Origin of the sequence: Nocardia sp. NPDC050408 (assembly GCF_044458905.1) — a bacterium.
Lineage (GTDB): Bacteria > Actinomycetota > Actinomycetes > Mycobacteriales > Mycobacteriaceae > Nocardia.
Map to the genome: position 1 here is coordinate 738,605 of NZ_JBITIL010000002.1, position 44,198 is coordinate 782,802.

Consider the following 44,198-nt stretch of genomic DNA (forward strand, 5'->3'; position numbering starts at 1 on the left):
ACAGGGGCATCCCACACGCCGCCCGACAGCACCGCCCGGTCACCGGGCAGCCGAGTCAAGGTCGAGCCGCTGCGTCCCGCACTTTCGAAGATGCCCACCGATGGTCCTATCCGCGGGCCCCGCCTCGATCCGACCGCCACGAAGGCCGCAGCCAGCACCGCCCACCGGGCCCACAACACCGCCAGCTCCGGTAGCTCGCCAGCCACGGCCACCGCCCCAACACCGGCACGCCGGTCCGCCCGCATCCCCTGCACGGCAGCCTGGGGCGGCCTCGACTGGCGTTCACCGCGCCCGATGTAAGCCGCCAACCACACCGGCAACCGACCGCGCGGATAGCGTTCCAGGTCAGCCAGATAGGCATCCGGAGTAAACAACTGCTCGCCGGGGAATGGCTCCTGCGCACCTTGATCCGCGACGACATCGACACCGTCCGCGTCGATGCGCACCAGCAACCGCCACCACGGCCCACCTTCCGAACCCGCAGACAGCCGCCGATGCCGACGCACCGTGTCCCACACCGCATCCGAAACCTGGTACCGAATCGACCGGCTGCCATCGTCGACCCTCAACAGCGCCGATTCGGCGACCACGGTCATCGCGAACCATGCCGTCAACTGTTGCCACCCGGGCGGGGCGAGCCCGCGCAGCCCCTCCGCGATCCGATCAGCCAACACCGCGAGATCCTCACCTCCGGAACTGGTCACCGCACCCTCCGATATGCTCGCAACCACGGGTTCTGCTCGCCCGGCACTCCGCTTCGTGGGCGAGGTCAGCGTTCAACTGCGCCATCTCCTCGGCGAGCTGATGCAGCTCCGGTGTCAACCTGCGCAACTCATCGGGATCGACCCACAATGGTGGACCCACCTGATCTCCCTTCGGAACCTCTGCCCGCGCGTGGCGCCAGTCATGTCAACATGCGTGACGACGAGGCACCAATTATCTTCACATCAGTTGATAATCGTGATTGCAACATGCCCGGCGTTGTCTGTCAACGGTCGTCAAGCGATAATGGCTCGTAACCATTTCAGTTGACGGGAAGGCGATCGGTGGACGAAACAGCCTCAACGTTGGCGTCGAGATTGAGCCATCTGTTCGACGTCGTGCGCAGGCCCGACGGTCGCGAGTTCAGCAACGAGGAGGTCGCCACCGCGATCGCGCGCCACCAGGGGGTGAAGTTGTCGGGCTCGTATGTCTGGTACCTGCGTACCGGTCAGCGAGACAATCCGACCTTTCGGCACTTGAGCGCGCTGGCTCGATTCTTCGGTGTTCCCCCTGCGTACTTCTTCGACGACGAGACCAGTCGCGAAGTCGACGCCGAACTGGGTCTGCTGACTGCCATGCGCGACGCAGGTGTGCGTGATGTGGCGCTGCGGGCAGCGGGCCTTTCTGCCGAAAGTCTGGCAGCGGTCACCGACGTGATCAACCGTTTTCGCCGATTGGAGCGACTGCCCGCAGGCTCACCCGGCGACCAATAACACGCGAAGAACTCCGACCTAGCCAGGGTGTCAGACCACAATCGGGTTGTCGGGAGCCGCGTTGCTGACGGGTTCGACGGTAGTGAAAACCGGAGTCGTGCGCGAGGCCGCCAAGTATGGGGTGCCCTCGGTATATCCAGTGCCACTGGCACCGCCGAGCATGCGCACTGCGAGTCGATAATGAGTAGTGCGCCAGCGGAGCAGAGCGGCCGAGAAGCTTGCCATTACCTCTGCCAGCCGCTCCAGTTCGGATCCGGCGATGTCGCCCGAGCGGCTCGCACCGGTGTAGGCATCGTCGAGCGTGCATTCCTGACCGGCGAGGACCCGGCCGCGCACCTCAGGCACCGAGTGGTACGCGGGTGAGTCGACACGCTCGGCGTCCGGGCGCCGACACAGCGACTCGACGAGCTTGTAGCTTCGCGACTGGATCGCGCTGGCGCCCTCGGTAAACTGACGAAACGTCCTGAAGGACTCGACCTGCATCGTGGCAAGCATCGAGAACAGCGGTGCCGCCTCGCGCAATGCAGTCGTCGAGTTGCTGATGAAGTAGACCGCTCGGCTCACTTCGCCGGCCGTCAGTGCCGCCACGGCACCGCGCAGATGCATGGCCAGCAGGGTGAAGGTTGTTTCGAAGGTCTGCAGCACCCGAATAAACAGGTACTCGTCGTGCATGGTGTAGACGGGAAGGATGCTCAGCTCCACCACACGCCGCTCCGCGAAGGACATATCGGCGTGCACGAGTGCGCTGACTTGCTGCGCCCGGTCGACTGCCCCGCCATCGGTCAATCCGCGGTCCAGTGCCAATCGCGCCAACGCTGGCTGGATCGCACGCAATCCATGCCGAATCCGCTTGTCGACCATATCGCGTGGCGGACGCATTGTCGGCAGCACCGTGGTCCGCCCCTGCATCGCGGCTAGTTCGAAGGCTAGAACATCCGCGAGAAGTTGCACTGTGCGCCGATCACACCGAGACTGCGCGAAAAGCGCCAGCTCTATCGGGTCATCGATGACGGGCAGCTCGAGCAGCCGCAGGGCCAGGTAAGTCGGATAATCATATCGGTTATCCAGTTTATCCAGCGCACTGTCCAGAAATGCGGATAGGACTCGCACCGGTGGCCAAGGACCACCGAGCCGCGGCAGTATCGCGCGGGCCCGGTCGAGCAGTTCCAACGTATCGGTGGGCACGAAGTGCTTGCCCACACTGTGATACCGGCGAAGGACTGCATCGTAGGGAAATTGTTCGGCGGCCGGCGCACGTAGCCACGACATGAGTTCAGCGGTGGACATCAGAGCCTTTCTATCGATGCAAATATTCAGACGTACGTCGGATGTCGCGCAGCGCTGCGCATAGGGCGATGATGTCCTCGACATTGCTGTAGTAATGAAAAGAAACCCTTACCACGTCGTGACGTGGGCTGACCGCGATGTCATATCCGGCCAGTTGGCGACCGAGTTCGGCGGGGTCGGCGTCGATAATTCCGATATGCGCGCCACGGTGCTCGAGCGGGACGGGGCGTACATGCTCACCTTGTGCACTCAATTGCGCGCGAGCCAGTTCGCCCAGGTGTCGCACGTGATCGCGAACAATTGCGAGATCCAGCTCACCGATAAGTTGCAGTCCTGCCACGGCCGCATAGCATGCAGGCACGGCCGGTGTACCGGTTTCGAATCGAGTCGCCGATGCCGGGTAATCCAATTGCACGGGGTTGAAAGCATGCGGGTCGACTCGCCCGAACCAGCCTGTCAAAGTCGGCATGTGGTCGCCATATTCGGGCGCACGGGCGTAGAGGAAAGCGAGGCCGGGCAAGCCGAGTAAATACTTCGACGTACCCGCAACGAGGAAATCGCAGCCGAGGCTTCCGACGTCCACGGGATCCACACCAACCGCCTGATAGGCATCAACGAAGACTTCGGCACCGGCCGCATGCGCGGCGTGGACGACTTCGACGACCGGCAGCCGGATCGCGTGCTGATAACTGATCAAAGGCACCGAAACCAAGCGGGTTGTTCGGTCGATGAGTGCTGTGAAGCTATCTTCGGTATGACCGGCGTCGACAACCTCGGCGCCGCGCTGCCTCTGGGCCCGCCAGACATGGGCAATAGACGGAAATTCGACTGTTGTGGTGACGATACGAGGGCGAGTTCGCCAGCTCCGCGTAGCGGCGACTTGGAAGGCGCCGATCGATGCGTTGGGCACTACCGCCACTTGGTCGACCCGCGCGCCGATCAGTGCCGCAAACCGATTTCGCGCCACACTGATCTGGTTCTCGAATGCCTCCCAAGCTGCGCCGCCACGAGTCATCTCCGCCAGCATCCGAGCCACGGCGCGGTCGAGTTCCACGGAACGAGCCCCAAGGCTGCACGTAGCCAGATGTACTGCGCGTTGCAACATCGGAAAGTGAGATCGGAATGTCTCGGGAGACATCGGCCGACTACTCATCTCCGACTTTCCGGGTAGGTTCGGCATTCGGCTGCACCATCGGCCCGGTCTCGGTAAGGAGACTTCTGATTTCCCACAGTTCGGGAAAGAACCTGTGCGAGATCAGTTTGGTCAGCATTGCGACCGGCGTGCCCTGTGTGCCGGTGGCTTGATGTCCGATCAACCGTGCGGTGATCTTGAAGTGGCGGACCCGCCACAAAGATACCCGCTCGTCCCATTCAATCAGCGCCTCGGCCAGGCGGTGTATCTCGGAATGCTGTTCGTTCCGATACACTTCGGCAAGGTCGATGCGCCGATTCTGCACGAACGTGGTGAAAGATTTCCCGATAGTCCGACTATCCCGCCGCACCGAAATCCAGCCCGGCGAATCCGATCCCGAACCGTGGCCGAGAATGGTACGGATAATTTGGAAGTCCCACGGGGACAGATGGCGCATCATCTCCAACTGGTCGGTGATAAGCCCCATTGCCAGCGATGCTCGGGTCAACAAAGAGATTGCGCTGTTCAGATCGGCATTATCGATATCCTCGGCCGCCTTGCATAACTCGGCACAGGCCAGCTTGAGCCACAACTCGGTCGACTGATGGACGATTTGGAAGAGTAACTCGTCACGGTGCACGCTCTCGTCGGGGCGGCGCTGCAAATCCAGCAGTCGATCGGTACGCATGTAACGGGCATAGTCATTATCGCCCTCGCCACTCAATATCTGCTGGGAGTAATCCTTCATCGCAACACCTCGATGCGAAACACTGTCTCGATGCGTCGCCGACAAGGCTGATTTCCATCTGTTATTTTCCAGCCGATCGAGCCTAGCTTGTTGTCACCGGAAATCTGGGTAGCCATATCGACCCATAACGGTTGACCCACATGATCTCCTTCGGAACTCCCGTCCGCGCGTGATGCCAACCGCACGTACGTCGACCGTCACCGGCGATATCGCACTGCAGTCGGTCCCCACCGGCCGCGGTGCCGGGACTGTGTTGTATTCGGTGGACGGCCAGGGTCGTGGCCTCCTCGCGAGGACCCGCCGACGATCGGCCTCCGGTGTGGCTCCTGCCCACTGCCGGTCTTCTCGCCACGACATAACGGGTCAGCCAGCATGTCAACATGTGTGACTATTGGACCTAAATTTGCTTCATACCAGTTGATGAGGCTGATTATTGCCACGGCTGGCACGTCCTGTCAACGGTCGTCAAGGAATAATGGATTGCAACCATTCCAGTTGACGGAAGGCGATCGGTGGACGAGGCAGCCTCAACGTTGGCGTCGAGATCGACCCATCTGTTCGACGTCGTGCGCAGGCCCGACGGTCGCGAGTTCAGCAACGAGGAGATCGCCACCGCAATCGCGCGCCACCACGGAGTGACGCTGTCGGGCTCGTATGTCTGGTACTTCGACGTGATCAACTGTTTCGAGCGCTGGGAGCGACTGCCCGGCGGTCCGTCCGGCGCCCGGTAGACGTGGAGACTGCCATGTGGACTACAGATTTGCGCAAGCGCTGCGAACGGCGCATCGATGTACTCGGGCTACCGGTTCGTTTCGGTATCGACGAGGTGCGCGAGGGTCTGGCGAGACATGTGAGCAGACGGATCGAACTGATCCCGATGGCCTTGCCACCCGCAAGTCCACTCGGATTGCTGATCACCGACGAGCACGGGCATTCGGTCATCTACGAGGAGTCCGCCAGTCCGATTCACCGCCAGCAGATCATCTTCCACGAATTCGCGCATCTGCTCTTCGGTCACCGGGGTCGGCCGATCGGCGATGATCGACGGCACTGCACGTTCGTGCACGTCGCCCATGAGATCCAAGGACAGGTGCTCGCCAGGTCCTGCGGATCGACCGAGCAGGAGACCGAGGCCGAGATGACGGCCACGCTGCTGCTGCGGCGCGCGCACCGGTCGAGCCAACCGGTCACCGTCGCTGCCGATCCGGCGATCGCCGACATAGTCCGCCGCTTGGATAATTCACTGTGACCCCCGACCCGATTCTCCTGATCTTGCTCACGGCGTTCGCTTGCGGCGCGGTGCTGGCCATCAAGGCTCGCGACATCATGCGGGACTCGGACAACGGGATGCACCGTGCGAGTGCGCTTTTCGTGGGCGCGATCCTGGCAACCATGATGCTCTGGCTCGAATCCGATGCCATCGACCAGCACACCCATATCCAGACACTGGGCATCCTGCTCAGTGACGTCGCGGCTATGCTCGCGGTGTGCGCGAGCCAGATATGGTTCGTATACCTCACGACCCCGATCGAGATCGCGCGCCGCAGGTCACCGCTGTGCTACGCGGGATTCGCTATTGTCGTCGTCGCGATCGTCGCACTGTTCGCCGCGTTCCCGCCGTCGTCCGCGAACGATGCCCAGTATCGGTATCTGTTCATCTGCTACGTCGGTGTCAGCGCCGTCGCGGCGGTAGCGTTCGGGTTCCGCTACGCCGCGCTCACCGCGAAGCCGTGGCTACGGATCGGATTCCGGGTCATCGCATTGGGCGGCATCGCCGTGATCGCGCGCCTGGTCTTCCTCCAATATGTGCTCGTCGCCGCCGATCTCGGCCACCCACCCCGGCCTGTGTACGCCACCGTGGACGGGCTACTCACCGTGACCGGCCTACTCACCGTGATCACCGGTTTGGCACTGCCCTCGGGAGGTGAGTTTCTGGAGGCGCTGCTGCACGCTTACCGATGTCACCGAGCTGAACGACAACTCGGTGCGCTGAGCCGGCACCTGACATCGGCCACCGGCACGGCGAGCGCTGTGCCCCTGCCCGCCGGTCGCGAATGGAATCCTATGCGGGACGCCGAATTTCGGCTCTGTCGTCGGGTCATCGACATTCGGGACGCGCAACTGGCGTTGCGCGGGTATGCCGATCCACGGGCGCGACAACTCGCCGCCGAGCGGTCCGACGCGCTCGGCTTGCCGGACTATGAGCGTGGCCCGATGATCGAGGCGGCCGTCATCGCCGCCGCGATCCAGGCGAAGCGGGCAGGCATACCGCCTCGGCACAACACGACGATGACCCTGTCCGCTGAACATGGTGGCGCTGACACACTGCTCGACGAAGCCAGATGGCTCGGACGTGTCAGCCGCGCCCTGCGATCTTCCGAGATCGTACGTCACAACGCTGAGGTCTAACTGCCACGACAGCGACCGCGACCAATCCACCATCGCGTCGAATCATATTGAAGCACTTCTTGATTCGGCCACATCCACGACACAGAACGCACCGCTGGCGGAGCCGGTCGAGACGTTGTTACCGGCCTGTCCGAATCTGCGGATAGGGCGGCAGCCCAACGCCTGGCTGCCGGCTTCGATAGCCCAAGCATCGTCGACGTCGATACCGGGCCGAACGCTCGCCGATCGCGCGGATTCGGGTTGAGCAGCTCGTTAGCGGGTGTCGCGTTGACGGGATTCGCGGCGGCGGCGCGGTTGTCGGTCACGACTTTTCGTCTCCGTGATCGTTCCCGCCAGGGGCGGGCGGGAAGACCGGCAGGTCATCCGGGATGCACTGGCCGAGGTTTGGTCGCAATCGTTGGTGGCCGCCAGCGGGTGATCAGCAGCTTCGTGCCCAGTTTGCCGGCCAGGATAGCCAGTCGGTTCGGCACCAGGACTGCTGTAGCGTCCCTGGTGACGTCCACGAACCTGGACGTGGGTTCGGTAACCAGGGTCGCGCGCCCCGACAGCCAGCTGATGAGGCCGACCCGGCGCCGCCGGGCCTTGGAATAGGCGGCTAGATCAGGTGCATAGGCTGCGAGGGTTACGGCGTCCTCGATCGTCATCCCGGCACCTTGCCCGAGCGTGGGATGCATCCCGTGCGCGGCGTCGCCGATGAGCGCCACCCGACCACGTGCCAGCGACTTGGGGACGCGGATATCGAGTAGCTCGTTCTCGAGAACCCGCCGCGGGTCCGCTGCCGCCACCATGGCCGGCACGGGTTCGGGCCAGTCCTTGAAATGGTCGAGACCCTCGACATCGGAGTGAGTGCCCGCGAAGGCGTAGATCCGGTTGCCCGTCATCGGCAGGATGCCGAACTCGGCCCGATACCCCAACACCAGGCCCACCCACTCCGGCGGCGGAGCGTCGACGATCCATCGCCAGCCGGTGATCCCCGTGTGCCGGACCGCGTCCGCCTCCGGCCAGACTTGGCGGCGGGTGAGACTGTGGATGCCGTCCGCCGCGACCACGAGATCGAATTGGGTAGTGCCTTCGGCGGTTTCGATGTCTCCGGACGCGTCGACGCGGACAACCCTGGAACCGGGACGCAGGCACTCCGACGGGAGCGCGTCGACCAGGACAGCGATGAGATCGGCGCGATGGACCACCACGAGATCGTCGCCGCCGATTACGTCATTCACCCGGCCGAGCACCAGTTCGCGCCCACGCCGGCTACGGAGCCCGCCGATGTGGTCCGCCATGGCCTCAGCTCGGATGGGTTCGCCCACCCCGATCAGATCGAGGGCGGCCAGCACGTTCGAGGTCAGCATGACCCCGGCGTCGACCTCGGTGAACTCGGCGGCTCGCTCGTAGACCGTCACCTCCCAGCCAGCCGCTCGCAACGCGATCGCCGCGGTGAGCCCGCCGATTCCGCCGCCGACTATCCCTGCGCGCCTGATACTTTCGGCCAACTACCCCCCTACGACGATGGCATGACCGTGGATGCCAGCACCCACCATATCGACGCTAGTGCCTCATCAAGCAAACTTCGTAGATAATCCGGGTGCCGGATCTTTGAGTTGACGGCGAAGTCGCGGACGGATGAGGAGTGGGAGCTGCGCGACGATTTCACCTCGACCGCAGTCGAGCTGGCCGACGCACTGCGCAGCCCGGACGAATACGACATCACGACCCCGCATCAACCAGCCGATAGCACATCCCGCAGCGGAACACTTCGACTCCGGGCCACCTGAGGGGCCAGACCGACCCCTGACCACCCACCGTAGGAGACAAGTTCCGTCCCGTGGTGGAGACGCGGCAGGGCCCTCGCGATCACTGCGGTAACGGCAGCGCTTGTCGGCGGGGCCGGCGAAGGCGGCGCCGAACTCATCGACTGGTTGTTCAGCTGAACAGCAACGTGCCCGGCGGAGGTAGTACAGGGCTATGCCTTCGGCGCGGATTGCATAGCGCCGCACCACCGCTGGTGCAGCTGCACATGGAAGAGGCCGCCGTCAGGTAGCGGTCCTAGGTTTGTGGGCTATGACGACCGACTCCCCAGACAAGGCGGAGAACCCGGCCCACGTGGAGCTCGAGACGTCAGTGGATGACCTCGGATCGCGACAAGGTGCGAGCAATCCACCGCACGCCCGGCGTCGAATCACTCGACGGTTACGCAAACCGCTTTTCTGTCGGGTGCTCATGAGCCCCGATCACACTGGAGCCCGATCGACGAGCAAGAAGTCCCGGGCCTGATTCGTCTCGCGGCGTCCCCGGACACAGGAGGCAGGACTTGGACGAGACGCTGAACACGGTGACCGATCCCCTGGTCGCCGTGAGTATGCGGCAGTTGGTCAGCGAGATCCTGTTGCGCTACGGGTCGATCGACGCGTTCTGCGCACGGCTGCACCGGCTGCTCGACGAACCCACCGTCCAGATCCCCGCCGTGACCGGCTCCCCCAGCACGCACCCGCAGGGCCGCCACCGGCTGCGGGAAAGGTGAGCCCGTGGAATACCCAGCGGCGTAAGCGATTTCACCGGATACAAAGCGATACCGTTCGCCCATCTCGGGGTCGCCGTATCGGCCGAATTTCGGGCGGATATGGCGTGGTGGGCTGGTAGAGAGCGCGGTTTTCGCCTGGTCGCCCAGTACCTGGGCTGGCGACAAGCCGGTCAGCTGTAATTCAAGGAGCTCGACGAGTTGCCGATGTCCGTCTCGCGTGACCTGCTGCGCGTCAGTCCGGCAGCCAGTGCAGCTCGTGTGCCAGGGTTTTGGCGACGGCACGGATGCGGCGGTGTAGTGGTGACTGCACGCGCGGGAGGACCAGGTGGATCGTCAAGGTGGGTGCGCCCCGCAGCGGTCGCCACGTGAGACCGGCCGGTGATGTCGTGACCGCGGCTTCACCGGCCGGGGCGAGGGTGAGCCCGTCGTGTAGGTCGCGCTGAGACATGTCGAAAGAGACTGCGGGCGTGTGGAATCGGGGGTTCGGCCGGGCGTCGCGGAACAGTGCGGACAGCTGATCGTGGATCACGGGGTTGGCCGCACGGTCGGGGAGTCGCAGCGGATACGTGGCCGCGTCGGCGATCTCGATCTCCGGGTGTTCGGCCAGCGGATGATGCTCTGCCAATTGGACCCCGACGCGCGCGCGCCGCAGCAGGAACCGGCGCACGCCACGCCCCGGCTGTTCACCGCGGGTGATCCCCGCATCGATGCGGCCGTCGGCGACCGCGGGGGAGATCTCCGGTGTCGCCATCGGGACCGCGCCGACCTCGAGTCCCGGGCTGCTGCGAATGAGCCTGTCCACCAGGGCCGGTGCCGTCTCGGCCCCCGCGCTGAGGCTGTATCCGATGCGCAGCGTGCCCAGTTCACCGGCCCCCGCGCTCCGGGCGGTGTCCCATGCCCGGTCCAGCGCCGCCAACGCGGGCGGCGCGGACTCCGCCAAAGCCGCACCGGCCGTGGTCAATACGACGCTACGCGTGTTGCGAACCAGCAGGGCCGTACCGAGTTCCGCCTCCAATCGGCGCATCCGGGCGCTGAGTGCGGGCTGTGCGATACCGATCCGTGTGGCCGCGCGGGTGAAGTTCAACTCCTGCGCCAGCACCAGGAAGTACCGCAGGCTCACCGTATCCGGCGCCACGTGCCCTCCCTGTCGATTGATAACGATCCGTTCTGAGTCTATCGCGGACCGGTCTTTCCCTCGACCGCACATCAAGTCCTAACCTGCGCATATGACGATTCAACTGACCGCAGTACCCGTCGCCGGGATCGATCGATCCGAGTGTCAGTTCGAAGTCGGACGTGTCCGGCCGAACACAGGAGGTTTCCATGGCTAAGGGCTACTGGGTCAGTGTCTACCCCGCCATTTCCGACCCTGAGAGGCTGACTGCCTACGACAAGCTGGCCGGTCCGGCTGTCCAGGCTGGGGGCGGGCGCGTCCTGTCCCTCCTCCCGTCCCGTGGCGGTCGAGTCGTCGCCCACGAGGCCGGAATCACGCAACGCGTCGTTCTGATCGAGTTCGACAGCTTTGAACAGGCCGTCGCGGCATACGAGAGCGAGGCATACCAGAAGGCGCTGGTGGCCCTCCCCGACGGCGTCGAGCGCGACTTCCGCATCATCGAAGGCATCGACTGACCGGCGGGCCCAGCCATCGCTGAGCATCCGTCACCTGATACGCACACGGGGCTCAACGACGACTCACGCTGAATTCGCCCGCAGCTACGGACATCCGTCGACCGTGGTATATCCGATGCTGGCGCTGTGCACCGTCGTCGGGCTGTCGGTGGAAGACCTCCGCCGACATCTACGCCGACCCACACACCGCCGCGCGGGAAATGCTCGTACCGATCGAACAACCCGGCAGCGACACCCCGGTTACCGTCGCCGGTCAGCCCATCAAACTGACCCGCACACCCAGCCGGGTCTACGGGCGCGGCCCACTGCTCGGTGAGCACGATGTCGACGGCATCATCGCCGAGTGGAACCTCGCTTGACGCCATCCGCAAACCTCCTGTCCGACACAAGGATATCCACTGGGCGAGGCGATCTCGGCGCACAACCAACGGAGCAGACCGATGCCCGAGGGCCACGTGACTGGAGGCCGGAAAGTCATGACCCCGGACCATCAGATCGGCCTGTTCGCCAGTGGCACAATTGAAGTGCTCGACCCTCTCGTAAGGTTTCGATCCGCCGGTGTGCTGATAGGGCGAGCAGACACTGGCAAACCTCTGGAATTCAAGCACAAACATCGCCCACGGCCGCCATGTCAACGACCAGCTCCACCGACGCGAACCCGACACCCAGGAACTCCAACTCCAAGTGCGACCGTCACCGCCGCGCGGATAGATGGCCGTTGGATCGATCGCCGCCAACCCGACGGCCGATCGATGGCGAGAACGCACGACCGGCGATCGGTGGGTGGGCCACCGATCGCCTGTCGTAGGTATGGATTTGTCATCGCGACAGCGAGTTGCGCAGATCGGTGATGGTGGCGCGGCGCGCGTAGGCGATCCAGGCGAAGATCGCGGCGAGCACCAGTGGGAAGATCCCCATCAAGGGCTTGTCGGCGATGAAAGCCTGCGTCCCGGCGGCGAGCACGGTGAGGACCGACAGACCCGCGGCAGCCAGGGCACTGAGCCGTGGCACCATCAGGCCGATACCGCCGGCGACCTCCGCAACTCCGATGAAGATGAGCAGCCCGAGGGGGATGGTCAGATTCTCGGGGGCGTTGTCGGTCAGGGCGTTCGGCATAACGAGCTTCGGCCCGCCGGAGGCGATGATGAAGAACAGGCCGAGCAGGATCTGCAGGGTCCACAGGACGCGGTTGCCGATCTTGCCGGGACGGTCGGTGACGTCGCTGGAGAAGTCGGCGGAGGGGTTGGCGGTGGTCATTTCTGGTCCTTCTGGTCGGTCGCGCCGGGTTGGTAGCGCGTTCAACAGATAGGACGGAGCACCGTCCGAGGACTCATCACTGTCCGCGAAGATTTACCACACCGAGGGCACCGGCACCGAAGCCTGGATGACACCAGCATCGCCCGCAACGATCGACTCATGAGCGATTGACCGGCCCGGGTACCGGCATCGCGACGCTCAGACCGGCGATATGTCCACGACGCCCGCCGTTTTCCAGTTGCCCATGGCGCTGGCTGCCCGCCGCCACATCGCGATGCGATTGGGCCTGCCCGCCCACATACTCGGCGTGACAGGCCTAGACGATGCCGAATACCGGGCGATGCTCCAATTCGGCGACAGCACTGTGCGACTCGCTGAAATTGCTCGCAAATCCGGGCACGCCGTCGAAGCCGTTGACGAGCTGTGGCGCATCCTGCGTCGGGTCGCGGGCACCGAACGACCGGTGCATGTCGGTTCATCGACGATGACGGAAACGAAGTCGACGAAAGCTCCATGGCACTGATTCCGACGGCCGCCTCCCCCGGCCGGAAGTAGCGCAGCTTTCAGATCAGACGCGACCCTCCAGGCTCCATGACCGGACGCGAACGAACGAGGCAGGCCCTGCGGCCCGCTCCGTGCAATTCGGAGCAGGCGGCCTTCGCCGGCGGCCGCCGCGCCTGACGGATGGTCTGGTTGGTGATCCGCGCATAGTGGGCGGTCATCCGGGACGACTCGTGATCAGGGAGAACGCGTACGACTTCCTGCGGGACGTCACGGTTGATCAGTCGGCAGGCAAAGGTGTGCCGGGTCCTCATCGAGGATCCCAAGAGAGCAGTTCGACAGCTTATCGACCTGGTTTTCGCAGGTCGATCTGTGTGTTTAACGCATGTGTCCCTCTCCGGGCACAGACACTACGTCATGTCACCCGTTCAACCTGCGGTTATGCAGGAAGGGTGGCTGGCGGCGTCGAGCCGATCGGCGCAGAACCGCAGGTGGGAGCCCTGGGGGTTCAATTCGGGTTCAGCTGAGAAAATCCTGAGTAAACCGGCACGTCGCCCGGTGAATCACGGGCCGTCATATCACGGAATTCTTTCCAGCTCTGCGGATATCGGTCGAGGCCTTCACTCGATCTGAGATACGGCCCCGCTCGCCACGCCGATCAGCGGGACCTTCTGCGGAACGTTCGCCCGTTCGCCTCCTCGGTCGAGACCGCCCGGTCGACGCTCACACGCCGATCGCATGACAGCGCGGGATCAACGGAACTCAGAGTCGTCGTCCCCAAAGGATCCACCTGACTTCATGCCGACGCTGCTCACGCCCTACTGCGCCTCCCCCAAAATGCCGCGGAGGGACCTCGGTTCGGCCAGTTCAACTTATGGCTGGCCGAACCACCCGATCCGTCACCGACCTGTGAACAGCTCGGCGGCCGTCGGCGGGTCCGCTCCGCGGCGGCCGCAGGTCAGCGCTGCGACCATCGTGGCCTCGTCGAGAATGGCGGTGAGGACGTGCTTCGGGATGGCACGCAAGGCTTCTCGGTACGCGGCACCGAGCAGATGGTGATCGCGCAGACCGGCGAGAATGCCTGCCGTGAACGCGTCTCCGGCGCCGACCGTGTCGATCACCTCGACGGGGCGGCCGGGGCGATGGATGGGAGTGGCGTCTGCGGCAGTGGCGGCAAGTGCGCCGTCGGGGCCCAGTGTCACGATCACGAGAGCAGGGCCGCGGGCGGACCAGTCGGCGACCACCTCCTCGGGGTTGCGGCCCGGGTACAGCCAGGACAGATCCTCGGCGCTAGCCTTCACGATGTCGGCACGGGCGATCATGGCGTGTACTCGGTCCAGGGTGTTGTCGCGAATCATCAACTGCGGGCGGAAATTCGGGTCGTAGCTGATGGTGGCGGTAGACCGGGCACGGTCCACCAGGCGGGTCAAGGCATCGGCGCCAGGGGGCACGGTCAGCGCCAGTGAGCCGGTGTGCAAGGCCAGCACGCTGCCGTCGAGCGCGGTGGACAGTTCGGAGTCGGTCCACTGCCAGTCGGCCGTGCCGTTGACGCGAAAGTCATAGTGCGGCATGCCATCCGGGTCGACATCGACGATCGCCAGTGAGGTCGGCTCGGTGGCGTCCACGACATGATCGAGGGCGACGGCGTTGTCCCGCAGGTGGTTTCGGATGCGATGGCCCAGCGGGTCGCCGCCCAAGCGGGCCAGCATCCGCACCGGCACGCCCAGCCGGGCCAAGCCGACGGCCACGTTCGCGGGGCTGCCGCCGGGCACCGCCTGGAAGCGATCGGGGGCGCCGGCTAGCACCAGGTCCACCAGCGCCTCCCCCGCGACCGCGATCAGGCCGCGATCGGCCACGGCCTCAGTGGTGGACACGGTTGTTGTCGACCTCCGCACCGGCCATCGCGCCGGTCATGATCGCCACCGCATCGGACATGGAGAATTCGTGCGGGCGGATCACCGCGACTCGGCGGCCGAGCCGCTGGATGTGCACCCGGTCGGCGATCTCGAAGACGTTCGGCATGTTGTGGCTGATCACAATGACGGCCAAGCCGCGGTCGCGGACCTCGCGGATCAGATCCAGCACCATACCGGTCTCCTTGACACCCAGCGCTGCCGTTGGCTCGTCCATGATCACCACGTGCCGCGCGAAGGCCGCGCCGCGCGCGACCGCGACACCCTGGCGCTGGCCGCCGGACAGTGTCTCCACCGCTTGCTTCATAGATCGGATCCCGATCTTCAGATTCGACATGTGCTGCTGCGATTCTCGCACCATGCGATCCTTGTCGATCATCCGGAACACCGAGCCGAGGATGCCGCGGCGCCGCAGTTCCCGGCCCAGGAACAGGTTGTCGGCGATATCGAGGGCTGGTGCCACCGCCAGCTCCTGATAGACGGTCTCGATACCGGCCCGGCGGGCGTCGGTCGGGCGCCGGAAGCGCACCCGTTTGCCGTCGAGCAGGATCTCGCCCTCATCCGGGATCAGCGCCCCGGACAGCGCCTTGATCAGCGAGGATTTCCCGGCACCGTTGTCGCCGATGACCGCGAGGATCTCGTTCGGCAGCAGGTCGAAATCCGCGCCGTCGAGCGCAGTGACCTGACCGTAGCGTTTCACCAGGCCCTTTGCCTGCAGCACCGGCTGTACCGCGGCCTGAGCTCCGTCGCCTGCGGTGGTGGCGTCGCTTGCGGTGGCTGTCTCGCTCATTTCTGCCTCCTGCGGTTGAGCTGGTCCACGGCCACCGCAGCAATCACCAGGATGCCGGTGATCAGCGTCTGGTAGATCGACGGCACCCCCGTCAGTTGCAGGCCGTTACGGATGATGCCGACGATGAGCGCGCCCAGTAGCGTGCCGATCACGCTGCCACGTCCGCCGAACAGGCTGGTGCCGCCGAGTACCACGGCGGTAATCGAGTCCAGATTGTCGGTCTGGCCGGCATTCGGGTCACCGACGCCGGTGCGGGCCACCAGCAGCAGCGCCGCCAAGCCGTAGATCAGGCCCGCGACCGTGTAGACGGCGAGAAGCACACGGCGAGTGTCGATGCCGCTGAGCCGCGCCGCCTCCGGGTTATTGCCTACGGCGTAGACGTGCCGCCCTGCCGCTGTCAGCCGCAGCCCGTACCAGGTGATCGCGAACAACACCAGCATCGCCACCGACCCGTAGGTGATGTCGGTCTCGCCCAGCGGAAATGTCTTGTCGAAGAACGTGAGTGCGCCCGGCAGACCCGAAATCGTCTGTTCCTGCGAGTAGATGTGGGTGAGCGCGAACGCGATGCCATACGTGCCGAGAGTGACGATGAACGGTGGCAACTTGATCAGGCTCACCAGCGTGCCGTTGAGCAACCCGAACGCGGCCGTCAGCGCCAGCCCGAGCAGAATCGCCAGTGGCACAGGCAAACCCGTGTCGACGGCCAGCTTGGCGATCGCGATGTTGCCCAGCGCCATCACCGCACCGTTGGACAGATCGATACCGGCGGTGAGGATGATCAGCGTCTGGCCGATCGCCAGCGTGCCGACCACCATCACCTGCTGCACGATCAGCGAAAAGTTGTCACCGGCCAGGAATCGGTCGGACTGGGCGGTGAAGTAGACCACCGCGATCAGGATCGCGATCACCGGTCCGACGTTCGGCACCGACAGAATCCGGTTCAGCGCTGTGTGTTTCGGCTCCGGCGGTGCGGGAGACGTTGTAGTTGCGGTCATGCGAATCCTCGCTCGTCGACGAAATCAGGTGGACCGGGCCGAGCGCACACCGGGACAACGAGGGCCGTCACCGTCCCGGCATACGGCGCAGCGTCCTTCGCCGTCCCGGCGTGCTTTCCGGCTGGGGACGGGCGTTCTCAGCCCCAGCAGTTGTCCAGGCCGTACTGCACGTCCTTGGAGTCGACGCCGGCCTGCGGCTTGGCGGTGATCAGTGTGACGCCGGTGTCGGTGTAGCCGCTGGTCTTGTTGCCGTTCCTGGCGTAATCGACGATCGCCTGCACGCCCGCACTGGCCATCTTCAGCGGGTACTGCTGCGAGGTCGCCGCGATCTTGCCGTCGCGGACCGCCTGCACGCCGGTGCACCCACCGTCAACGGAGACGATCATCGCCTGGTTCTCCTTGCCGGCGGTCTTCAGCGCGGTGTAGACACCCAGCGCGGACGGCTCGTTGATGGTGTAGACCAGGTTGATGTCCGGATCCTTCTGCAGGCAGGTTTCCATCGCCGTCTGCGACTTCGCTTGGTCGCCCTGAGCGGGCTGCGCACAGACCACGTTCGGGGCGGTGACGTACTGCGTCATGTCCTGAGTGGCCTGCGCGGCGCCGTAACCGGACAGGAATCCGTTGTGCCGCAATACGCCGACGGTCACGCCGGGGTTGAGGTCGATCATCGCGATCTTCACCGGCTTGTCACCCTGGACGGCCTTGGCATAGGTGCCGATCAATTGGCCTGCAGTGAAATTATTGGTGGCGAACAGCGCGTCGACCGCACTCTGGGGATCGGTCGGGGTGTCCAGGGCAATCACTTCGACGCCCTTGGCACGGGCCTTCTCGACTGCGGGGACGATCGCCTTCGTATCGCTGGCAGTGAGCAGGATGCCCTTGGCTCCCGCATTGACCATGTTCTCGATCGCCGTCACCTGGCTGGCGTTGTCACCGTCGAACTTGCCTGCGGCGGTGAGCAATTTGACGCCAGCGGCATCGGCCTGCTTCTGGGCACCCTCCTTCATCTTCACGAAGAAGGGGTTGGTGTCGGTCTTGGTGATGAGCCCGACGACGACCTGCCCGTTGTTGCTGTTGCTCGCCCCCTTGCCACAGGCGGCGACGGAGAAGGCCAGAGAGGTGACCGCGAAACAGACGGCGGCGATGCGGACGACACGAGAGGACATCGGTGTACTCCTGCAGGTACTACTTAGACAACGTTGTCAGAGACCATATAGCGTGATCTACGCCACGTCTAGACGTTTCTTCTAGCATATTTGACGGTTCTCGGACCGAACACGAGCGAACGGAGAGGGTTGCCATGTCAGCGTTGTCAGAATCCCAGGCGCCACGCCGGGGCGCCACCATGCGCGATGTGGCGGCGCTGGCGAGGGTGAGTATCAAAACGGTGTCGCGCGTGGTCCGCGGCGAAGGCGGCGTATCGCCGGAACTGGCCGCGCGGGTCACCGATGCGGCAACCATGCTCGACTATCGGCACAACCTGGCGGCCAGCACGTTGCGCGGGCACGGCCAGAAGACCGCCGCGATCGGTCTGGTACTGATGGATGTCGCGAACCCGTACGCCTCGGCGCTGCACCGGGCGGTCGAGGATTTCGCGCACAGCCGGGGCACCCTCGTCTTCGCGGTGAGCAGCGACGAGAACCCGGCCCGCCAGCGCGAGGTGCTGGACGCCCTGCTGTCCAGACGAGTGGATGGGCTGATCGTAATGCCGGTGGGCACCGATCACGGCTCTCTGCTGCACGAGCAGCGTCGCGGTACCCCGGTCGTATTCGTGGACCGCATGCCGGCCACCACCGAAATCGACAGCGTCACAGTCGACAATCGCACCGGCTCCCGCCTTGCCGTCGAACACCTGGCCGCCGCAGGCCACCGCCGTATCGCCTATCTCGGTGACCTGCATACGATCTGGACCGCTGCGGAACGTTACGCCGGCTACATCGAGGGCCTCGCCCACACCGGCATCCCCCTCGATCCGGACCTGATCTGCGCCGACCTGCACTCCGCGGCGGCCGCCGAGGCCGCCGCTGGGGCGCTGCTCGACCGCCCGGACCGCCCCACCGCCCTGTTCGGCGCCCAGAATCTGGTGACCGTTGGTGTGCTGCAAGCGATCCGGAAGCGTGGCTTGCAAAACCGGATTGCTGTTGTCGGTTTCGACGATCTGCCGCTGGCCGAACTGCTGCAGCCAGCGCTCACCGCCATCACCCAGGATCCGGCGACGATCGGCCGCGTCGCCGCCGAAATCCTTTTCGCCCGCCTGGATGGTGACGACGGACTCCCCCGCCACGAGGTGATACCCACTCGCCTACTGGTCCGCGGTTCCGGCGAGATCTCTGCAGACCTTCGGTCACCTCACAGTCAATAGCCAGGATGCTTCATACTCATTGCACAGCTGGTGTATATAACCGACGACACAGCTGTCGGCAGCGCGTAAAGGACGCTTGGCCGCGGCCAACACCTTTCTGCGGGTGGCGTCCTGCTGCTGTGCCCTCGCCAGACGAACCGTCGGTCCCTTCACTGTTCACTTGCTTCCTGCGGCACCGCGCAGCGTAGTGACACGTATTGCTGACAAAGAGACGCTATTCCAGCTTCAAGTCATACTCGTGGAATGTGGTATCGCAAGTGCCTATTGGCTCAATAGGCACGCGGCCTGCAGCGCGTACACGAACCGAGTGCGACAGTAGCGTTGGCGAGTGCGCCGACTGCCTCGTCGAGAGGTAGGGCGATGTCGGCGGGCGGGACGCGACCGCCGGGGGCCGGAGATCACGCACCGGATCGTTCGACCGCGCCGTGCGCCGCTGCGACCATAACCAACCCTGCATGCCGTGTCACCTGATGTCGCGGACTCGTTCCGCCGTATGCAAACCAGCTCGCTCACCCAACTGGACGCTCGGGTCACCTTTTGTTCTATCGTGGTTCACTTCTTTTGCTGCGGAACGGCTTCCGTCGTGCTTTGTTTGTAGCTAGGTTGTTCGTGGCCGCTGCACGAGGCGGCCATGGCGAGGTCCGAGTGCGGGAGGTTCGGCGGGGTGGATCCGGTGGCATTGGTGGCGGCCGCGGTAGCGGCGGGTGCCACCGCGGGCTTGACCGATACCGCGAAACAGGGAGTGCTCGACTCCTATCAATCGCTGCGCGGATTGATCACCCGCCGGTATCGCTCTGTGGACGTGGGTGTGGTGGAGGCACGGCCGGAAGCCGGTTCGCGGCGAGTGGTGCTCGCCGAGGAATTGGCGCGGGCAGGCGCCGCGGACGATCAGGAGTTGCTGACGGCGGCGCATCATCTCCTACAGCTGATCGAGGAGCACTCGCCACAGGCCGCCCAGGCCGTGGGTGTGACGTTGACCCGGGTCCGAGCCGGTGAGCTGAAGATCACCGACATCGAGAGTAGCGGAAGCGGTGTGATCGCCACGGACACAACAGTGTCCGGAACACTGAAGATCGAAGGGCTCCGGGCCGGTGTGCAGGAGCCGCCACACCCTTCGCAGGCGCGGCGGTAACCGGGCATTCCGCTGCGCCCACATTCATGGCGCCTGTCTCCGCGACTGGGGTGACGGTCGGCGGGGACTTCATCACCACCTATCGGTTCGCGGGCGCCTCGCCGGTGGTCACTGAGGCACCCCTCGTCGAGCTGGTGGAGCGGCGGGGAGCGGGGGGCGGACTCCCGCTGATCACCGAGCTGGATCCCTACATGCTGGGGGCCACACCGTCGCGCTTCGGCGAACCCGGCCGGTTCGGTGGTGCCGACCCGTATGTGCCGCGCACCCACAACGCGGTCGATATCCGCTTGGCCGCGGCGTTGTCCGGTGACCGCCTCACGGTGGTGGTCGGCCCTTCGAAGGCAGGCAAGACACGCAGCCTGTTCGAAGCCGTCAGCAAGGCGCTGCCCACGGCCAGAGTCCTGGTGCCCACCCCCGAGTCGCTCGCTCAGATACCGGCCTGCGCGGAGTTCGTCGACTGCCCGGAGCAGATCGTGGTCTGGCTGGACAACCTGGACAGGTTCGTCACGACCAGTCGGCCGCTGACGCTGTTGACACTCAGCCGCCTCACCGCGCGCGCGGCACCGACCGTCGTGGTCGCTACGCTGCGGTGCGAAGCTCGCGACCGATTGCACTATGGCAGTGAGGATCTCGCACACGACACGCGGGTGGTGCTGCAGCAGGCCATCCAGATCGATCTGTCCTCGACCAGCAACAGTCTCATCGAGCACGCCGATGCCGCGGCCGCCTACCCGTCGCTGAACCTGGACCGGTACGGACTCGCCGAAGTCCTCGCCGGCGCACCCGAACTGCTGAAGCACTACGACGATTCCCGCTACCGGAATCCCGTGCTGCACACCGTGATCCAAGTCGCCGTGGACTGGGTCCGCGTCGGGCGCACGGACCCGATCCCCGAACCCGTCCTGGCCGAACTCGCCATGGCGATCGCCGAAGAGCAGTACCCCGAGCTCGAGGTCGGTACCGATCAGGTGCAGGACGCGATCGTCGCCGCCCGTACTCCCTCCCCGAGTGTCGGGCACGTCGCGCTCCTGCTCACCGATCGCCTCCCCGACCGCTCCCGCGCATACCGGCCGTTCGATTACCTCGTCGCGGCAGACGACGGTCAGCACCGCTCGCCACGCCCTATCTCCACCGATTTCTGGCACTTGGCCACCGAGAACGCCGACGTCGATGTGCTGGTTTCCGCAGGCTTGACTGCGTTCTTCCGGGGCCGGGCATCGGTCGTGGAGAAACTTTGCCGCCGCGCCGCCGAGGCCGGTGATCTGAACGCGATGTTCAACCTCGGAGTCCTGCTGTACGAGCGCGGCGACACGCACGAGGCCGAAGCATGGTGTCGACGCGCCGCCGACGCTGGCGATCTGTCCGCCATGTTCAACCTCGGCGTTCTGTTGCACGAGCGCGGCGACACGCACGGCGCCGAGACCTGGTGGCGCCGGTGCGCCGAAGCCGGAGATCTCAATGCAATGTCCAATCTCGGTGTCCTGCTTCGAAAACGCGGAGAAGCGGAGGAAGCCGAGACTTGGTACCGTCACGCCGCCGCGGCTGGTGACCTGTCCGCCATGTTCAATCTCGGTGTCCTGCTGGGTAAGCGGAGCGAACTGGCGGAGGCGGAGATCTGGTACCGCCGCGCAGCCGCCCGCGGTCATATGTCGGCCGAATTCAATCTCCAGGTCCTGCTCAACAAGAAGCCGCCCGCACCGGTCGGGTGCGCCACCGACACCACAGAACACCCTGCGGGCAGACCGCAGAGCGCGCTGACACTTCCGGCGGCATGGGCGTGGGCCGAATACTGGGCGGCCCGACGTAGATTGAAGCCGAGGCCGGACGCCGACAGCTCCACGTCCACGCCCGGTTAGCCTTCAGCACCCGCGAGGACGACCAACCGACTCCGCTCGCTGCCCGTTCCCGTTCGACCTGTACACCCCGCCGCCCGGCAACTCGTTGCGGTGGCCATCCCCCGCCCCGGTGATGACGACGCCACCGAATTCGCCCCTCCGCGAATTAGAGGAGGCCCTGCAAGAACTGCGCTCGCTGTGGAGTCTGCGGAAGATCCTGCGGGTGGATGCCCGCTCGAACTCTCATCGGCGCTGACCTGCGTGTTCTCGGCTGACCGCCGATAATCGTTTGAGCAGATCATGGGGCGCGGGTGTCCGACGGCGCGTTCGGCGATGCGCATTGGTGATAGACACCTACAATAGGCGCTGGCCGAAGTCGTTGCGGGACCGATCTCGTGGAGGCGTCATGACCAGAGCTCTAATCATCGTCGACGTACAGAACGACTTCTGCGAGGGCGGTTCAGTGGCCGTCGCAGGCGGAGCCGCGCTGGCCGAACGGATCAGCGAATATCTGCGTGCCAGCGACTACGCCGCGATCACCGCCACCCGTGACTACCACATCGACCCCGGTGCGCACTTCTCCGACAACCCAAACTTCGTCGACACGTGGCCGCCGCATTGCCGGATCGACACCGCCGGCGCCGACTTCCACCCGAACCTGGACACCGCGCCCATCGACGAGGTCTTCTTCAAAGGCGCCTACGCCGCCGCCTACTCCGGATTCGAGGGCGCCACCGAGGACGGCACGGCCCTCGCGGACTGGTTGCGCGCCAAGGGCATCGACACCGTCGACGTCTGCGGCATCGCCACCGACCACTGCGTTCGCGCCACCGCCCTCGATGCCCGCACCGCCGGCTTCGACACCCGGGTGCTCCTGGGCCTGTCCGCCGGCGTCTCCCCCGCCAACATCGAACGGGCCCTGGACGAACTCCAGGCGGCGGGCGTGGAGATCGCCGAAAACATCGACAGCTGACGGACACCCTCATCGGGCCGTCGTGTGCGGGCCCGTAGTCGGGCCTGCCGGCCCGCCTCACGCGCCCGCGGGCTGACTCGCATTGTCCCGAACACCAGAGGGCCGATGAGCAAGAATCTGCTTTAGACCAGGAGTTCTACCATTGAACGACATCGGCCTGGCAGCGGCGCTGGCTCGTATCGCGCCGACCACTAACCTTCTGATCTGTAGTCCCGGAATCGGTGCGAGCGGTTGTACTGGCCTGCGCGATCCGCGAACGCGGCGAACTGCGCGCTACCGCTTCACGCCAGTCACGGTAGCTGGCTGATCGGCGTCCATCGCTGGCAGCCTTCGGCAACCTTTTCAGTGTTCCTCGCCGATGTCCTCGGCGTCGGACCTCCAGGTCTCGAAGATCCGCAACCCGAGCAGTCCGAGCATCGCAACGAGCGCGAAGTCGAACCGGTGGGCGGAATCGCGCGCCGCGGTGAGCAGCGCTTCGAACTGTAGATGCGAAGGTCCGAGTGTCGGTGATCCGTTCGGTACTCGGGGTCGGCGGACGTACTCGGCCGGCGAGTGGTCCTTCGCGCCGCCGATGACGCACGTGCGCTAGAACCCGGTCACTACCGCGGTACGGCGGGGCAACGGTGGAGGGTTTGAACCGGCGGGTCTCCTGCATCCACCGCACGTACCGTTCGATCTCGGCGCGCACCGCTAACACCGGCAGGAGATGACGTTCGGTGCACCAGGTGAAGTAGAGGCGCAGATCAGATCCGCAATGGATACGGGAGCTGCCGGTGAACCGGGCCAGGTAGGCCGCGCTGGCCAGCCGCAGTACGAGATCGTCACCGGCGAAGGTGACGTCGATATCCGATGACGTACTCATGCTCCACGATGCCCAGAACACCAGCCGGATTCGCTCGGGTCGGGGCATCTCCGGACGTTTCGGTCGAGCGCTCGTAGGTCATCGGCTGGGACGTAGTCCGGCTCCGGCGATGGAGTTTCGGAGATAGGTATGCCGGACACCGGTCAGCTCGCTCTGCTCGGCGCGCAGTCGAGGACCTGTCCTGCATCTAGGATGTTCATGTAGGTCGGGCTGGCAAATTGTTTGCGCTTCAGGCTGATTGAGAGTTGTGCGCCGAGGACGCGCCCTCACCGTGGGTGCTGCGCATCGTGCGGCGCGCGAGGTTGGAGCGCCTGGGACGAGCGATGCAGCTGTCTCGTATGGAAAGGGGTGCCGTGGAACCCCACGAAGATGAGACGTTGCGCGGGTTGACCGAGGTGGTGCTGGGCGAACTGGCTGCGGGCAGGGTGCGGCGTGGCGGGCCGTTGCCTGCTGGTGGTCCGGCGGCGGTGAAGGTTTGTGTGACCGGTCGGGTCGGGTCGGTACTGCCGCAGGTTGGGATCGGCGCGGAGGTCGCGCTGCGGGAGCTGACGCGTGCGTTGGTGCTCGGGTCGGCAGACCCGACCGAGGCGTGGTGTGTCGGACACTTGCATTGCGCACCGTTGCCGGTGGCTGTCGCGGCCGATCTTGCCGCGTCCGCGCTGAACCCTTCGATGGATTCGTGGGACCAGGCTCCGGCGGCGGCGGCGATCGAGGCCGAGGTGGCGGCGGCGCTGGCCGCCCTGATCTACCCCGAGGCGGTGGCACCGGATGCGGTGATCACCAGCGGGGCAACGGAATCCAATCTAGTGGCGGTCCTGCTGGCCCGGGAGACTGCGCGCGCATCAGGGGGGTCCGCGGTGCAAGTGGTGTGCGGTGACAACGCGCATCACAGCGTGGCGCGGGCGGCCTGGCTGCTGGGCTTGCCCAAGCCGATCACGGTCAATTGTCCGACGGGGGTGCTGGCAGCCGCCGAGGTGGGGCGAGTCCTCCGCGGGCATCGGCGGTGGCCGGTGTTGGTGGTGGCGACCGCCGGTACCACCGATGCGGGATTGATCGACCCGCTGTCCGAACTGGCGGATGTGGTTGCCGCGCACGGTGCTTGGCTACACGTGGATGCCGCCTACGGTGGACCGCTGTTGTTCAGCGACGAACTGCGGTCGCGGCTGGCCGGTGTCGGCGCGGCGGATTCGGTGGCTTTTGATCTGCACAAGTTTGGTTGGCAGCCGGTGGCCGCGGGTGTGCTCGCCGTCCGCGATGCCGCTGTGTTGGCCGGGCTGGCGCATCGCACCGAGTATCTCAACGCCGACGATGACCTGACAGCGGGGCTGCCCGACCTGCTGGGCCGATCCATCCGTACCTCCCGGCGTCCCGACGCATTCAAGATCGCGGTGACCATGCGGGCGTTGGGCAAGGCGGGCCTGGCTGGATTGGTCGAGCATTGCGTGTGTGCGGCGGAGAAGTTCGCGCAGATCGTCGACACGCATCCGCGGATGCGGCGCCGCCCGGGCGCGGTGGGCATCAGCACTGTCCTGTTCCGGCCGGTCGTCGCCGACGAGTTGGGCTTCGAGGAGGGTGACGCGCTCGTTTCGCGGGTACGCCGGGAACTGCTTGCCGAGGGGCGCGCGGTGCTCGGTCGCGCCCGCGTCGCCGACAGCGACGGCCGTATCAAGCTGTGGCTCAAGGCAACTTTGCTGCATCCACAAACCAGCGGCGACGATCTCGCACCGCTGTTGGACCTCGTCGCCGACCTCGCCGGTTGAGGGGCGGATATGCTGCCCCCCGGCAACGACCGCACGGCACTGTGGACCTCCGCCGAGCGTTACCTCGGTGCCGGCACCCGCAACTACAGCCGCTACAGCGCCGAGATGCCGGTGTCGGCCGACTACCACCCCCAGGGCAGCGCGCCCGGATTTCAACTCCCGACATTCTGGGTCGACTCCGAACACGGTGAATACCGCCGCACCTCGGCCTCGTCACCGCTGCATGAGATCTACTCCCGCAACGACCGCTTGCTGCTCCCGGTCCATCCCGACACATTGGCGTTACCGCACCTGCCGGGCCGTGACCAACTCCTCACCATGGCTGCCGGACCGGTGCTCGACGTGATGCCGCTGGCGAACGCCCGCACCGTCCTCGTGCTCGGCGCCGACGGCGTCCCCACCGCACCGCATTTTCTGAAACTGCACTTCCCGCAACGGATCTCCCGCTTCCAGCGGACCATGAACGCGCCCGACCTCGGCCACGAGCTGTGGACCACGACGCAGCTGCACACTGCGGGCCTGCCCGTTCTCCGCGACCTCGGCGGCGGCTTGTTCGGCAGAGACCTCGGCACTGCCTGGGGCTACCTCGTCCGGGATTCACTCGTCCGCGACGGGCACGATTTCGACTACACAGTGCCGCTATTCGCCTTGTATGGCAACGATATTCGGTCACCCGACCGCCAGCCGTTGCTGCACCGTTTGGTGATTCGGGCCGGTGTCGAACCCGCGGCATTCCTGGCCGAGCACATCATCGAGCCGATGATCGCGTTCTGGGTACGGGCCGTGTTCTCCACCGGCTGCCTGCCCGAATTGCACGGACAGAACACGCTACTCAGCTTCACCCGCGACGGTCGCCACAGTCGAATTGCCTACCGCGACGGAGGGATCTACACCCTCGCCCCGCTACGCCACAGGTTCGGGCATCCCGCCGACCTGCCCCCGATGGACGTCGTGCCACGCGATGTCGCGGTCGACTGCGCTCACCTGATGAGCCTGGTCTACGACAGCTTCATGGGCCACCACGCCCTCACACGCTTGAACACATTGGCCACCGACCTGTTCGGCTTCGATCCCGACCTGCTGCCATCGCTCGCACGCAAAACATTCGCAGACAACGACGGAACCCAACTCGCCCTTCCCCACACCGTGTACTACTACGACGACACCTGCCCACCCGACCAAGGCTGGCGCCTCGCCGACACCGGACAAACACCGACCTGGCGATAACACTCGGCACACACCCGCTCCCCGGCGCGACCTAATCCGCTAATCGGCATTTCAGTGCATTGTGGGAGGCTGAACCGTTGGCCGGCGTCGTTCGCGGGCCGCAGCCGCAAGACTCGATATTGTGGTTCGCGCGAGCCACCGCTCGAGGTCGGCGGTCCCCGGAGCCGTGCTGGACCCTGGGCCGGTGGTGGCTGCCGTTCCGCACGCAACGGCGGCGGCGAGGCATTTCGCCGGCGGCCAGCCGGCGAGCAGACCATGAACGAAACCGACGTTGAAGCAGTCACCGGCTCCGGTGGTATCCAGAGCCGAAATCTCTGGTGCGGCAACGTCATAACGTTCTCCGTCGTGTGCCGCGGCGGCTCCGGCGCTGCCGAGTTTGATCACCACGGTCGGCACAAGTTCGTTCAGCCGCGATATCGCATCGTCCATGGTCGGCGCCCTGGTCAGCCGCAGTGCTTCCTCGGCGTTGGGCGCGAAGATATCGGTGGAAGCCAGCGCGGCTCGCACTCCGGGGGTGTCGACATCGACGTCGATGTCTTGGCAGTCCATCACTACGGTGGTGCCGAGGTGGCGGGCGAGCTCCAACGCGTGCACGGTGTCGGCGTCGTAGCGTAGTTGCGGCACCATCAGGACACGTGGTCGGTATTGCCGCAGCAGCGACGATAGCGGTTGCGGGGAGCTCGGGTCCTGGAAACTGACCATCGCACGCTCCTCGGGCGTGGACAGGGCGACGGTCAGGCTGCGTAGCGGGGTCGGCTGATGTCGGAAAGCGCTCTCGTCCACTCCTTCTGCGCGTGCCGCGTGCAGGACATGGGCGCTGAAGGGATCGGTGCCGAAGTCGGTCGCCCACACAACATCGTGCCCGAGCCGATGCGCGGCCATAGCCAGGGTGTAGGCGCCACCGGGCATCATTGTGAACCCATCGGCGAAGACCTCTCGGCCAGGTCGGACGGGCGCGGGTAGCCCGTGGAAGATCAGATCCACAAAATAGGCGCCCACCACGAGAATTTCCCGCCCGCCCGGCTCGTCTGTGCCCATCCGATGAGCGTACCGGGGGTGACGTGGCATATGTGGGAGGTCGAGACGGTCACGGCGGCACAGGGATTCACGCTGCGGGTGTTAGCTTTGGATTGGTGATGAGGATCCTGGTCACCGATTTGGACGGTACGTTGCTGGGCGGGGAGATCGCCGACCAGCGTCGGCTGTGCGCGGTGTTGGCCCGCCATCCCGAGGTGACGGTGGTTTTCGCCACCGGCCGCGGCGTGGCGTCGGTCGCCGAGGTGCTGTGTGATCCGCTGGTGCCGAGACCACGCTGGATCATCGCCGATGTCGGTGCCACCGTGGTCGACGGCACCGACCTGCGGCCGGTCGGCGATATTCAGGCCCATCTTCGTACCGGATGGCCTGGGACACAACAAGTTCGGCAAGCTTTGAGCCGCTTCGGGCAACTGACATACCAGCGGGTGGCGCAGGACGGGCGCTGCTCGTACCACCTGGCACCGGGCCAGCTGACCGATGAACTCACCACCGCTGTCCAGGCGCTCGGATGCCGGTGGGTGTACTCCGCGGACCGCTACTTCGACGTCATGCCGCCCAACGCATCCAAGGGCAATGCTGTGGCGGCGCTGGCCGAAAAGCTCGGTTGGCCAATGGATTCCGTCCTGGTGGCCGGTGATTCGCTCAACGATGCATCGCTGTTCGAACTGGGCACACACGGCGTGATAGTCGGCGCCGCCGAGCCCGCCTTATACCGGGCGGTTCCCCTCGACGCGCGTATCCGTCGCCCCGAACGTCCGGGCGCGGGCGGGATTCTCACAGCACTGCACGCGCTGGGGTGGGTCTCACCGGACAACTGCACCGAGGACCGGCACTGCCTGATAGTCGGCTATCACCGACCACCGGTCCCCCGAAGTGAGCAACGATCACCGTCCAGCCCCAACGGGATTCTCCCCAGCCTGACCGCCCTGTTCGCCCAAGGGTTACCGGGCATCTGGGTCGCCGCTCAGGTCGGCGAGGACGGTGTCGACGCACGCGAGCACGAGGCCCCGTTGTCACTACTGCCGGTAACCCCCGACGAATGGAGCGGCTACTTCCATCGCGCATGCAAGGACACACTGTGGCCGATCCTCATGTCCGAGCCGCATCGCATGCGCTTCGACACCGCGGCCTGGACCCACTATCGCGTGATCAACCAGCGATACGCCGAGCGTATCGGCGATCGAGCAGCGCACGGCGCGACCGTATGGCTACACGACTACAACCTATGGCTCGTCCCCGGCCTGCTTCGCCGAGTCCGCCCTGATCTGCGCATCGGACTGTTCCACCACACTCCGTTCCCGCCGCCGGTGGTGTTCGCCGCCCTGCCCACCGCAGACGAAATTCGTTCCTCGCTCATACAGTTGAACTGGGCTGGATTTCATACCAATGCCTTCGCCGACAACTTTCGACAAACCCTGGCCGGCCAGCCCACACTGCCGACCTTGGGTGTCCATCCGCTGGGTATCGACCGTCCAGCCATCGAAACACTCGCCCGCAGCCGCGCCTCGCGCACACAGCCCAGCCGACACCCATTGGTGCTCTCCGTCGAACGTCTCGATTACACCAAAGCCCCCGTACACAAGGTCGAGGCCATAGCGGCGTTGCTGGAGCAACGGCCGGACCTGCACAGCCGATTGGTGTTCCGGCTCGTCTGCCCACCACCAGAACCAGGCATCTCCGCCTACGACACCACTCGCAGCGCTCTCGAGCGACGCACCACCGAGATCAACGACGCCTGGCGTGTCGGCAGTTGGCAACCGATCGACTACATCCCGCACAACCTGCCGCTCTCCGAGGTGATGGACCACTACCTGGCCGCGGACGTGTTCTGGGTGACCTCCCTGCAGGACGGCATGAACCTGACCGCAAAGGAATTCGTCGCCGCCCAGTCGGCAGTGGCCGGACCCGGCTCCCGGCCCGGGGTGCTGGTGCTGTCCCGCTACGCCGGCGCCGCAACAGAACTCGGCGACGCCGCCCTACTCACCGACCCGCATTCCCCCGAAGACCTCACCGCCACACTCGCCCGCGCACTGTCCCTCGACCACACCGAGCGCCGCACTCGCGCGAAACGTCTGGCACACCTCTTAGGCCACGACCGCCCCATCGACTGGGCAACCCGCATCATCGACGCCATCCGTGTCCGCACCCCCGACCCGGCCGCAGCGCCGATCACCTACCAGCCGTCCTGATCGCGCAACTCGGCAGATTCGGACATCGCGAAACACGCGGAAATCGGCTACTTTTCGAGCGTTCCGACGTTGCCGATGACCAGCAGTTTTCGGTGTTGCAGCAGGTTGGCGTACTGGTCGATACCCCCTCCGGACACAGACGAATCGAGCCTGCGTCTGCTCGAAGGTGTCTTTCGTGATGATCAGGTCGTGCGCGGGCTGATCGGAAAGGACTCAGTCGGTTTTCGGGTCCCATGCCAGCCGGGTTCGTGGCCGAGGGCGACATCGTCCACGTCGCTGAGCGACTCCTGTTTGCCCTGCTTGTTCCACACCTCGTGACCGGTGTAGCGGGGATCGCCCGAACAGCACTCGTGGACCAGACAGCACCCGACCGATATGAATTGCGCGTGCGGTCTCGGGTTGAGGGACACAGGCTCTCATCGACTGTCAGGCGCTGCGCAATAGCGAAGATGCCTATACCCGAGAGGAACTCGCCACCGCGGATACTCCGGATGTCCGCGGTCGACCTCCCGCTGACCTCCCTCGCCGGCGACGTCCAGCCGATCCGGCAGACCGTCGCCCGGATCGACGCCTGCGCACCGGGCACCGGGTTGCAGAACGAATTCCTGGCGGGTCGGGTTCGTGGTATCTCCTACCCGCTCGAGGAAATCGATTGCGGTGAACCATTCTTCACCGGTCAATCGCATGCCTGGTGATCACACCACGCACCGGGCTGACAGGAAGGTACCTGGGTAATCACTTGGCGGCGTTCGCGCGATGCCGATCGGATGGTGGCCCGCCGCGATGTTCACTTGTGCGCGGGCGGCAGGTATTTACCGGTCGATGAGGGATTGCAGCGCGTTACGGAAGGAGTCCTCGGTGTCGATCACTGTGGTGAATCCGGCTCGCCGCAGCTGGACGGTGCTCACGAACGCGCGCGGTCCGGCGGTTGCGCCATAGGCGAACGCGAAGTCCGCGTGCTGCTCACCGTAGCCGACCAGGTCGCGCAGGTCCGGGGTGCGCAGGTCGTACTTCGCGACGATCCGGGCCCAATCCTTCACTGAGCTAGCACGAGATCCTCGCCATGAAAATGAACCCCACCCGGCCCATCCCGCGCGACGATCAGAATTCTCAGAGGGCAGGAGTGAGCGGGGCAACTCTGTCATCTTGCGGCTGAAATCTCTGCGACTGGCGCTGGATGCGCACCAACTGTGCGACGCGTCCGGAGTATTGCGATTGCCACGACGACCGTCCATGTTTGCACAGCGAACGCGGCGACTCGTTCCATGCCGCCGATCCCGATAACGGGACCGTGCTGGGCGAAGAACAGAAACACCGCGAGCACCGCGACGGTGGCGATGACAGCAGTGACGGGCCGGATCCTTCCGAACGGAGTCCCTCGCGGTAGAAATCCAGCGCAGACGAGTCCGATATTGCCCAATCCCATGATGAACAGTGCACCCAGCAGGTGAAGGTTCTCGTCGACGTCTGCGGGAACGAATCCCACCATGAGCCACCCGAGAGCGCAAATGCCAAGCAGGATGCGGGCACTTCGCGAAATCGCTCCTCGCCCCCAGAAGACACCGGTCAGCAGCAGGCCGGCCAGCAGCAGAACGCCCTGGGCGACGAAGGACACGTTCATGACGCTATGCAGCGGCGAGCACACATACCGGGGACGGGACTCGTCCCAGATCTGGCAATGGACGTTACCCAGGTCGCTGATGTTGTTGTCTTTCCAGCTGTAGGGCGTACTCCAATCGCCTCCTGCGATCAGTTGCGCGACCAGGAACTGTGCGGCGCCGACCAGCCATGCCGCGGCGCCGACCTTGGCGGTCGTCGTTCCGCGGTTTTCGGACGCGGACGGGCGGGCCCCAAATCTCGAGTTCAAATTCATCTTCCTGTTGTCATGAGGCGGTCGAGGACTGTTTTGTTCCAGAGTTTCGTACGACGGCCGGTTGTCGCTGCCGCGATCAACAATCACATCCACGTCAAAGCCCCTGCCGGCCCGTCCTGAGCGCGGTTACGATGTCGATCACTCCGACCACTACGAGCACGGCGCCGAGTGGCCCACCCCGGAACCCGAAGAATTCGGTGTCCCGCGCGAAAAGCCACAATGCTGCCCCGGTGATGAGGAGCAATAGCCCGAAGACGGCCGCGAGTCGTATCTGCATGCTGCAATCGTGCCGCCTCGCCGGGTGCCATTCATCGGCCGAAAGGCGTTGTGCACGTCATCATTTCGTAGGACGATCCCGGTGATCCGTTTGTGCTGCGATGGAGCCGTGCTGGTTGGTGACGAGACCGGGTTCATGAAGAAACAGCAAACCCGCTGGGGTGCAACGCCAGTACCCCGGCACGGCCGGTCGACGGAGAAGCCAGAAGACGGTCTGACCACATCACTGGCCCGCTTCCGCGACATCAATGCCGCCTACTTTTAGTGGCACCCGCGTCGAGCCGCTGGACACCCCTCCCGCGTGCCCAAGGAACTGGACACGTGCGGTCGCCGTCGTCGACGCGGGCCCAGCCGCCTGCCATGCGGCCGAGGAGCTGCTGCGCCCGGCCGATGTCGAGGTCGAGTTGTTCGACCGGCTGCCCACGCACCACGGCCTGGTTCGCGCCGGCGTCGCGCCGGAGCATCAAGGCGAGCGCGTCGTCTCGTCAGCCGCGGCAATTCGGCCCTTGATGTGGCGCTCGTGCTGATCGTCGATCCAGATTGACTGGCCAAGACCGACACGCGGCGCGAACTGCGGGCTTTCGGGTCTGCGCACGGTCAGCGGGTCGCGATGAGGAGTGTGCAAGCAGTGCCCCAGCGCGGATCCATTCGAGCTCGACCGCTGTATCGATGCGAGTGTGACCGGTGTGTCGGCGCAGGATGATGCAGCCTAGCCTGACTGTGATGATGACCTCGTCGTTCACGCTCAGCGCGCCGTTCAGGCCGGTGATGTCGAATTCCTCTGTGCCTGTGAGGTTATCGGGGTCGAGGTCGGGGCATTGCAGAGGCAGCACGCCCAATGCGACTAGGTTCGTGCGATGGATGCGTTCGAAGCTGCGGGCGACGACGGCACGGACTCCTAGCAGTCGAGTGACTTTCGCTGCCCAGTCCCGTGCTGAGCCGGTTCCGTCGAAGGCCCGCCGCCCGGACGGAGGCGTGGGTGGCGCGAATTGGCCGTTCCGCCATAGGTTTTCATAATCGGTTGGTAGCATACGAACGGCTGTCCGGCCACTACGTCGAAGGCAGACAAGGGGCGTTGATGGAAGTGGAGGACGTCCACCATTCATATGGCAGGCGGTCGGTGCTGCGTGGCATCGACATTGTGTTACCTGCGGGGACGCTGGTGGGAATCGTCGGTGAGAACGGTGTGGGCAAGTCGACGCTGTTGAAGGTCCTGTCCGGAGAGCTGCGACCTGACCGCGGTGTGGTCCGGCACCATGGGCGGTTCGGTTACTGCCCCCAGCAGGTGGTCCTGAACGACGCCTTCACGGTTCGTCAGCACCTGGATTTCTTCGCCGCGGCCTATGCGATCCCGGATCTGCGGCGGGCCGAGCAGACCATGGAGATCTTGCGGTTCTCCGAGTATGCCGGTGAGCGGGTCGCCACGCTGAGCGGCGGCACGCGGCAGAAGCTCAACCTGACGCTTGCGGTGATGCATGATCCGCAGGTTCTGCTGCTCGACGAGCCGTACCAGGGTTTCGACTGGGAGACGTATCTGCGTTTCTGGGATCTGGTCGCAGAGTTCCGTGACACCGGCCGGTCGGTTCTGGTCGTCTCGCATCTAGCCCACGACACCGACAAGCTGGATGAGGTGTGGCGGTTGCACGACGGCGTCCTACAAGGCACACAGGAGAAGGCCGGATGAGCGAGAGTGCGCGGCTGTTCATGATCGCCACGCGTTATGGCCTCATCGAGCATGCTCGTAACCGGTTCGCCATGCTGTTGGTTGCTGTCTTCGTCCCCATATTGATCACTCTGGTGCGCGTGGCCGTCACCGACATCGAGGTTCCGTTCCGGCTTCGGGACACCGGTCTCGTTCTGCACGCCAACGGCAATGAGCTCGCCCAGATCAGCGGCGCCCTGACCGCGGTGTCATTGATCATCGGGTTCATGATGTTCGCGGCGACTTTCAGCAGCGGAGCATTCGATCGGCGTCTGTCGATGGCCGGATATCCTCGGGTTGCGCTGGGTCTGGCGAAGATCGCCTGCCTGGTGGTGGCCTCGGTGGTGGTCTGCGCGTACGCCACCGCAGTGATCTGCTGCTACTGGTCGCCTCGGCAGCCTGTCCTGCTCGCTGCTGCGCTTTTCTGCGCGGCGATGACCTATGGAGCACTGGGTGTCGCCCTAGGCGCGCTGCTGCGCCGCGAGGTGGAGGGGATGTTCGCCATCGCGATGATCAGCTGCTTCGACATGGCCGTGCAGAACCCTATCGCCAGCATCGGGGCGGACAGCGAATTCGTGCGCTGGCTGCCCTCCTATGGGGCCATGCAGGCTGCGACCGCGGCCGGTTTCTCCGATACCACGCCATTCGCGGGCTTCGCCGTGCAACTGGCCTGGTTCACCGCGAGCGCCCTCGTCGGATTGGTCGCTTTCCATCTGCGCACCCGCTCGTCTCTTCGATCCACGATGTGGATCCGCCTTCCCGGACCGACGAGGTCCGAACAGTCGGCGAAGCACTGAGGGTGTGTCCCGCGCGGCCACCACGGTGGATCGGATCGCGCGGGACACACCCGGCTTGTCGGCTACGCGGGCTTACGGCGCGATAGGAGCCGGTTCGTCGGCCCGGAAGTAGACCTCACGGCGCAAGCGTTCCAAGTCCGGCGCTGCGGAAGTGGAGGTTTGCTCGTAACGATCGCTCTCACGCCCCCAGAGCCCCACACTCGTCATGTCCACATACATCTTCGCGTAGTCCTTTCCTCGGCCCGACAGGCCGGGAAGCACGCGGAGGAGCGCGGGGACATAGTGGATCACCGCCTCGAGCTGGGCGCGCTGCTCCGCCACCTGGCGCTGCACCTGCTCGACGGCTTCGCGGCGGGTGCAGCCGGTCTCGTGACGGACCGCCCTGACCAGGTTGTAGGGGACTTGGTCTGCCTCGTCCTGATCCAGCCCCACCAGGTCGTTCTCCACAAAGGTCACCCAGAAGGCGAGTTCCTCGAGACGGCGGATCACGGGGTGGTTGCGCAGCTTCGACGGCAATTCCCGGTCCTGGCGCACCTCCATACAGGCAAGGGCGGTTTCGATCCCACTGGTCGACATCCGCAGCGGCAGGTAGTCGGCCGTGGCGGGGATGTAGCCATTGATGCGATGGTGCGCTTCGCGTTCGGCGGCTTCGAACCACTCCTCGATGCCGTCGAGGAACCGCTCCTGCCAGCGGGTCGTCCGGCCCTCGCGCAGGCGCGGCCACAAACTCGCCCAAGCCGTCGGGATCGCGCCGGACCGCCACGGTGTCTCCGGGTCCTGACGCAGCATTGCCACCATGCCACGCCTCAGCGCGGTGACCGCTTCCGGGTCCCTCAGCTGCGGATCCTCGAAGAGGTCGTCCCACACAAGGACCAGCACGGCCATGCCGTAGGCGGTCTGTTCACGGGCCGCGTCCGCTGCTGGGGCCAAGGTTTGTGCCGGGATCCGGATCGCTCCTGTCCATCGGTGGTAGTCGGCCTCGGCCGGGGAGACGGCCAAGCCGGTGTCCACCAGCCAGCTTTTCAACCATTGCGCCAGCTGCGGCGAGAGCCCATCACCGTGGGCTCGGGATGGCCGCGTCGGCTGCTGGGGAACCGCGGAACCAGGAGTTCGCCGGTCGAGTATGGATCGGGCATAGGCGGTCATCGCGTGGCGGGCGCTCGGGTCAACGGGCACAGCGGCAAGCTGACCGGCAGCCTGGTCCATGAATTCATCGGCTCTCGCTCGCGCTTCGTCCACGGCGCCGGAGGTGATGACGAGCTCGCGGGCACGTTCGGCTTGCTCACGCGTCATCGTTCTGCGCAGCAGGCGGGCAAGGTCCCGGTCGCGCGCAGCCGCGCGGATCACCGGAAGTGTGTAGATGCCCGCAGGCAGATCCGCGTTGACGGGTTTGCCCATTTCTTCGGCGGTCGAGGTCAGATCGAGAATGTCGTCATGCAGCTGGTAGGCCAGCCCGAAGTGTCGACCGAACAGGGCCAGCGCCTCTTCTGCATCGTCGTGGCGGCCCGCCTGCATCGCGCCCACCCGGCATGCCAGCGAGAGCACCGCCGCCGTCTTACCGTCGATCGCGTCCAGGTAGGACTGCTCGCCGCGGGAGGCCACGTAGAGGTCGGCGGCCTCGACCACCATGCCCGCGCACATCTGCTCACCCGCCATCGCTCCCGCGAGAACTTCGCGCTGGCCGAGTTCGGCCAGCATGCGCACGCTCGTGAGCATCACCGAGTCCCCACCCAATACGGCCATATGCGAACCCCACACCACGTTGACACTGGGACGGCCTCGACGCTCGTATGCGTGATCGATGACGTCGTCGTGGTAAAGCGAGCCCACATGCAGCAATTCGACGGCAGCAGCGGCGCGCACCACCCGGTCGTCGGCCGGGGCCGCGGGATCGGTGAGCAGGTAGTACGACAATAAGGTCAGAGTGGGACGAACCAGGCGGCGAGAAGTGTCCGGCCATTCGTCTGTGAGGGTGGTGAGTTCGGGCCTGCCCTCCAGCCGAACGGGTCCGAGAACGTCACGGACGCGGTCGAGGTCCGCATCCAGATGCGGGAAGACAGCGGAATCGATTTCACGTGGCACGCGGGCGCTCCTGACTGGTTACATCGGTCATCTCCAACACCGCCGATCAATGGCAATTTGACACCACCCTGGCGCGGAAGATGTTGGTATCGGCCAATTTTGATGCCTTCCCAACTTGGGTGATGTCGGTTGGTGAGGCCGTGGGGGCGAGTACCGCCCCGATCGCCGGTGCCGGGGACAACCCGATCAGCCAGGGAGAACATCCTCCCAAATGAGCTACCCGGCGGTCGCCGAGTTGGCTGTTCCGCGCGTGAAATCCGTTGTGCGAATATATGTTTCGGTGGTGGCGAAGACGGGTCGCCCGAAGCGGGCCGGGCCGACGGCAACCGGGACCGACCGTCGGAAATTGGTGTTGGGACCGCTAGCGGTTGCTGTCCGCACGCCAGGACCGGGCCGCGGCCGACGCCGCAGGACCGCGTGATCCCGCGAGCCGGGTCCGCCACTGGTAGTGGAGTTGATCGAGGACCTCGAAACTATAGACGCAAAGACCAGGGCTGCGGACTAAGAGTTGCGGCAGCTCGACCTCGACCTGGGAGCTCCGTGGATGGACGTGCGCGGCATCGGACCGTCCAGTGTGGTAAGGCTTCTCGCCGACACCGAGTTCGCGGCGGAGTTCCTCGTGCCCGAACACACCATCAGTCGCGAACTGGACGTCCCCGTCGGCCCCGCCTCCTGTCCATCAACCCTGACGGCGGTTGCTCACGAATGTTGACGGGCGCGTTGCGGAGTCACGAATTCAAGGCAGCACCAGCGGTTATAGTGGAATTATCGATTGCGGGGCGAGGGGAGCCTGCGGATGTCTGACATGTCGAAAGTTGAGCTGTACGCGGCAATCCGCCAGGATCTCCGTGCCGGCCTGTCCAAGCGCGCCATCGAGCGCAAGCACAGGGTCGGGTGGCGTACGGTGGCCAGAGCGACGGAGTCGGTGTGGCCCGAGCCGCGTAAGGAGTATCCGCCGCGAGCACAGAAGCTCGATCCCTACAAGCCGTTCATCGACGATGTGCTGCGCGCCGATCTGGATGCGCCTCGTAGACAACGACACACGGCGACCCGGATCTATCACCGTTTGCTCGAGGAGCACGGCATGAGGGACGTGTCCTATCAGCGAGTCAGTGCCTATGTCCGCGAACGCAAACCACAGCTCCAGGCGGAACAGATGACAGCCCGTCTCCGCTCCGAACGGCTCATCAAGGCCGCCGGGTTCCCTCGCTCTAAAACGTTGCGTGACTTCGATTTCAGTGCCAACACCAGTGTCGACCCTGCCATGATCCGCGCTCTTGCTAAATGCGACTGGGTCAAGGAAGGGCTGCCGTTGTGCTTGATCGGCGCCTCCGGCACCGGGAAATCTCATCTGCTCATCGCCTTGGGCACCGAGGCGGCGAAAGCCGGATACCGCGTCAGATACACCCTGGCTGCCAGGCTGGTCAACAAACTGATCGAAGCCGCCGATGGCAAACGGCTCACCAACACCATCGCCCGCTACAGCGGTGTCGACCTGCTCTGCATCGACGAACTCGGCTACACAGAACTGGATAGACGCGGCGCCGAATTGCTGTTCCAGGTATTGACCGAACGCGAGGAGAGGAAGTCGGTCGCGATCGTCTCCAACCGCGGCTTCGCCGACTGGTCCGAAACCTTCCCCGACGCTGAGCTTCGCGCCGCCATCATCGACCGACTTACCTTCGGCGGCACCATCATCGAGACCGGCACCCGCAGCTACCGATATGCCCATACCAAGGCAACCGAACCCACCGACAAACCCCGCTGACCCGCCCGCGCCTCGACTCACGCGACGATGCTGTCGCGCCCGCCGCTGCGTCGGCTCAACAAACAGCTCGTCGGCGCCCCGCTTCGGCTCCATCGGATAGCCCGGACCGTATGCGAGAAACAAATGTTCCAAATTCAGAAACGGCACGCACCGCCGATGCCGTCAAAATTCACGAATAACTCGACATGAAGCGCCGTCGACATTCGCAATAAAACGCCGTCGGCATTCGTGATAAAACGCTGTCGACATTCATGATAAAACGCTGTCGACATTCGTGGAAATTCCATTGAAACCATCCATGACCTGCCTGAACTCGCGGCTTCTGCCCGAAATAAACTATTGCGCTCCTATTTTTGCAGACGTATGTTTGCGGGTGGGTTTCTGTCCATTTAACTTTCAGCGAGGGAAATGTAGCCGAATCACAATTATGAAGGAAGTGGCAGCGCGAACCTAGCTTCGGCTGCTACTTGAAATGCAACTCCGTCACCGGCAATCGGTGGCCGCATTACTCACCGCTGGCAACGTCATCGGCGATATCGCTATGGCAGCGGTCAGGCTCTCGTGCCCTGCCCGGGCCGACCCCCCACCAGCAGCACAATCTGCCCCGGCCCACTGCCCCAGGGTCGGACCAGGGCTCTGATCGACTCTCGAAGGAAGCTACTCATGACGACCATCACGTCCATCTCCCCGACTGCGGGCCCCGCCCCGGGCGGTACTAGCGTCACGGTGACCGGCACCGGGTTCACCGGCCCGCTCACCGTGCGGTTCGGCACCACCGCCACCACCTTCACCGTGAATTCCAGTACGCAGCTCACCGCGATCGCCCCCGGGGGGACGGGCACGGTGCAGGTCACCGTCACCGGCTCGAGTGGTACCAGCAACGGGGTGCCCTACACCTATCTCCCGGTTCCTTCCCTGACCAGCGTGAGTCCCACTCAAGGTCCCACCACTGGCGGGAACACGGTCACCCTCACCGGCACCAATCTCTCAGGTGTCACTGCGGTCAGCTTCGGTGGTACGGCGGCAACCTCCTTCACGGTCGTCTCGAACACGCAGATCACGGCTGTCGCTCCTGCCGGAACCGGCTTTGTGCAGATCACCGTCACCGCCCCGGGCGGAACCAGCAACGGGGTGACCTACACGTATGTCGTCGTACCCACCATCACGTCCATCTCTCCGACCGCGGGACCCACCTCGGGCGGTAACAGCGTGACGATCACCGGCACCGGGTTCACCGGCCCCTTGACCGTGCGCTTCGGCAGCACCGCGACCACCTTCACCGTCAACTCCGCTACCCAGATCACCGCCGTAGCCCCCGCGGGTGCGGCCGGTACGGTGCAGGTCACCGTCACCGGCTCGGGTGGTGCCAGCAACGGGGTGTCCTACACCTATGCCGGGGTTCCCACCCTCACCAGCATCACTCCCAATTCAGGATCAGTGGTCGGCGGGACGACGGTCGTCCTCACCGGGACAGGGCTGTCCACTGCCACAGCGGTCAAATTCGGTGCCACACCGGCAACCTCGTTCACCGTCAACTCCGCCACCCAGATCACCGCCGTCGCCCCCGCCGGAACCGGAACCGTGCAAGTCACCGTAACCACCGCCGGTGGAACCAGTAACGGTGTCTCCTACACCTATGTCGCGGTTCCCACCCTCACCACAGTGGTCCCGAATACGGGGCCGGTAACAGGTGGAACAACGGTCGTCCTCACCGGGACCAACCTGACCGGGACCACGGCGGTCAAATTCGGTGCCACACCGGCGCTCTCGTTCACCGTCAACTCCGCCACCCAGATCACCGCCGTCGCCCCCGCGGGTGCGGCCGGGACGGTGCAGGTCACTGCCACCACCGCTGGTGGAACCAGTAACGGTGTCTCCTACACCTATGTCGTTGTTCCCACCCTCACCACAGTGGTTCCGAGTGCAGGGCCGGTGGCCGGTGGAACAACGGTCGTCCTCACCGGAACCGGGCTGACCGGAGCGACGGCCGTCAAATTCGGTGCCACACCGGCGATCTCGTTCACGGTGAACTCCGCCACCCAGATCACGGCGGTCGCGCCCGCCGGAACCGGAACGGTGCAAGTCACCGTAACCACTGCCGGTGGAACCAGTAACGGTGTCTCCTACACCTATGTCGCGGTTCCCACCCTCACCACGATCGTTCCGAACGTGGGGCCGGTGGCCGGTGGAACAACAGTGGTCCTGACCGGGACCAATTTGACCGGGGCTACTGCGGTGAACTTCGGTGCCACACCGGCAACGTCGTTCACCGTCAACTCCGCCACCCAGATCACGGCGGTCGCCCCCGCCGGAACCGGAACGGTGCAAATCACCGCCACCACTGCCGGTGGAACCAGTAACGGTGTCTCCTACACCTATGTCGCGGTTCCCACCCTCACCACAGTGGTTCCGAGTGCAGGGCCGGTGGCCGGTGGAACAACGGTCGTCCTGACCGGAACAAACCTGACCGGAGCCACGGCGGTGAACTTCGGTGCTACACCGGCGACCTCGTTCACCGTCAACTCCGCCACCCAGATCACCGCCGTCGCCCCCGCCGGAACCGGAACCGTGCAAATCACCGCCACCACTGCCGGTGGAACCAGCAACGGTGTCTCCTACACCTATGTCGCGGTTCCCACCCTCACCACAGTGGTCCCGAGTGCAGGGCCGGTGGCCGGTGGAACAACGGTCGTCCTCACCGGAACCGGGCTGACCGGGACCACGGCGGTGAACTTCGGTGCCACACCGGCGATCTCGTTCACCGTGGATTCCGCCACCCAGATCACGGCGGTCGCCCCCGCGGGTGCGGCCGGGACGGTGCAAGTCACTGCCACGACAGCGGGTGGAACCAGCAATGGTGTCTCTTACACCTATGTCGCGGTTCCCACCCTCACCACAGTGGTCCCGAGTGCAGGGCCGGTGGCCGGCGGTACGACGGTCATTCTGACCGGGACGAACCTGACCGGAGCCACGGCGGTGACTTTCGGTGCCACACCGGCGCTCTCGTTCACCGTCAACTCCGCCACCCAGATCACCGCCGTTACCCCCGCTGGAACCGGAACGGTGCAAGTCACCGCCACCACCGCGGGTGGAACCAGCAACGGTGTCTCCTACACCTATGTCGCGGTTCCCACCCTCACCACGGTGGTCCCCAGTGCAGGGCCGGTGGCCGGTGGAACAACAGTGGTCCTGACCGGGACCAATTTCACCGGGGCTACGGCGGTGAACTTCGGTGCCACACCGGCGCTCTCGTTCACCGTGAACTCCGCCACCCAGATCACGGCGGTCACGCCCGTAGGAACCGGAACGGTGCAGGTCACCGTAACCACCGCGGGTGGAACCAGCAACGGTGTCTCCTACACCTATGTCGCGGTTCCCACCCTCACCACGATCGTTCCGAACGTGGGGCCGGTGGCCGGTGGAACAACAGTGGTCCTGACCGGGACCAATTTGACCGGGGCTACGGCGGTCAACTTCGGTGCCACACCGGCAACGTCGTTCACCGTCAACTCCGCCACCCAGATCACGGCGGTCGCCCCCGCGGGTGCGGCCGGAACGGTGCAGGTCACTGCCACCACCGCTGGTGGAACCAGCAATGGCGTCTCCTACACCTATGTCGCGGTTCCCACACTCACCACGATCGTTCCGAACGTGGGACCGGTGGCCGGTGGAACAACGGTCGTCCTCACCGGGACGAACCTGACCGCGGCGACGGCGGTGACTTTCGGTGCCACACCGGCGATCTCGTTCACTGTCAACTCCGCCACCCAGATCACCGCCGTCGCCCCCGCGGGTGCGGCCGGAACCGTGCAGGTCACTGCCACTACTGCCGGTGGAACCAGCAACGGTGTCTCCTACACCTATGTCGCGGTTCCCACCCTCACCACGGTGGTTCCGAGTGCGGGCCCGGTGGCCGGTGGAACAACGGTGGTCCTCACCGGGACGAACCTGACCGCGGCGACGGCGGTGAACTTCGGTGCCACACCGGCGACTTCGTTCACCGTGGATTCCGCCACCCAGATCACCGCCGTTACCCCCGCCGGAACCGGAACGGTGCAGGTCACTGCCACTACTGCCGGTGGAACCAGCAATGGTGTCTCCTACACCTATGTCGCGCTACCCACCCTCACCACCGTGGTACCGAACGTGGGACCGGTGGCCGGTGGAACAACGGTGGTCCTCACCGGAACAGGGCTGACAGGAGCCACAGCGGTCGACTTCGGTGCCACACCGGCAACGTCGTTCACCGTCGACTCCGCCACCCAGATCACGGCGGTCACGCCCGCAGGAACCGGAACCGTGCAAGTCACCGCCACCACAGCGGGTGGAACCAGCAACGGTGTCGGCTACACCTATATCGCGCTACCCACCCTCACCACAGTCGTTCCCAACGTGGGACCCGTGGCCGGTGGAACAACGGTCGTCCTCACCGGGACGAACCTGACCGCGGCGACGGCGGTGAACTTCGGCGCCACACCGGCAACCTCGTTCACCGTCGATTCCGCCACCCAGATCACGGCGGTCGCCCCTGCGGGTGCAGCCGGAACCGTGCAAGTCACCGCCACGACCGCTGGTGGAACCAGCAACGGTGTCGGCTACACCTATATCGCGCTACCCACCCTCACCACAGTCGTTCCCAACGTGGGACCGGTGGCCGGTGGAACAACAGTCGTCCTCACCGGGACGAACCTGACCGCGGCGACGGCGGTGAACTTCGGTGCCACACCGGCAACCTCGTTCACCGTCGACTCCGCCACCCAGATCACGGCGGTCACCCCCGCGGGTGCAGCCGGAACCGTACAGGTCACCGCCACCACGGCGGGTGGGACCAGTAATGGTGTCTCCTTCACCTATGTCGCGGTGCCTACTCTGACCACCGTGGTTCCCAACGTGGGGCCGGTGGCCGGTGGAACAACAGTGGTCCTCACCGGAACAGGGCTGAACGGGACCACGGCGGTGGACTTCGGTGCCACACCAGCGATCTCGTTCACCATCGACTCCGCCACCCAGATCACGGCGGTCGCGCCCGCTGGAATCGGAACCGTACAAGTCACTGCGACCACGGCGGGTGGAACCAGTAATGGTGTCTCCTTCACCTATGTCGCGGTGCCTACTCTGACCACCGTGGTTCCCAACGTGGGGCCGGTGGCCGGTGGAACAACAGTGGTCCTCACCGGAACAGGGCTGACAGGAGCCACAGCGGTCGACTTCGGTGCTACACCGGCGACGTCGTTCACCGTGGATTCCGCCACCCAGATCACGGCGGTCGACCCTGCGGGTGCGGCGGGAACGGTGCAGGTCACCGCCACCACAGCGGGTGGAGCCAGTAACGGTGTCAGCTTCACCTATATCGCGGTGCCTACTCTGACCACCGTGGTGCCGAACGTGGGGCCGGTGGCCGGTGGAACAACGGTCGTCCTCACCGGAACAGGGCTGACCGCGGCGACGGCGGTGAACTTCGGTGCTACACCAGCGACGTCGTTCACCGTGGATTCCGCCACCCAGATCACGGCGGTCGCCCCTGCGGGTGCGGCGGGAACCGTGCAGGTCACCGCCACCACAGCGGGTGGAACCAGTAACGGTGTCAGCTTCACCTATATCGCGGTGCCTACTCTGACCACCGTGGTGCCGAACGTGGGGCCGGTGGCCGGTGGAACAACGGTCGTCC

Annotated in this window: 41 protein-coding genes (1 of these 41 cut by a window edge); 22 read left to right on the plus strand and 19 right to left on the minus strand. The window is 65.1% G+C overall.

The genetic code is table 11. The features are described from left to right. A protein-coding gene (locus ACIBJI_RS08140; RefSeq protein WP_397083484.1) for a hypothetical protein crosses the window boundary here: on the minus strand, positions 1–704 show its 5' portion. Its footprint begins 694 nt before the window's first position; the window shows 704 of its 1,398 coding nt (coding positions 1–704); its start codon is at positions 702–704; the stop codon falls past the left edge of the window. A 342-nt stretch (positions 705–1,046) separates the two neighbouring features. Between ACIBJI_RS08140 and ACIBJI_RS08145 the strand changes: the two genes are divergently transcribed. After that, positions 1,047–1,475, plus strand: coding sequence for an XRE family transcriptional regulator (locus tag ACIBJI_RS08145; protein WP_364342190.1), 429 nt, complete (start codon positions 1,047–1,049; stop codon positions 1,473–1,475). 30 nt (positions 1,476–1,505) lie between these two features. Here the strand turns inward: ACIBJI_RS08145 and ACIBJI_RS08150 are convergent, their stop codons facing one another. The 3 genes from ACIBJI_RS08150 to ACIBJI_RS08160 all read right to left on the minus strand — a co-directional run bounded on the left by ACIBJI_RS08150 (position 1,506) and on the right by ACIBJI_RS08160 (position 4,642). Continuing rightward, entirely contained in the window at positions 1,506–2,762 is a 1,257-nt protein-coding gene (locus ACIBJI_RS08150) for a tryptophan 2,3-dioxygenase (protein ID WP_364342193.1), read from the minus strand. 10 nt (positions 2,763–2,772) lie between these two features. Further along, positions 2,773–3,816 carry an aminotransferase class V-fold PLP-dependent enzyme gene (locus ACIBJI_RS08155; protein ID WP_364342196.1) on the minus strand — a complete coding sequence of 348 codons (1,044 nt, stop codon included), beginning with the start codon at positions 3,814–3,816 and terminating at the stop codon, positions 2,773–2,775. A gap of 91 nt (positions 3,817–3,907) precedes the next feature. Then, complete coding sequence (locus ACIBJI_RS08160) at positions 3,908–4,642, minus strand: tryptophan 2,3-dioxygenase family protein (protein WP_397083487.1); 735 nt, start codon at positions 4,640–4,642, stop codon at positions 3,908–3,910. Positions 4,643–5,154: 512 nt separating this feature from the next. Between ACIBJI_RS08160 and ACIBJI_RS08165 the strand changes: the two genes are divergently transcribed. From ACIBJI_RS08165 to ACIBJI_RS08175, 3 genes are read left to right on the plus strand one after another with little or no spacing between them, the layout of a single operon-like run. Continuing rightward, on the plus strand, positions 5,155–5,373 hold the full coding sequence (locus tag ACIBJI_RS08165; RefSeq protein ID WP_397083489.1) for a hypothetical protein: 219 nt from the start codon (positions 5,155–5,157) through the stop codon (positions 5,371–5,373). A gap of 14 nt (positions 5,374–5,387) precedes the next feature. Continuing rightward, positions 5,388–5,891, plus strand: a complete 504-nt coding sequence (locus ACIBJI_RS08170) for a hypothetical protein (RefSeq protein WP_396958878.1) — start codon at positions 5,388–5,390, stop codon at positions 5,889–5,891. After that, the gene (locus ACIBJI_RS08175) at positions 5,888–7,051 is read left to right on the plus strand and encodes an MAB_1171c family putative transporter (RefSeq protein ID WP_364342208.1); all 1,164 of its coding nucleotides are present in this window, start codon (positions 5,888–5,890) and stop codon (positions 7,049–7,051) included. Before ACIBJI_RS08170 ends, ACIBJI_RS08175 begins: the two co-directional genes overlap by 4 nt. A gap of 359 nt (positions 7,052–7,410) precedes the next feature. Here the strand turns inward: ACIBJI_RS08175 and ACIBJI_RS08180 are convergent, their stop codons facing one another. Continuing rightward, entirely contained in the window at positions 7,411–8,541 is a 1,131-nt protein-coding gene (locus ACIBJI_RS08180) for an FAD-dependent monooxygenase (protein ID WP_397083492.1), read from the minus strand. A gap of 108 nt (positions 8,542–8,649) precedes the next feature. On the opposite strand from ACIBJI_RS08180, the gene ACIBJI_RS08185 reads away from it, so the two are divergent. Both ACIBJI_RS08185 and ACIBJI_RS08190 read left to right on the plus strand, forming a co-directional pair. Further along, a complete protein-coding gene (locus ACIBJI_RS08185; protein ID WP_397083494.1) occupies positions 8,650–8,823 on the plus strand; it encodes a hypothetical protein in 174 nt (57 codons plus the stop codon). Between the two features lie 536 nt (positions 8,824–9,359). Next, on the plus strand, positions 9,360–9,569 hold the full coding sequence (locus ACIBJI_RS08190) for a hypothetical protein (protein WP_364342217.1): 210 nt from the start codon (positions 9,360–9,362) through the stop codon (positions 9,567–9,569). Positions 9,570–9,801: 232 nt separating this feature from the next. On the opposite strand, the gene ACIBJI_RS08195 is transcribed toward ACIBJI_RS08190, so the two are convergent. Continuing rightward, the gene (locus ACIBJI_RS08195) at positions 9,802–10,704 is read right to left on the minus strand and encodes a LysR family transcriptional regulator (protein ID WP_364342220.1); all 903 of its coding nucleotides are present in this window, start codon (positions 10,702–10,704) and stop codon (positions 9,802–9,804) included. Positions 10,705–10,892: 188 nt separating this feature from the next. On the opposite strand from ACIBJI_RS08195, the gene ACIBJI_RS08200 reads away from it, so the two are divergent. Together ACIBJI_RS08200 and ACIBJI_RS08205 are read left to right on the plus strand one after the other, a co-directional pair. Beyond that, positions 10,893–11,198 (plus strand): DUF1330 domain-containing protein, encoded by a 306-nt coding sequence (locus ACIBJI_RS08200; RefSeq protein ID WP_329090650.1) that lies wholly within the window; start codon positions 10,893–10,895, stop codon positions 11,196–11,198. A 200-nt stretch (positions 11,199–11,398) separates the two neighbouring features. Further along, positions 11,399–11,557 carry a hypothetical protein gene (locus ACIBJI_RS08205; RefSeq protein ID WP_397083496.1) on the plus strand — a complete coding sequence of 53 codons (159 nt, stop codon included), beginning with the start codon at positions 11,399–11,401 and terminating at the stop codon, positions 11,555–11,557. A 460-nt stretch (positions 11,558–12,017) separates the two neighbouring features. Here the strand turns inward: ACIBJI_RS08205 and ACIBJI_RS08210 are convergent, their stop codons facing one another. Further along, a complete protein-coding gene (locus ACIBJI_RS08210; RefSeq protein ID WP_397083498.1) occupies positions 12,018–12,455 on the minus strand; it encodes a DoxX family protein in 438 nt (145 codons plus the stop codon). 211 nt (positions 12,456–12,666) lie between these two features. On the opposite strand from ACIBJI_RS08210, the gene ACIBJI_RS08215 reads away from it, so the two are divergent. Continuing rightward, a complete protein-coding gene (locus tag ACIBJI_RS08215) occupies positions 12,667–12,978 on the plus strand; it encodes a hypothetical protein (protein ID WP_364342230.1) in 312 nt (103 codons plus the stop codon). Between the two features lie 40 nt (positions 12,979–13,018). Here the strand turns inward: ACIBJI_RS08215 and ACIBJI_RS08220 are convergent, their stop codons facing one another. From ACIBJI_RS08220 to ACIBJI_RS08240, 5 genes are all read right to left on the minus strand, one after another. Beyond that, entirely contained in the window at positions 13,019–13,270 is a 252-nt protein-coding gene (locus ACIBJI_RS08220) for a tyrosine-type recombinase/integrase (RefSeq protein ID WP_396958883.1), read from the minus strand. A 585-nt stretch (positions 13,271–13,855) separates the two neighbouring features. Next, on the minus strand, positions 13,856–14,830 hold the full coding sequence (locus tag ACIBJI_RS08225) for a carbohydrate kinase (protein WP_364342236.1): 975 nt from the start codon (positions 14,828–14,830) through the stop codon (positions 13,856–13,858). After that, positions 14,817–15,659, minus strand: coding sequence for an ATP-binding cassette domain-containing protein (locus ACIBJI_RS08230; protein ID WP_364342239.1), 843 nt, complete (start codon positions 15,657–15,659; stop codon positions 14,817–14,819). The genes ACIBJI_RS08225 and ACIBJI_RS08230 overlap by 14 nt, the downstream gene beginning before the upstream one ends. Then, entirely contained in the window at positions 15,656–16,654 is a 999-nt protein-coding gene (locus ACIBJI_RS08235; protein ID WP_364342242.1) for an ABC transporter permease, read from the minus strand. Before ACIBJI_RS08235 ends, ACIBJI_RS08230 begins: the two co-directional genes overlap by 4 nt. A 137-nt stretch (positions 16,655–16,791) precedes the next feature. After that, on the minus strand, positions 16,792–17,820 hold the full coding sequence (locus tag ACIBJI_RS08240) for a sugar ABC transporter substrate-binding protein (RefSeq protein WP_364342245.1): 1,029 nt from the start codon (positions 17,818–17,820) through the stop codon (positions 16,792–16,794). Positions 17,821–17,954: 134 nt separating this feature from the next. Here ACIBJI_RS08240 and ACIBJI_RS08245 point away from each other — a divergent pair, with 134 nt between their 5' ends. The 6 genes from ACIBJI_RS08245 to ACIBJI_RS08270 all read left to right on the plus strand — a co-directional run bounded on the left by ACIBJI_RS08245 (position 17,955) and on the right by ACIBJI_RS08270 (position 26,805). Continuing rightward, positions 17,955–19,016 (plus strand): LacI family DNA-binding transcriptional regulator, encoded by a 1,062-nt coding sequence (locus tag ACIBJI_RS08245; RefSeq protein WP_364342248.1) that lies wholly within the window; start codon positions 17,955–17,957, stop codon positions 19,014–19,016. Between the two features lie 631 nt (positions 19,017–19,647). Then, positions 19,648–20,148, plus strand: coding sequence for a hypothetical protein (locus ACIBJI_RS08250; RefSeq protein ID WP_364342251.1), 501 nt, complete (start codon positions 19,648–19,650; stop codon positions 20,146–20,148). Between the two features lie 26 nt (positions 20,149–20,174). Then, positions 20,175–22,004, plus strand: coding sequence for a tetratricopeptide repeat protein (locus ACIBJI_RS08255; protein ID WP_397083501.1), 1,830 nt, complete (start codon positions 20,175–20,177; stop codon positions 22,002–22,004). A 385-nt stretch (positions 22,005–22,389) separates the two neighbouring features. Further along, positions 22,390–22,956 (plus strand): isochorismatase family protein, encoded by a 567-nt coding sequence (locus tag ACIBJI_RS08260; RefSeq protein ID WP_396958885.1) that lies wholly within the window; start codon positions 22,390–22,392, stop codon positions 22,954–22,956. 1,215 nt (positions 22,957–24,171) lie between these two features. Then, positions 24,172–25,578: a pyridoxal-dependent decarboxylase gene (locus tag ACIBJI_RS08265; protein WP_364342260.1), complete on the plus strand. Its 1,407-nt coding sequence runs from the start codon at positions 24,172–24,174 to the stop codon at positions 25,576–25,578. 9 nt (positions 25,579–25,587) lie between these two features. Beyond that, on the plus strand, positions 25,588–26,805 hold the full coding sequence (locus ACIBJI_RS08270; RefSeq protein WP_364342263.1) for a hypothetical protein: 1,218 nt from the start codon (positions 25,588–25,590) through the stop codon (positions 26,803–26,805). A gap of 51 nt (positions 26,806–26,856) precedes the next feature. Here the strand turns inward: ACIBJI_RS08270 and ACIBJI_RS08275 are convergent, their stop codons facing one another. Then, positions 26,857–27,843, minus strand: a complete 987-nt coding sequence (locus tag ACIBJI_RS08275) for a carbohydrate kinase family protein (RefSeq protein ID WP_364342266.1) — start codon at positions 27,841–27,843, stop codon at positions 26,857–26,859. Positions 27,844–27,941: 98 nt separating this feature from the next. On the opposite strand from ACIBJI_RS08275, the gene ACIBJI_RS08280 reads away from it, so the two are divergent. Further along, positions 27,942–30,032: a trehalose-6-phosphate synthase gene (locus ACIBJI_RS08280; protein ID WP_364343062.1), complete on the plus strand. Its 2,091-nt coding sequence runs from the start codon at positions 27,942–27,944 to the stop codon at positions 30,030–30,032. A 416-nt stretch (positions 30,033–30,448) separates the two neighbouring features. On the opposite strand, the gene ACIBJI_RS08285 is transcribed toward ACIBJI_RS08280, so the two are convergent. From ACIBJI_RS08285 to ACIBJI_RS08300, 4 genes are all read right to left on the minus strand, one after another. After that, positions 30,449–30,718 carry a dioxygenase gene (locus ACIBJI_RS08285; protein ID WP_364342269.1) on the minus strand — a complete coding sequence of 90 codons (270 nt, stop codon included), beginning with the start codon at positions 30,716–30,718 and terminating at the stop codon, positions 30,449–30,451. A gap of 126 nt (positions 30,719–30,844) precedes the next feature. Next, positions 30,845–31,072 (minus strand): hypothetical protein, encoded by a 228-nt coding sequence (locus tag ACIBJI_RS08290; RefSeq protein WP_364342272.1) that lies wholly within the window; start codon positions 31,070–31,072, stop codon positions 30,845–30,847. A 101-nt stretch (positions 31,073–31,173) separates the two neighbouring features. Continuing rightward, positions 31,174–31,998 carry a DUF998 domain-containing protein gene (locus ACIBJI_RS08295; protein WP_364342275.1) on the minus strand — a complete coding sequence of 275 codons (825 nt, stop codon included), beginning with the start codon at positions 31,996–31,998 and terminating at the stop codon, positions 31,174–31,176. Position 31,999: 1 nt separating this feature from the next. Further along, the gene (locus tag ACIBJI_RS08300; RefSeq protein WP_364342278.1) at positions 32,000–32,182 is read right to left on the minus strand and encodes a hypothetical protein; all 183 of its coding nucleotides are present in this window, start codon (positions 32,180–32,182) and stop codon (positions 32,000–32,002) included. 247 nt (positions 32,183–32,429) lie between these two features. Between ACIBJI_RS08300 and ACIBJI_RS08305 the strand changes: the two genes are divergently transcribed. After that, a complete protein-coding gene (locus ACIBJI_RS08305; RefSeq protein ID WP_364343120.1) occupies positions 32,430–32,708 on the plus strand; it encodes a hypothetical protein in 279 nt (92 codons plus the stop codon). Here the strand turns inward: ACIBJI_RS08305 and ACIBJI_RS08310 are convergent. Beyond that, a complete protein-coding gene (locus ACIBJI_RS08310) occupies positions 32,667–33,287 on the minus strand; it encodes a hypothetical protein (RefSeq protein WP_364342281.1) in 621 nt (206 codons plus the stop codon). The genes ACIBJI_RS08305 and ACIBJI_RS08310 overlap by 42 nt on opposite strands. On the opposite strand from ACIBJI_RS08310, the gene ACIBJI_RS08315 reads away from it, so the two are divergent. Together ACIBJI_RS08315 and ACIBJI_RS08320 are read left to right on the plus strand one after the other, a co-directional pair. Then, positions 33,203–33,865, plus strand: a complete 663-nt coding sequence (locus tag ACIBJI_RS08315) for an ABC transporter ATP-binding protein (RefSeq protein WP_364342284.1) — start codon at positions 33,203–33,205, stop codon at positions 33,863–33,865. The genes ACIBJI_RS08310 and ACIBJI_RS08315 overlap by 85 nt on opposite strands. After that, positions 33,862–34,680: a hypothetical protein gene (locus ACIBJI_RS08320; protein WP_364342287.1), complete on the plus strand. Its 819-nt coding sequence runs from the start codon at positions 33,862–33,864 to the stop codon at positions 34,678–34,680. The genes ACIBJI_RS08315 and ACIBJI_RS08320 overlap by 4 nt, the downstream gene beginning before the upstream one ends. 72 nt (positions 34,681–34,752) lie before the next feature. Here the strand turns inward: ACIBJI_RS08320 and ACIBJI_RS08325 are convergent, their stop codons facing one another. Continuing rightward, the gene (locus tag ACIBJI_RS08325) at positions 34,753–36,762 is read right to left on the minus strand and encodes a polyprenyl synthetase family protein (RefSeq protein WP_396958890.1); all 2,010 of its coding nucleotides are present in this window, start codon (positions 36,760–36,762) and stop codon (positions 34,753–34,755) included. 544 nt (positions 36,763–37,306) lie between these two features. On the opposite strand from ACIBJI_RS08325, the gene ACIBJI_RS08330 reads away from it, so the two are divergent. From ACIBJI_RS08330 to ACIBJI_RS08340, 3 genes are all read left to right on the plus strand, one after another. After that, positions 37,307–37,474 (plus strand): hypothetical protein, encoded by a 168-nt coding sequence (locus tag ACIBJI_RS08330; protein ID WP_364342293.1) that lies wholly within the window; start codon positions 37,307–37,309, stop codon positions 37,472–37,474. Positions 37,475–37,567: 93 nt separating this feature from the next. Next, a complete protein-coding gene (gene istB, locus ACIBJI_RS08335; RefSeq protein WP_396958891.1) occupies positions 37,568–38,530 on the plus strand; it encodes an IS21-like element helper ATPase IstB in 963 nt (320 codons plus the stop codon). Between the two features lie 663 nt (positions 38,531–39,193). Further along, the coding region (locus tag ACIBJI_RS08340) for a beta strand repeat-containing protein (RefSeq protein WP_397083504.1) at positions 39,194–44,198 on the plus strand (5,005 nt) is incomplete at its 3' end.

Excerpts from the sequence above, each read along its gene's own strand:
- ACIBJI_RS08150 (WP_364342193.1), bottom strand. The coding sequence starts at position 2,762 with ATGTCCACCGCTGAACTCATGTCGTGGCTACGTGCGCCGGCCGCCGAA.
- ACIBJI_RS08160 (WP_397083487.1), bottom strand. The coding sequence starts at position 4,642 with ATGAAGGATTACTCCCAGCAGATATTGAGTGGCGAGGGCGATAATGAC.
- ACIBJI_RS08170 (WP_396958878.1), top strand. The coding sequence starts at position 5,388 with ATGTGGACTACAGATTTGCGCAAGCGCTGCGAACGGCGCATCGATGTA.
- ACIBJI_RS08200 (WP_329090650.1), top strand. The coding sequence starts at position 10,893 with ATGGCTAAGGGCTACTGGGTCAGTGTCTACCCCGCCATTTCCGACCCT.
- ACIBJI_RS08205 (WP_397083496.1), top strand. The coding sequence starts at position 11,399 with ATGCTCGTACCGATCGAACAACCCGGCAGCGACACCCCGGTTACCGTC.
- ACIBJI_RS08210 (WP_397083498.1), bottom strand. The coding sequence starts at position 12,455 with ATGACCACCGCCAACCCCTCCGCCGACTTCTCCAGCGACGTCACCGAC.
- ACIBJI_RS08215 (WP_364342230.1), top strand. The coding sequence starts at position 12,667 with ATGTCCACGACGCCCGCCGTTTTCCAGTTGCCCATGGCGCTGGCTGCC.
- ACIBJI_RS08220 (WP_396958883.1), bottom strand. The coding sequence starts at position 13,270 with ATGAGGACCCGGCACACCTTTGCCTGCCGACTGATCAACCGTGACGTC.
- ACIBJI_RS08230 (WP_364342239.1), bottom strand. The coding sequence starts at position 15,659 with ATGAGCGAGACAGCCACCGCAAGCGACGCCACCACCGCAGGCGACGGA.
- ACIBJI_RS08235 (WP_364342242.1), bottom strand. The coding sequence starts at position 16,654 with ATGACCGCAACTACAACGTCTCCCGCACCGCCGGAGCCGAAACACACA.
- ACIBJI_RS08240 (WP_364342245.1), bottom strand. The coding sequence starts at position 17,820 with ATGTCCTCTCGTGTCGTCCGCATCGCCGCCGTCTGTTTCGCGGTCACC.
- ACIBJI_RS08245 (WP_364342248.1), top strand. The coding sequence starts at position 17,955 with ATGTCAGCGTTGTCAGAATCCCAGGCGCCACGCCGGGGCGCCACCATG.
- ACIBJI_RS08250 (WP_364342251.1), top strand. The coding sequence starts at position 19,648 with ATGGCGAGGTCCGAGTGCGGGAGGTTCGGCGGGGTGGATCCGGTGGCA.
- ACIBJI_RS08255 (WP_397083501.1), top strand. The coding sequence starts at position 20,175 with ATGGCGCCTGTCTCCGCGACTGGGGTGACGGTCGGCGGGGACTTCATC.
- ACIBJI_RS08260 (WP_396958885.1), top strand. The coding sequence starts at position 22,390 with ATGACCAGAGCTCTAATCATCGTCGACGTACAGAACGACTTCTGCGAG.
- ACIBJI_RS08270 (WP_364342263.1), top strand. The coding sequence starts at position 25,588 with ATGCTGCCCCCCGGCAACGACCGCACGGCACTGTGGACCTCCGCCGAG.
- ACIBJI_RS08275 (WP_364342266.1), bottom strand. The coding sequence starts at position 27,843 with ATGGGCACAGACGAGCCGGGCGGGCGGGAAATTCTCGTGGTGGGCGCC.
- ACIBJI_RS08280 (WP_364343062.1), top strand. The coding sequence starts at position 27,942 with ATGAGGATCCTGGTCACCGATTTGGACGGTACGTTGCTGGGCGGGGAG.
- ACIBJI_RS08285 (WP_364342269.1), bottom strand. The coding sequence starts at position 30,718 with ATGCGATTGACCGGTGAAGAATGGTTCACCGCAATCGATTTCCTCGAG.
- ACIBJI_RS08300 (WP_364342278.1), bottom strand. The coding sequence starts at position 32,182 with ATGCAGATACGACTCGCGGCCGTCTTCGGGCTATTGCTCCTCATCACC.
- ACIBJI_RS08305 (WP_364343120.1), top strand. The coding sequence starts at position 32,430 with ATGCCGCCTACTTTTAGTGGCACCCGCGTCGAGCCGCTGGACACCCCT.
- ACIBJI_RS08310 (WP_364342281.1), bottom strand. The coding sequence starts at position 33,287 with ATGAATGGTGGACGTCCTCCACTTCCATCAACGCCCCTTGTCTGCCTT.
- ACIBJI_RS08320 (WP_364342287.1), top strand. The coding sequence starts at position 33,862 with ATGAGCGAGAGTGCGCGGCTGTTCATGATCGCCACGCGTTATGGCCTC.
- ACIBJI_RS08330 (WP_364342293.1), top strand. The coding sequence starts at position 37,307 with ATGGACGTGCGCGGCATCGGACCGTCCAGTGTGGTAAGGCTTCTCGCC.
- istB (WP_396958891.1), top strand. The coding sequence starts at position 37,568 with ATGTCGAAAGTTGAGCTGTACGCGGCAATCCGCCAGGATCTCCGTGCC.